The sequence below is a fragment of the Mesorhizobium sp. WSM4310 genome (assembly GCF_007003935.1).
Taxonomy (GTDB): Bacteria; Pseudomonadota; Alphaproteobacteria; order Rhizobiales; family Rhizobiaceae; genus Mesorhizobium.
In genome coordinates this window covers 1-45,708 of record NZ_VFTA01000044.1, presented here as the reverse complement: position 1 = coordinate 45,708, position 45,708 = coordinate 1, and the positions used below count along the sequence as shown (strand labels likewise).

At 62.9% G+C, this 45,708-nt stretch carries 44 protein-coding genes, 1 tRNA gene, 2 pseudogenes and 1 riboswitch; of the genes and pseudogenes, 28 read left to right on the top strand and 19 right to left on the bottom strand.

From position 1 onward, the window contains the following. Positions 1–205: 205 nt before the first annotated feature. Complete coding sequence (gene mscL, locus FJV80_RS30370; protein ID WP_027047745.1) at positions 206–625, bottom strand: large conductance mechanosensitive channel protein MscL; 420 nt, start codon at positions 623–625, stop codon at positions 206–208. A gap of 249 nt (positions 626–874) precedes the next feature. Between mscL and FJV80_RS30365 the strand changes: the two genes are divergently transcribed. Next, positions 875–4,384 (top strand): PAS domain-containing hybrid sensor histidine kinase/response regulator, encoded by a 3,510-nt coding sequence (locus FJV80_RS30365; protein ID WP_142878183.1) that lies wholly within the window; start codon positions 875–877, stop codon positions 4,382–4,384. A 33-nt stretch (positions 4,385–4,417) separates the two neighbouring features. Here the strand turns inward: FJV80_RS30365 and FJV80_RS30360 are convergent, their stop codons facing one another. Further along, entirely contained in the window at positions 4,418–5,053 is a 636-nt protein-coding gene (locus FJV80_RS30360; protein ID WP_142878185.1) for a TetR family transcriptional regulator, read from the bottom strand. Positions 5,054–5,145: 92 nt separating this feature from the next. On the opposite strand from FJV80_RS30360, the gene FJV80_RS30355 reads away from it, so the two are divergent. Together FJV80_RS30355 and FJV80_RS30350 are read left to right on the top strand one after the other, a co-directional pair. Beyond that, positions 5,146–5,799, top strand: a complete 654-nt coding sequence (locus tag FJV80_RS30355) for an O-methyltransferase (RefSeq protein WP_095787352.1) — start codon at positions 5,146–5,148, stop codon at positions 5,797–5,799. Positions 5,800–5,940: 141 nt separating this feature from the next. Next, entirely contained in the window at positions 5,941–7,218 is a 1,278-nt protein-coding gene (locus FJV80_RS30350) for an MFS transporter (RefSeq protein ID WP_246689089.1), read from the top strand. 36 nt (positions 7,219–7,254) lie between these two features. Here the strand turns inward: FJV80_RS30350 and FJV80_RS30345 are convergent. After that, a pseudogene (locus tag FJV80_RS30345) lies at positions 7,255–7,506 on the bottom strand (LysR family transcriptional regulator); the annotation flags it as partial. On the opposite strand from FJV80_RS30345, the gene FJV80_RS30340 reads away from it, so the two are divergent. Then, the gene (locus tag FJV80_RS30340; RefSeq protein WP_185975289.1) at positions 7,388–7,648 is read left to right on the top strand and encodes a hypothetical protein; all 261 of its coding nucleotides are present in this window, start codon (positions 7,388–7,390) and stop codon (positions 7,646–7,648) included. The pseudogene FJV80_RS30345 and the gene FJV80_RS30340 overlap by 119 nt on opposite strands. Positions 7,649–7,665: 17 nt before the next feature. Here the strand turns inward: FJV80_RS30340 and FJV80_RS30335 are convergent, their stop codons facing one another. Then, a complete protein-coding gene (locus FJV80_RS30335) occupies positions 7,666–8,325 on the bottom strand; it encodes a response regulator transcription factor (protein ID WP_142878181.1) in 660 nt (219 codons plus the stop codon). A 181-nt stretch (positions 8,326–8,506) separates the two neighbouring features. Beyond that, entirely contained in the window at positions 8,507–8,941 is a 435-nt protein-coding gene (locus tag FJV80_RS30330; RefSeq protein ID WP_027047742.1) for a hypothetical protein, read from the bottom strand. 107 nt (positions 8,942–9,048) lie between these two features. Between FJV80_RS30330 and FJV80_RS30325 the strand changes: the two genes are divergently transcribed. Then, positions 9,049–9,399 carry a DUF952 domain-containing protein gene (locus FJV80_RS30325; protein ID WP_095791872.1) on the top strand — a complete coding sequence of 117 codons (351 nt, stop codon included), beginning with the start codon at positions 9,049–9,051 and terminating at the stop codon, positions 9,397–9,399. Next, positions 9,396–10,475: a quinone-dependent dihydroorotate dehydrogenase gene (locus tag FJV80_RS30320; RefSeq protein WP_142878180.1), complete on the top strand. Its 1,080-nt coding sequence runs from the start codon at positions 9,396–9,398 to the stop codon at positions 10,473–10,475. The genes FJV80_RS30325 and FJV80_RS30320 overlap by 4 nt, the downstream gene beginning before the upstream one ends. Here FJV80_RS30320 and FJV80_RS30315 read toward each other — a convergent pair. Continuing rightward, positions 10,468–11,808, bottom strand: a complete 1,341-nt coding sequence (locus tag FJV80_RS30315) for an MATE family efflux transporter (protein WP_142878179.1) — start codon at positions 11,806–11,808, stop codon at positions 10,468–10,470. The two genes, FJV80_RS30320 and FJV80_RS30315, sit on opposite strands and share 8 nt — an antisense overlap. Positions 11,809–11,941: 133 nt before the next feature. Between FJV80_RS30315 and FJV80_RS30310 the strand changes: the two genes are divergently transcribed. Continuing rightward, positions 11,942–12,844: a histone deacetylase gene (locus FJV80_RS30310; RefSeq protein WP_142878178.1), complete on the top strand. Its 903-nt coding sequence runs from the start codon at positions 11,942–11,944 to the stop codon at positions 12,842–12,844. Positions 12,845–12,847: 3 nt separating this feature from the next. Here FJV80_RS30310 and FJV80_RS30305 read toward each other — a convergent pair whose 3' ends face one another. Further along, positions 12,848–13,111, bottom strand: a complete 264-nt coding sequence (locus FJV80_RS30305; RefSeq protein ID WP_027047739.1) for a DUF6460 domain-containing protein — start codon at positions 13,109–13,111, stop codon at positions 12,848–12,850. Between the two features lie 435 nt (positions 13,112–13,546). On the opposite strand from FJV80_RS30305, the pseudogene FJV80_RS30300 reads away from it, so the two are divergent. The 8 genes and pseudogenes from FJV80_RS30300 (at position 13,547) to FJV80_RS30260 (ending at position 21,941) form a co-directional block, all read left to right on the top strand. Then, positions 13,547–14,164, top strand: a pseudogene (locus tag FJV80_RS30300) (outer membrane protein). A 177-nt stretch (positions 14,165–14,341) separates the two neighbouring features. Then, complete coding sequence (locus FJV80_RS30295; protein WP_095791873.1) at positions 14,342–14,728, top strand: hypothetical protein; 387 nt, start codon at positions 14,342–14,344, stop codon at positions 14,726–14,728. Between the two features lie 49 nt (positions 14,729–14,777). Beyond that, positions 14,778–15,452 (top strand): response regulator transcription factor, encoded by a 675-nt coding sequence (locus tag FJV80_RS30290; protein WP_095787319.1) that lies wholly within the window; start codon positions 14,778–14,780, stop codon positions 15,450–15,452. Continuing rightward, complete coding sequence (locus tag FJV80_RS30285; protein WP_246689088.1) at positions 15,449–16,945, top strand: HAMP domain-containing sensor histidine kinase; 1,497 nt, start codon at positions 15,449–15,451, stop codon at positions 16,943–16,945. Before FJV80_RS30290 ends, FJV80_RS30285 begins: the two co-directional genes overlap by 4 nt. 44 nt (positions 16,946–16,989) lie before the next feature. After that, positions 16,990–18,015: a glycosyltransferase family 2 protein gene (locus tag FJV80_RS30280; protein WP_142878177.1), complete on the top strand. Its 1,026-nt coding sequence runs from the start codon at positions 16,990–16,992 to the stop codon at positions 18,013–18,015. A 163-nt stretch (positions 18,016–18,178) separates the two neighbouring features. Then, on the top strand, positions 18,179–19,669 hold the full coding sequence (locus FJV80_RS30270; RefSeq protein ID WP_142878176.1) for a hypothetical protein: 1,491 nt from the start codon (positions 18,179–18,181) through the stop codon (positions 19,667–19,669). 214 nt (positions 19,670–19,883) lie between these two features. Then, positions 19,884–21,770 carry an acyltransferase family protein gene (locus FJV80_RS30265; protein WP_142878175.1) on the top strand — a complete coding sequence of 629 codons (1,887 nt, stop codon included), beginning with the start codon at positions 19,884–19,886 and terminating at the stop codon, positions 21,768–21,770. Between the two features lie 97 nt (positions 21,771–21,867). Beyond that, a tRNA-Gly gene (locus tag FJV80_RS30260) sits at positions 21,868–21,941 on the top strand. A 790-nt stretch (positions 21,942–22,731) separates the two neighbouring features. On the opposite strand, the gene FJV80_RS30250 is transcribed toward FJV80_RS30260, so the two are convergent. Together FJV80_RS30250 and FJV80_RS30245 are read right to left on the bottom strand one after the other, a co-directional pair. Beyond that, positions 22,732–22,869 carry a hypothetical protein gene (locus tag FJV80_RS30250; protein ID WP_348628961.1) on the bottom strand — a complete coding sequence of 46 codons (138 nt, stop codon included), beginning with the start codon at positions 22,867–22,869 and terminating at the stop codon, positions 22,732–22,734. 132 nt (positions 22,870–23,001) lie between these two features. Next, positions 23,002–23,301, bottom strand: a complete 300-nt coding sequence (locus FJV80_RS30245; protein WP_095787315.1) for a DUF1236 domain-containing protein — start codon at positions 23,299–23,301, stop codon at positions 23,002–23,004. Positions 23,302–23,485: 184 nt separating this feature from the next. Between FJV80_RS30245 and FJV80_RS30240 the strand changes: the two genes are divergently transcribed. From FJV80_RS30240 to FJV80_RS30220, 5 genes are all read left to right on the top strand, one after another. Then, positions 23,486–23,854, top strand: coding sequence for a hypothetical protein (locus tag FJV80_RS30240; protein ID WP_142878174.1), 369 nt, complete (start codon positions 23,486–23,488; stop codon positions 23,852–23,854). A 295-nt stretch (positions 23,855–24,149) separates the two neighbouring features. After that, on the top strand, positions 24,150–24,404 hold the full coding sequence (locus FJV80_RS35385; protein WP_245437983.1) for a hypothetical protein: 255 nt from the start codon (positions 24,150–24,152) through the stop codon (positions 24,402–24,404). Between the two features lie 23 nt (positions 24,405–24,427). After that, positions 24,428–24,709 (top strand): hypothetical protein, encoded by a 282-nt coding sequence (locus FJV80_RS30230; protein ID WP_095787349.1) that lies wholly within the window; start codon positions 24,428–24,430, stop codon positions 24,707–24,709. A gap of 88 nt (positions 24,710–24,797) precedes the next feature. Next, positions 24,798–25,031, top strand: coding sequence for a hypothetical protein (locus tag FJV80_RS30225; protein WP_245318077.1), 234 nt, complete (start codon positions 24,798–24,800; stop codon positions 25,029–25,031). Then, on the top strand, positions 25,006–25,215 hold the full coding sequence (locus FJV80_RS30220) for a hypothetical protein (protein WP_095771897.1): 210 nt from the start codon (positions 25,006–25,008) through the stop codon (positions 25,213–25,215). The genes FJV80_RS30225 and FJV80_RS30220 overlap by 26 nt, the downstream gene beginning before the upstream one ends. A 258-nt stretch (positions 25,216–25,473) precedes the next feature. On the opposite strand, the gene FJV80_RS30215 is transcribed toward FJV80_RS30220, so the two are convergent. Both FJV80_RS30215 and FJV80_RS30210 read right to left on the bottom strand, forming a co-directional pair. Next, the gene (locus FJV80_RS30215) at positions 25,474–25,818 is read right to left on the bottom strand and encodes a protamine-2 (modular protein) (protein ID WP_095787348.1); all 345 of its coding nucleotides are present in this window, start codon (positions 25,816–25,818) and stop codon (positions 25,474–25,476) included. A 105-nt stretch (positions 25,819–25,923) separates the two neighbouring features. Further along, positions 25,924–26,913: a LysR family transcriptional regulator gene (locus tag FJV80_RS30210; protein ID WP_095771976.1), complete on the bottom strand. Its 990-nt coding sequence runs from the start codon at positions 26,911–26,913 to the stop codon at positions 25,924–25,926. Positions 26,914–27,224: 311 nt separating this feature from the next. Here FJV80_RS30210 and chvE point away from each other — a divergent pair, with 311 nt between their 5' ends. The 4 genes from chvE to araD1 all read left to right on the top strand — a co-directional run bounded on the left by chvE (position 27,225) and on the right by araD1 (position 32,557). Beyond that, a complete protein-coding gene (gene chvE / locus FJV80_RS30205) occupies positions 27,225–28,298 on the top strand; it encodes a multiple monosaccharide ABC transporter substrate-binding protein (protein ID WP_095771896.1) in 1,074 nt (357 codons plus the stop codon). Between the two features lie 161 nt (positions 28,299–28,459). After that, positions 28,460–29,992 (top strand): multiple monosaccharide ABC transporter ATP-binding protein, encoded by a 1,533-nt coding sequence (gene mmsA, locus FJV80_RS30200; protein ID WP_095787313.1) that lies wholly within the window; start codon positions 28,460–28,462, stop codon positions 29,990–29,992. After that, a complete protein-coding gene (gene mmsB / locus FJV80_RS30195) occupies positions 29,989–31,275 on the top strand; it encodes a multiple monosaccharide ABC transporter permease (RefSeq protein WP_095771894.1) in 1,287 nt (428 codons plus the stop codon). The genes mmsA and mmsB overlap by 4 nt, the downstream gene beginning before the upstream one ends. A 289-nt stretch (positions 31,276–31,564) precedes the next feature. After that, the gene (araD1, locus tag FJV80_RS30190) at positions 31,565–32,557 is read left to right on the top strand and encodes an AraD1 family protein (RefSeq protein WP_095771975.1); all 993 of its coding nucleotides are present in this window, start codon (positions 31,565–31,567) and stop codon (positions 32,555–32,557) included. 249 nt (positions 32,558–32,806) lie between these two features. Here the strand turns inward: araD1 and FJV80_RS30185 are convergent, their stop codons facing one another. After that, on the bottom strand, positions 32,807–33,901 hold the full coding sequence (locus FJV80_RS30185) for a 2'-deoxycytidine 5'-triphosphate deaminase (protein ID WP_095771893.1): 1,095 nt from the start codon (positions 33,899–33,901) through the stop codon (positions 32,807–32,809). 138 nt (positions 33,902–34,039) lie between these two features. Next, positions 34,040–34,117, top strand: a riboswitch (SAM riboswitch). A gap of 56 nt (positions 34,118–34,173) precedes the next feature. On the opposite strand from FJV80_RS30185, the gene FJV80_RS30180 reads away from it, so the two are divergent. After that, positions 34,174–35,364, top strand: coding sequence for an O-succinylhomoserine sulfhydrylase (locus FJV80_RS30180; RefSeq protein ID WP_142878173.1), 1,191 nt, complete (start codon positions 34,174–34,176; stop codon positions 35,362–35,364). 33 nt (positions 35,365–35,397) lie between these two features. Here FJV80_RS30180 and FJV80_RS30175 read toward each other — a convergent pair whose 3' ends face one another. Further along, on the bottom strand, positions 35,398–36,549 hold the full coding sequence (locus tag FJV80_RS30175; protein ID WP_142878172.1) for a ceramide glucosyltransferase: 1,152 nt from the start codon (positions 36,547–36,549) through the stop codon (positions 35,398–35,400). A gap of 228 nt (positions 36,550–36,777) precedes the next feature. Here FJV80_RS30175 and apaG point away from each other — a divergent pair, with 228 nt between their 5' ends. After that, positions 36,778–37,170, top strand: a complete 393-nt coding sequence (gene apaG, locus FJV80_RS30170; RefSeq protein WP_010913396.1) for a Co2+/Mg2+ efflux protein ApaG — start codon at positions 36,778–36,780, stop codon at positions 37,168–37,170. 37 nt (positions 37,171–37,207) lie between these two features. Here the strand turns inward: apaG and FJV80_RS30165 are convergent, their stop codons facing one another. From FJV80_RS30165 to FJV80_RS30155, 3 genes are all read right to left on the bottom strand, one after another. After that, a complete protein-coding gene (locus FJV80_RS30165) occupies positions 37,208–38,239 on the bottom strand; it encodes an Hsp33 family molecular chaperone (protein WP_142878171.1) in 1,032 nt (343 codons plus the stop codon). A gap of 129 nt (positions 38,240–38,368) precedes the next feature. Beyond that, positions 38,369–39,280, bottom strand: a complete 912-nt coding sequence (argF, locus tag FJV80_RS30160; protein ID WP_095198318.1) for an ornithine carbamoyltransferase — start codon at positions 39,278–39,280, stop codon at positions 38,369–38,371. A 16-nt stretch (positions 39,281–39,296) separates the two neighbouring features. Further along, positions 39,297–40,496 (bottom strand): aspartate aminotransferase family protein, encoded by a 1,200-nt coding sequence (locus tag FJV80_RS30155; RefSeq protein WP_095771889.1) that lies wholly within the window; start codon positions 40,494–40,496, stop codon positions 39,297–39,299. A gap of 357 nt (positions 40,497–40,853) precedes the next feature. On the opposite strand from FJV80_RS30155, the gene FJV80_RS30150 reads away from it, so the two are divergent. After that, positions 40,854–41,372, top strand: a complete 519-nt coding sequence (locus FJV80_RS30150; protein ID WP_019863137.1) for a GcrA family cell cycle regulator — start codon at positions 40,854–40,856, stop codon at positions 41,370–41,372. Between the two features lie 67 nt (positions 41,373–41,439). On the opposite strand, the gene FJV80_RS30145 is transcribed toward FJV80_RS30150, so the two are convergent. From FJV80_RS30145 to FJV80_RS30135, 3 genes are all read right to left on the bottom strand, one after another. After that, positions 41,440–42,447 (bottom strand): magnesium and cobalt transport protein CorA, encoded by a 1,008-nt coding sequence (locus FJV80_RS30145; protein WP_095771887.1) that lies wholly within the window; start codon positions 42,445–42,447, stop codon positions 41,440–41,442. A 97-nt stretch (positions 42,448–42,544) separates the two neighbouring features. After that, on the bottom strand, positions 42,545–43,270 hold the full coding sequence (gene phoU / locus FJV80_RS30140) for a phosphate signaling complex protein PhoU (protein WP_095771886.1): 726 nt from the start codon (positions 43,268–43,270) through the stop codon (positions 42,545–42,547). Positions 43,271–43,378: 108 nt separating this feature from the next. Continuing rightward, on the bottom strand, positions 43,379–44,644 hold the full coding sequence (locus tag FJV80_RS30135; protein ID WP_142878170.1) for an ATP-binding protein: 1,266 nt from the start codon (positions 44,642–44,644) through the stop codon (positions 43,379–43,381). Between the two features lie 113 nt (positions 44,645–44,757). On the opposite strand from FJV80_RS30135, the gene ppk2 reads away from it, so the two are divergent. After that, entirely contained in the window at positions 44,758–45,666 is a 909-nt protein-coding gene (gene ppk2 / locus FJV80_RS30130) for a polyphosphate kinase 2 (protein WP_142878169.1), read from the top strand. The last annotated feature ends 42 nt before the right edge of the window (positions 45,667–45,708 follow it).

The following is a 45,708-nucleotide window of genomic DNA, read 5'->3' as shown; positions in this document are numbered from 1 at the left end:
GGCTTCCATCCTTCGAAAGCCCGGCTTCCAAGTCAATTCTGCTTAGTCAAGCTGTCCGCTCCGAGGGGCGCACTCCAGTTTCCCGGGAAAACCGTTTCACACTTTTCCTGGAATTGCTCTAGGCTTGCCGCTCTTTACCAGATACGAAAACAGAAAACCCCAGCCGCGAACGACCGGGGTTTTGGTCCAGCAATGGCTGGCTGAATTATCGCTTGGCGAGCAGATCGCGGATTTCGGTGAGCAGCGCGACATCGGCGGGGGGCGGCGCGGCCGGGGCAGCCGGCTTCTCGCGCTCGAGCCGCCGGCGCAGATTGTTCACCCCCTTGACCATCAGGAAGATGACAAAGGCAATGATCAGGAAGTTCAGCGCCACGGTGATGAAGCTGCCATAGGCAAAGACCGCGCCTTGCTTGCGCGCATCTTCAAGGTTGGTCGCAGTTACATTGTGCGACAGGCCAATGAAGTAGTTGTTGAAATCGACCCCTCCGAGCGCGCCAATGAAAGGCATGATGACATCATCGACCAGCGAAGTGACGATCTTGCCGAAGGCAGCGCCGATGATGACGCCGACGGCCAAGTCCATCACGTTACCCTTGGAAATGAATTCCTGGAATTCTTTCAGCATTCGACCCTCCTTGCATGGCGGGCCGCGCTGTCGTTCCGTCCTTGCCGCATCGACCCGGCGACAACATAACAAAAACCTCCGGTTGCAACATGGGCAAAAAGGAGAAAGCAATCGCTTTCTCCTTCCCTGCCGTTAGCCTCCAGAAATCACGCGCTTCATGCACCCAAAGCCGTGATGGACTTGGGACCCAAGCTGTGATTGCGTTCGGACAAGCCGGACAGAAAGACTGCAAAGGAGGAAATTCCGGGCGTGCAAGGCTTGTTCATCGTCATCATCGCGATCGCCTATGTGACGTTGCTGTTCGCCATCGCCAGCCTGGGCGACCGCCGCTCGGCCATCTCCGGGCCCGGTCGTGCGCGACCCTTCATCTATGCGCTCAGCCTGGCGATCTATTGTACCTCGTGGACCTTCTTCGGCTCGGTCGGGCTCTCCTCCGAACGCGGCCTCGAATTCCTCGGCATCTATACCGGCCCGGTGCTGGTGTTCGTGTTCGGGTTTCCGCTGCTCAACCGCATCGTGCGGCTGGCCAAGACCGAGAAGATCACCTCGATCGCCGACTTCCTCGGCGCGCGCTACGGCAAGAGCTTCACCGTCGCGGCGATCGCCACGCTGATCGCCACCATCGGGGCGGTGCCCTATATCGCGCTGCAGCTGAAGGCGATTTCCGGCTCGGTCAGCCTGATGGTCGAGCACTATACGGGATCGCCGCCCTCTTTCGATCCGTTCGTCAGCGACATCTCGCTGGTCGTCGCCATGCTGCTGGCCTTGTTTGCCGTGCTGTTCGGCACCCGCCATGCCGACGCCACCGAACATCAGGACGGGCTGGTGCTGGCGGTGGCGGTCGAAACCGTGGTCAAGCTCGCCGCCTTCCTGGCAATCGGTCTGATGGTCACCTTCCTGATCTTCGGCGGCCCGGGCGACATGTTCGCCAAGCTGGCGCAGAATGCACAAGTGCGCCAGGCGATGGGCTACAACACCTCGCTCGCCACCTGGCTGGTGCTGACTTGTCTGAGCGGCTTTGCCATCGTCATGCTGCCGCGGCAGTTCTACGTCACCATCGTCGAGAACCGCGGCGAAGCCGAACTGCGCACCGCGACCTGGGTGTTTCCGCTCTACCTCGTGGCGATCAACCTGTTCGTGCTGCCGATCGCCTTTGCCGGCCTGTCGCTGGTCGGCACCGGCACCAGCAGCGATCTCTACGTGCTGTCGCTGCCCCTGTTCAGCGGCCACGACGTGCTCGCCATGGCGGCCTTCATCGGCGGGCTGTCTGCGGCAACGGCCATGGTCATCGTCGAAAGCGTGGCGCTCTCGATCATGATCTCCAACGACCTCGTCATTCCGCTGTTCGTGCGCCGCCTGCTCAAGACCTCGACCTCCGAGAACGAGGACTGGTCGACGCTCATCCTCAATGTGCGGCGCGGAGCGATCTTCATCCTGTTGTTCATCGCCTTCCTCTACTATCGCGAGAGCACCAACAGCGCGCGGCTGTCATCCATCGGGCTGATGTCCTTCGCGGCCATCGCGCAGTTCGCGCCGGCGCTGATCGGCGGGCTGATCTGGCGCGGCGCCAATGGCAGGGGCGCCGCACTCGGCATGATCGCCGGCATCCTCATATGGGGCTACACACTGCTTTTGCCCTCGCTTGTCGCACCCGATGCCGACATCATCTTGCAAGGGCTGTTCGGTTTCGAGGCATTGCGGCCGCAGGCGCTGTTCGGCACGGTCGCCGAACCGCTGAACCATGGCGTGTTGTGGAGCCTGTCGATCAACACGCTGTTCTTCGCCCTTGGCTCGCTGTCGCGCGCGTCGGTGCCGCTGGAGCGCATCCAGGCGTCGATCTTCGTGCCACGCGACGCCGGTCCGATGCCGAGCCTGCGCCGCTTCCGCACCGCCATCACCGTCAACGACCTCAAGGACACGATCGCGCGCTACCTCGGCGTCGAGCGCACCGAGCGTTCCTTCCAGTCGTTCGAGAAGACCAACGGCACCTCGCTGCACGGCAAGGAGCAGGCGAGCATGGAGGTCATCCGCTTCTCCGAGCAGCTTTTGGCCAGCGCCGTCGGCTCCTCCTCGGCGCGGCTGATCCTATCGCTGCTGTTCCGGCGCCATGACCGCGAATCCCGGGATGCCTTCCGCCTGCTCGACGACGCCACCGAGGCGCTGCAGCACAACCGCGACCTCCTGCAGATCGCGCTCGACCAGATGGAGCAGGGCATCACCGTCTTCGACCGCGATTTCCGGCTGATCTGCTGGAACCGCCAGTACTGGGCGCTGTTCGACCTGCCCGACGAGATGGGCCAGGTCGGCGTCTCGCTCGACCAGATCTTGCGCCACCTCGCCGAGCGCGGCGACATCCCCGCCGACCAGCGCGTGGCGATGCTCAACCGGCTGACCAGCTTCGTCAGCCCCTGGCAGATGGAACTGAAGACCAGCGGCCGCATCCTGGAACTGCGCTCCAACCCGATGCCGGATGGCGGCATCGTCGCCACCTATGCCGACATTTCCGGGCGCGTCGAACAGGATCTGGCGCTGAAGCGTGCCAATGAATCGCTGGAACAGCGCGTCAAGACCCGCACCATCGAGCTGACCCGGGTCAACGAGGAGTTGACCCGGGTCAACGAGGAACTGGCGCAGGCGCAGATGCTGGCCGAGGAGGCCAATCTCGGCAAGACGCGCTTCCTCGCCGCCGCCGGCCACGACATCCTGCAGCCGCTGAACGCCGCCCGGCTCTATTGTTCCTCGCTGATCGAGAAGGCCGGCAAAGGCCCAGCCGGCAAGGCGGCGGTCAATATCGAATCCTCGCTGGAATCGGTCGAGACGATTCTCGGCGCCGTGCTCGACATCTCGCGCCTCGATGCCGGGGCGATGAAGCCGGACGATACCGCCTTCAATCTCGACGGCCTGCTGCGCCAGATCGGCAATGATTTTCGGCCGATGGCCGCCGAGAAAAAACTCGGCCTGACGATCATGCCGTCTTCGCTGACGGTGGTGACCGATCGCAATTTGTTGCGCCGCCTGATCCAGAATCTTGTCTCCAACGCCATCAAGTATACCCGCAGGGGTCGCATCCTGGTCGGCGTGCGGCGGCGCGGCGAACTGGCGGAGATCCAGGTGATCGACACCGGCATCGGCATTGCCGGCGAGAAGCTGAACACGGTCTTCCATGAGTTCACCCGGCTCGATGAAGGCGCGCGCGAAGCCGAAGGGCTCGGCCTTGGCCTCTCCATCGTGGACCGCATCGCCCGGGTGCTTCGGCTGGAAATCCGCATCTTCTCCAATCCAGGCAAGGGCACGCGCTTTTCGGTCATCCTGCCGGTCGCAGCGGTGCAGGAGCCGCGACGCGAGGTCGAAACCAAGGCTCCCGCCCGTGCCGCGGCTTCGCTCGCCGGGCTGCATGTGCTGTGTATCGACAATGACGCCCGCATCCTGGAGGGCATGCGGCTGCTGCTCGAAGGCTGGGGATGCAAGGTTGATACCGTGTCCGGCTCACGGGATCTGGAGAACGCCGCGCTACACCGCCCGGATATCGTGCTTGCCGATTACCATCTCGACGGCGAAACCGGCCTCGATATCATCGCCCGGCTGCGTGCGACCCATGGCAACGACCTGACCGCCGTGCTGGTCACCGCCGACCGGTCCAACGAGGTGCGGGCGGCGGCAGCTGGGCTCGATATTGCGGTGATCAACAAGCCGCTGAAACCGGCGGTGCTGCGTTCGATGATGGCCAGGGTGAGGCCGCTGGCATCGGCGGCAGAGTGACGCCAACGGGCCGGCCGGCCACAGCTGGCGCTTTCAGGCCCTGTGCCCCAGGCTCCTGAGGTAGGCGCAGAACATATCGGCTATCGCATCGGAATAGGTCTCGATCTCCGCCGGCATTCGCGAACTTGCCGAAAAATCCCGTCCCGCCGCACTGAGCATCGTCGTGACCAGCTCGCCGACCATGGCTCGGGTGGCATCGGAGGCCTCGGGCAGTGTCTCCTGCATGAATATCTCGACCGTGCGCTCCGCCGAAGCCCGCGCCTCTTGAGCCTCTGGCGCATCCCGATAAAGCGGCGCCGCGTCGTTGAGCGCGCCACGCACTGCCGCTTCTTCACACTCGGAGCGGACAAAGGCATGCACCAGGATGCGCAGCCGCTCGAGGGGCGGCTTCTCGACCTCCTGGAGAATACGGCACAGCAGGTCGGTCGTTTGCTGCCATTCGTCGCTCTGCAGCCGGAACAGAAGTGCCGCCTTGTTGGGGAAATACTGATAGAGCGAGCCGACGCTGACTCCGGCCCTTTCGGCCACGCGCGTGGTGGTGAAACGCTGCGCGCCTTCCTTCTCCAAAACCTGAACAGCAGCCTGCAAAAGAGCCGCGACAAGGTCCGTCGCGCGAGCCTGTTTGGGCTGTTTTCGTGAGGAAATCGAATGACTTGGGCGTTCGGTCATGTCTCGGCCCGGTAATGCGAATTGGAAACCTGAAGGATTATTCGTATTTTCGGCGCAACACAAGCACGCAGCCATTTCGACCGGAGACGTTCATGACGACGCTGACCAATGCCCCGCTGGCCCCGCTGCTCGCCCGCCTGTTCGAAGAAGCCAATGCCGCAACCAGTCCGGTGGCGGGACTCTCGCACGAAGAGCGGGCGCGCCTGATCAACAGCAAGACCGAATATGTCGATTTCTACGGTCGGCTGAAGGACCTCTGGCTGGCGATCTCGCCGGAGACCGGCACGCTGCTCTACATGCTGGCGCGCAGCAGCGGCGCGCGCATCATCATCGAGTTCGGCACCTCGTTCGGCATCTCGACGCTCTATCTTGCGGCAGCGCTCAGGGACAATGGTGGCGGCCGCCTGATCACCACTGAATTCGAGCCGTCCAAGGTGATGCGGGCCAAGGCCAATCTGACCGAGGGCGGCCTCATCGACCTGGTGGAGATCCGCGAGGGCGACGCGCTTGAAACGCTGAGCACCGACCTGCCCGAAACGATCGACCTTTTGCTGCTCGACGGCGCCAAGGCGATCTATCCGGAGATCCTCAGCCTGGTCGAGAGCCGCTTGCGGCCAGGCGCGCTGGTCATCGCCGACAATGCCGATTTCTCGCCCGAATATCTCGAGCGGGTGCGCTCGCCGGCGTCGGGCTACATGTCCACGCCGTTCGGCGAGGACGTCGAATTGTCCGTGCGGCTCGGCTGAAGCCGGCCCCATCGCCGTATTGGATACTACCACGCGGCTCAAACCTCCTTGTCGCTCCAGGGCGACCGTAGGCGTTTACGTCAACCAACGCGCAAACCCCGGGCCGTCGACGACAGTCGGCCTCCATGCGCAGGTGACGTCATGATCAACACGCTTCTTTCCTCCTGGCGCGCAGCCCCGCGCCCAGCCCTGATGGGGCTTCTGCTGTTCTTCTGCGCGGGTTTCGCCGATGGCGCGCTCGTGCCTTTCTTTCCGCTCTGGGCAAGCAGCGAGGCGGGCATTCCCGTCGGCGCGATCGGCCTGCTGTTCGGCTGCTATGCCGGGGGCGAACTGCTGGCGGCGCCGCTGATCGGCGGCATCGCCGACCGGGTCGGCCGGCGGCCGGTGCTGATCGCCTCGTCGCTTGGCGTCGGCGCCGGCTTCCTGGCCCTGTTCTTCGTGCATGGCGTCGCCGTTACCGCGATCGTGCTGCTTCTAACCGGCATGTGCGAGTCAGTGCTTCATCCAACTATTTTGACCACGATCGCCGATGTGACCCCGCCATCCGCGCATCCGCGCTGGTTCAGCCTGGCGCGCGTGAGTTCAAGCGCCGGGCAGATTCTCGGACCGGCCAGCGGCGCCCTGCTGGCGCTGCTATCGCTACGCAGCGTTTTCCTCGCCGGCGGCACGATGCTTGTGCTGGGCGGCATCGTGATGCTCTTCGCCCTGAACGAGACGATCGGCATCGGCCTCGCCGCCGGCGACGATCGCCACGGCGGCGAAGACAACGAAGAGGAAGGCCTGTCCGCGCTGCTGCCGGCGTTCGGCGACGGCCGGCTGGCGAAGCTGCTGCTCTGGGTCGTGCTGTTCGAGGTCGCCGGCAACTGGATCGAGGCGGTGATCCCGCTCTACGCGCAGGATGCAGGGACGCTGACGCCATCCGGCGTCGGCGCGCTGTTCGCCTACGCCGCCGCCCTGACGGTCGGCCTGCAGATGCTGGTCAGCCGCCTGATCGAGGCACGATCCGCGCTCTGGCTGACGGTCGGCGCCGGCCTTGCGACGATCCTCGCCTTTGCGCTGCTCGCCGCGTCGCCGGCGATGCTGACGCTGATCGGAGCGGTCAGCCTGTGCTCGATCGCGCAGATGCTGGTCGGACCGCTGGTGCCGACCGCCGTCAATGCGCTGGCGCCGCCCGCACGGCGCGGCTCCTACATGGCGGCTTCGTCGGTGGCGGTCGACCTCAAGGACTCGTTGGGGCCGTCGATCGGCACGGCGCTTTACGCGCTGGCACCGCGCCTACCCTGGATCGCCGGCATTCCGCTGGTGGCGATCGCATCGCTCGGCCTCGGCGCCGCCATCGGCCGGGCGCGCAATCCTTCGCGGCCGACCGAGGATGATGCCACGCCGCAACTGGGTTCAGCCGTCGAAAACTATCGCTGAGATTCGGCGCCATCGCACAGACGCGGGTCGATAGCCTCAGACGGGGCTGTCGACCATCTGCGAATTGCGGAACCGGGGCTTCGCGCCGCTGGCCGCCGGCGACGGACGGTGCTCGCGAAACGCCATGGCAAGGGTGCGCGATGCATCGCGCGATTGCGGGTCTGAGAGCGTGGACAACAGCACGATCTCCGACGCCGGCAGCGGTGGAAGGCCGAATTTGCGGCTGACCTCGATGGTGCCGGGCGGGGCGAGGCGGCAAGAGAACACCGATGCGGCGAGACCGGTCGATTCCGTTGTCCATAATGCACTGCGCAACGGCTTCGGCTGGGTGATGCTCTATGGCGGCATCGGCGTCTGGATCATGGCCGCCATCAGCTTCGTGAGTTTCAACGCCCGACCGGTGCGGACAGAGGTCCAGTGTCCCGATTGAACGGGCGACGCAGACGCTCAGCTGATGGTCTGCAAAGGGTCGGTGCCGATCTTGGACAGAAGGATCACCGCCTGGGTGCGGCTGTCCACGCCGAGCTTCTGCAGGATGGCCGAGACATGCGCCTTGATGGTCGCCTCGGAAACACCGAGCTCATAGGCGATCTGCTTGTTGAGCAAGCCTTCGGCCAGCATGCCGAGCACGCGCGTCTGTTGCGGCGTCAGCGCCTGCAGCCGCTTGATCAGGTCCGATATTTCGGGATCGCGCTCGACACCGAGATCGACGCCAACGGGCGCCGCGATGTCGCCAGCCAGCACCGATTGCACGGCGTTGCGGATTTCCTCCATGCTGGCCGATTTGGAGATGAAGCCGGATGCGCCGAGATCGAGCGCGCGCCTGATGGTCGCCGGATCGTCATGCGCCGAGACCACGATCAGTGGCACCGCAGGGTGAATGCCGCGCAGCGAGATCAGGCCGGAGAGACCGCTGGCGCCCGGCATCGACAAATCGAGCAGCACCAGATCGACATCCTCATTGGCCACGACCAATGCCTTGGCGCTTTCGAAATCGCCGGCCTCGTGAATGGCGGCGACATTGCCGATGCCGGCAAGCGCTTCGCGGAGCGCACCGCGAAACAGCGGGTGATCGTCGGCGATGACGAAAGAATAGCCTGACGGCAAATGTTCCTCCCCGAATCCCGTCGATGATTTTTAAGCTTTTTGGGACCAGTCGAACGATTATGAGGGGCAGCGCGCTGTTTTCAAGCGGCAAAACCAGCACGCCGCGTTTTCCCTGCTTCGCAAGATCAAAGTCCTAAGGCGTCCTTTGCGCGTCCAATAGGACCCGCGGCGCCACAGGAGCTCAGGTCTTCTGCGAGTTGAGCTGGGCGCCGCCGCCGTTGTCCTTGTCCATATCCTTGACGATGCCCATGAAGCCCCTGAGGAAGCGCTCCATGTAGCTCATCGTCTTGTTGAAATCCTCCTCGCTCGGCAGTTTCGATTCGAGGCGGGCGGAGAGCGAATTCTCCAACTTGGTGACGCGCTCGTCCATTGCCTTCATCGAGGTCTGCAGGCGGTCGATTTCGTCCTGGAACGCGGCGCGTTCGTCGGCCGCCACCTTGCAGACGAGCTGACCGGAGCGTTCCTCGCAGATCGACATCGCACCGGTCTGCGTATCCATGCGGACATAGCCGTTGGCGGATTTTTCCAGCCGGTAGCGATCGGTTTCTTCCGAATAAGCTGATACCGCGACCAGTGAAACCAGCGCGGCGGGGATCAAGATGTGTTGCAGACGCATGTTGTCCTCCATGGCCAAGGCCTGAAATATCGCATGTTTGCGCCGGAAATGGGGAAGACCCTTGGCGTGGCCTTCCCCGCACGACTGGTTCAGACTATAGCGCAACCATGTCTCAGTTTATCTACAAGATAACCCCGCAAGCGCTTTGGCGCGAGGCCGAAGCCAGTGGCCGCTTCACCGGCGCGCCGATCGACGTCGCCGACGGCTTCATCCATTTCTCCACGGCGGCGCAGGTCCGGGAAACCGCGGCAAAGCATTTTTCCGGCCAGACAGACCTTCTGCTGGTCGCCGTCGACGACGCCAGCCTGGGCGACGCGCTGAAATACGAGGTTTCGCGCGGCGGCGCGCTGTTTCCGCATCTTTACGGCGTGCTGGTGCTGGATACCGTCAAATGGGTGCGGCCGCTGCCGCTCGGTGCCGATGGCGCGCATCGGTTCCCGCCGCTGGAGGGGCAATGAGCGTGCTCGACCGACTGGGCCAGAAGCTGCTGTTCACCTTCGATCCGGAAACTGCGCATGGCCTGTCGATCGCGGCGCTGCGCTGCGGCCTGCCTGCCGGCGCGCGGACGGTGCGCGATATCAGGCTGAAGGCCAGCCTCTGCGGCCTCGATTTCCCCAACCCGCTCGGCATGGCGGCCGGCTACGACAAGAATGCCGAGGTGCCCGACGCGCTGCTTGGCCTTGGCTTCGGCTTTGCCGAGGTCGGCACGCTCACGCCGCTGCCGCAGGCCGGCAATCCGAAACCGCGCATCTTCAGGCTGACGGCGGATGAAGCGGTGATCAACCGGCTGGGCTTCAACAATGAAGGTCATGCCGCGGCCGAAAAACGCCTTGCCGCGCGCAAGGGACGTTCCGGCATTGTCGGCGTCAATATCGGTGCCAACAAGGACAGCGCCGATCGCATCGGCGACTATGAGCGCGGCGTCACCCGCTTTGCCCCCTATGCCAGCTACCTCACGGTCAACATCTCCTCGCCCAACACGCCCGGCCTGCGCAACATGCAGTCGCGCGAGCAACTCGGCGAACTTTTGTCGCGTGTCATGGCCGCGCGCGCGTCGGCGGCGGCCCAGCCGCCCATTTTCCTCAAGATCGCGCCGGATCTGGTCGAGGCCGAGTTGGAAGACATCGCCGCCGAGGTCGCGGAAAAACGGATCGACGGAATCATCGTCTCCAACACCACAATTTCGCGGCCGCCGCTGCGCAGCGGCGGCGTCGCAGGCGAGACCGGCGGGCTTTCGGGAAAACCGCTGTTCGAACGCTCGACTGTCGTGCTGGCGAAGATGCGCAAGCTGCTCGGGCCGGGCATCGCCATTGTCGGGGTCGGCGGCGTGGATTCCGCCGAGACCGCGCTGGAGAAGATCCGCGCCGGGGCCGACCTGGTGCAGCTCTACACCGGCATGATCTATGCCGGACCAGCGCTGCCGGGCCGTATCGTCGCCGGCATGGCACGCTTTTGCGAGACGGAGCGGCTGAAGTCCATTGGCGAATTGCGCGACAGCCACCTCGATCGATGGGCGTCCAAGCCGCTCAGCTGAACGCCGTCTGCACCCGCAACCGCAAAATGGTCAGCAGGCTGAAGCCGCGCGCCAGCAGGAAAACGTGCAGCGCCGCCCACAGGCCGTGATTGCCGAAGGCGGGCGCCAGCGTCAGCAGCGCGACGGCAAAGACCAGAAACGACAGCAACATCATGTTGCGCATGTCGCGCGACCAGGTCGCGCCGATGAAGACGCCATCCATCTGGAACGCCAGCACGCCGCTCAGCGCGGTGAATGCCGCCCAGGGCAAATAGATGTCGGCCACCGAACGGACCTCCTGCGATGTCGTGACGATGGCGACCAGGTTGGCGCCGGCCGACAGCAGCACCAGGGTCGCGGCACCGGCCAGCCCTAAACCCCAGAACAGGGTCAGCCGCACCGCCTGCCGGAATGGCTGCTCGGCGCGCGCGCCGACGGCACGGCCCGCGAGCTGCTCGGCGGCGGTGGCAAATCCGTCGAGGAAATAGCCGGCGACGAGGAAGAAGTTCATCAACACCGCATTGGCTGCCAGCGTCACCGTGCCGAACTGCGCGCCCTGGCGGGTGAACAGCGCGAAGGCGGCAAGCAGCGAGAACGAGCGGATCATGATATCGCGGTTGAGCGACAGCATGCGCAGGAAGGCGGCCATGTCGAGCAGCCGATGGCGCGGCAAGGGCGGGGTCGCGCGGAAGCGACGGACCACGATGGCGAGACCCAGCAGCATGGCCAGGAATTCGCCCGTGACCGTTGCCCAGGCAACGCCGGCAACGCCCCAGCCAAGCTTCAGGCCAAGCAGGAAGCAGAGCGCGATGTTGATGCCGTTGAGCACCAATTGCAGCACAAGGCCGAGCCCGCCCTCGCCACGCCCCAGCACATAGCCGAGAATAGCGTAGTTGATCAGCGAGAACGGTGCGGCAAGCAGCCTGATCCTGATGTAGACGCCCATCGCCTCGCTGACGCGCGGTTCGGCGCCCATGAACCACTGGCCGCCGATGGCGATCAACGGCGAAAGCGCCGCCAGCACGACACCGGCAACGACCGCGATCAGCACGGCGCGCCAGAACACCGCCTGTTCCTCGAGCGCGTCGCCACGCCCGAAAGCCTGGGCGACGAGGCCGGTGGTGCCCGAACGCAGAAAATTGAAGCTGGTGAAGACGACGTCGAAAACAAGTGCGCCCGCCGCAAGGCCGCCGAGCAAAGCAGCGTTACCGAACTGGCCGACAACAGCCGTGTCGACCAGGCCGAGCATCGGCGTGGTCAGATAGGCGAGCGTCATCGGCACCGCTATGGCGAGCACGGAACGGTTGGTAACGACAAAAGCTCTGGCGTCGACTGGAGTTGCGCCCTTGTCCAAGGGATTGCTGCCTTGCTGATTTGCGGCTTGATCGAAGAGCCGATGTGCCCCATTTTCCGGCCACCGCGCAATCATTCTTCCCGCGATGGCCAACCGAAATCCCGGTCTGGCGCGAAGCCGCCGGATTCCGTTCATGCCCCTGCAGATCGTCCACCACCCCGACTACGACGCCGGCTTTGCCACCAACCATCGCTTCCCGATGAGCAAGTATCCGCTGCTGATGGAGGCTTTGCGCGCACGCGGCCTGGCCAGGCGTGACGCGCTCAACGCCGCGGATCCCGCACCGGCATCATGGCTGAGGCTTGCCCATGCGGCCGACTATGTCGACCAGGTCATCAACTGTTCAGTGCCGGAAAAAATCGAACGCGAGATCGGCTTTCCGGTCGGCCCGCGCGTTTCGCGCCGCGCGCAGCTTGCGACCGGCGGCACGATACTGGCCGCGCGGCTCGCCTTGCGCCATGGCATCGCCTGCAACACCGCGGGCGGCAGCCATCATGCGCGGCGCGCGCAAGGCGCCGGCTTCTGCACCTTCAACGACGTTGCCGTCGCCTCGCTGGTGCTGCTCGACGAGGGTGCCGCACAAAACATCCTGGTCGTCGATCTCGATGTGCATCAGGGCGACGGTACGGCGGATATTCTGAGCGACGAGCCAGGTGTATTCACCTTCTCCATGCATAGCGAGCGCAACTATCCCGCGCGCAAGATCGCCTCCGATCTCGACATCGCGCTTCCCGACGGCACGGGCGATGCCGCCTATCTCCGGAGGCTGGCCACGATCCTGCCGGAGCTGTCGGCCCGGGCGCCCTGGGACATCGTTTTCTACAATGCAGGCGTCGACGTCCATGCCGAGGACCGGCTTGGCAGGCTGGCGCTTTCCAATGACGGCCTGCACGCCCGCGACGAGATGGTCATCGGCCATTTTCGTGCGCTCGGCATTCCGATCTGCGGCGTCATCGGTGGCGGCTATTCCACTGATGTTCCGGCCCTTGCCGCACGGCACGCCATCCTGTTCGAGGTCGCTTCGGCCTACAGCTGAAAGTCACTTCCGATAGTTGGCGATCCTGAGCAGGATGAAGGCCGGCACGACGATCGCGGCCCCAAGCAGGATGTAGCCGAGGAAGCGGTCAATGGCGTGGAAGCCCAGGTTCCAGAGATCGATGAAGAACTTCTGGATGCCGTAGAAGACATCCATCGGCGACCAGCCGAAGGCATTCATGACAAGGCCGACGAGGAACGACACCACCAGCAGCTTCAGGATCACCCTGAGCGGCGAGTCGCCGAGAAAGCGCGTCAGTGCGGACAAGGTCGTCTCCCGATTGAGATGCCCAGGCTCACGGGCACGGCCCAGAGATACGTGCTTGGCGGCTATCCATCAAGCCAGCGCGGTTGGTGCCCGGCTGGAACAGGGGATCGGGACTCCGAGCTTCGGCCGGCCCGCAATTTTTAAATATAGGTAAACAAGATCATTTTAATTTGTTGAAAATAAAGCACAAAATCGTCATTTTCGAATTTTGCGCAATGTGCGTGCAATTTTCACCTGCGAGACAGTCGGCGTCTTTCAGGTGACTGGTTGCGCGGCGCTCCGACCCCTGCCACAGCTGGCGAACGCCAGTCTCAGGACCGTGCAGCCATCCCTGAAAGACACCAAACCGGAGCCCTGACCGCCCCAGCGGCCAAGCTCCCCGGGAGTTAACCTGCGTGTCGATTGCTGGATGCGCGTTTGTGTTGGAGTAATGCTGTGTCTTCTCGAGTAAAGATCGTCCTGACGGCGGCTAGCCTCGCCTTTTGCCTTCTCGGGCCGGCGATGGCCGCCGACCTTTCACCCACCTACAACGACCCGCCAGCCTTCCAGTGAAGCGGCGCCTATGTCGGCGTGCATGGCGGCACGGCGTTCACCGGGATGCCAAACCCGTTTGCAGGCCGCAATGGCTTCAGCGGCGGCGTCCAGGCCGGCTACAACCAGCAGATGGGTCCCACCGTTCTCGGCGCCGAGATCGAAGGCTCCTATCTGGGCGGCGCCGAACACGACGTCCAGGGCGGCAAGATCAAGGAGAAATGGCGCGGCGCCGCCAAGGCCAAGGCAGGATTGAGCTTCGACCAGACGCTGCTGTTTGGCACCGGCGGCGTTGCCCTGACCAAATTCGACAAGGGCGACAACGTCAGCAGCGCCGATGGATGGAAGGTCGGCTACCTCCTGGGCGCCGGCATCGAGCAGGGCTTCGCCGGCGGGCTGTCCGCCAAGGTCGAGTACGACTATGTCCGCACCCGCGGCGTCGAGACGACATCGGCTCTTGGCACGTCGAAGACGACGATCGGCAGCCATGAACTGAAGGCCGGCATCAATTACCGGTTCTAGAACCGAGCGAACCGGATTGCACGATGCCGCTGGGCGTCGCGCAATCCGGTGTCTCGATATCCACCGCACAGCGGCTTTTTCCGCAATGGCGCCCTTCCCACGCGTCGCTGCAATGTCGATGCAATCTTCGCGATCTAGGTCCGCGCGTGAATTTTCACCATGGGAATCTGTTCCGATATGTCCACGCATGGCGCCAGCCTCCTGACCCAGGCCCCGAAGATCGTCTTCATCGCAATCGCGCTCGCAGGCTGTGCCTCCGACATCATGAAAAATTATGTCGGGCAGCCGGTCGAATCGGTCGTCCTCGATTATGGTCCGCCCACGGCGATCGTCGATCTTGGCCAGGGCGAGCGCGCCTATCAGTGGCGCAAGGTGTCGACGTCAGCGGTTTCCGGGACATCGAGCGGCGAGGTTCGCGAGACAAAACACGGAACCGTCTATGAAGAGACCGAGACGCCCGGCTATATCGAGCGTCAGGAATGCTTCTACACATTCTATGCCCGCGCTTCCGGCGGCCGCTGGTTCATCACCAATTTCCGCCAGCCAAAGCTGGAATGCGAATGAACTGCCGCGGCCGCAGACCCCGACCGGCCGCGGATAAAGGAGAATATTCATGCGCGTCCTGTTGATCGAGGACGAACCGGAAATGGCCTCCGTGCTCAAGGCCGCTCTCGAGCGTGTGGACATCATCGTCGACCATGCCGCGACATTGGCCGATGCCGAGGCGATGGCCCGCCTGGGCTATCACGACGCGGTGGTGCTGGACCGCCGGCTGCCGGATGGCGACGGTCTCAGCCTCATACCGCGCTTGCGTGCCTTGCATCTGGATGTGCCTGTCATCGCATTGACGGCGATGAGCGGGCTGGACGACCGGGTCACCGGGCTCGATGCTGGCGCCGACGATTACATGGTCAAGCCCTTCGCCACGGTGGAACTCGTCGCGCGGCTTCATGCCTTGCACCGGCGCTCGTTCACATCGCGCGCCAACCAGACAATGGTCGGCCGCCTCACCTATGATTTCCGCCATCGCGAGGCGCTGATCGAGGACCAGGCGCTCGATCTGCCGCGGCGCGAGAGGCTGGTGCTGGAAACGCTGATCCGCCGGCCGGGCCGGACCATCATGCGCAGCGCGCTGGAAGAGGCTGTCTATGCCCTCGACGACGAGATCGGCTCCAATGCGCTCGATGCGCATATTTCGCGGCTGCGCCGCAAGCTCGACGATGTCGCCGCCGGCATCGAGATCCGGGCGATCCGCAATCTCGGCTATCTCCTGCGGGCGGTCTCGTGAAAAAGGTCCGCACCGGCTCGCTGCAATGGATCCTGGTCCGGCGGCTGATCCTGCTGCAAGCGGCGACGCTGCTCATCTTCATCGTGCTTTGCGCGGCAGCCCTTTGGATCGCCAATCCGCGCCTTTTGATCGACAACGAGGCCGCCGTCGCGGCCGTCAAGGATGCCGTCGACCGGGACAAGGACGGCAGGCTGATCGTGCGTGAAACGGAGGAACTCACCGCGTTTCGCGAGAGCTTCCCCAATGTCTGGTACCTCGTTCGCGATGGCAGCGGCGAGAGCGTCCGTGCCGGCAACATACCCGACATCTACACCAAAGGCTTCGACGAGTTGCTTGGTGCGGCCGATCACGCCACGATCGGGTTCTCCGACAAGGACATGCGGCCGGAAGCCTATATCGAAAACGCTTCGACCAAGGCCGGCATGGTGCAGATCATCGCCGCGACGCAGTCGTCGCGCCAGCAAACCGACGGCCTCGAAATCAACATTTCGGCCACCGTCGAAGTCGCCCGCAATCCGGACGGCAGCAGGAACTGGGAGCGCGCCCTGCCGGCGCTCGCGCTCGTCATCGCGATCCTGCTTTTGCCCATCATTCTCGTCATGGGCACGACGACGCTGGTGACGACGCCAGCCGTGGTGCGCCGTTCCTTCGCCGGCCTTGTCGAAACGGTCCGCCAGGCGGCGCGCATCGACATCGGCACCCGCGCCATGCAACTGCCGGTCAAGCAGGTGCCGCAGGAAATCGCGCCGCTCGTGCATGCCTTCAACGAGGCGCTTGCCCGCCTCGCCCATGGTTACGACCGCCACAACCGTTTCCTCACCGACGCGGCGCATGAACTGCGCACGCCGATCGCCATCCTGCGCACACGCGCCGAACTTTTGAAGCAGGAACCGCAGAGCGCGCGACTGCTGCGTGACATCGAACGCCTGTCGCATCTTGCCCAGCAACTGCTCGACCATCAGTTGCTCGACCGCCCGTCGGACCAGCGCCAGATCGTCGATCTCGACGATCTCGTCAGCCGGGTGGCGGCCGACTTCGCACCGCTCGCCATCGAGGCCGGCTATGACCTTGCCTTCGAACCGTCGCCAAACAAGGCCCGAGCAGAGATCAATGTCCTGCAGATCGAGCGGGCGCTCGCCAACCTGGTGCGCAACGCAATCGAGCATGGCGGCGGCGGCGGCACGATCACGATCGCCATCGACGCGGCCGGTGGCATCGAGGTGCGCGACGAGGGGCCGGGCATTCCCGCGGAAGAGCACGAGAACGTCTTCGAGCCCTTCTACCGCTTGCAGCCGCAGTCGCGCGGCGCGGGGCTGGGACTGAACCTCGCCCGGCAGATCGCGCTGCTGCATGACGGGACGATCCGCATCCTGACGGCTCCTGGCGCGGCGCCCGCATCCGCATGGAGTTGCCGGTGCGTTCGTGACGTGCCGAGCCCATCGCGTCGGCCGGCCGATGATCCGATGTCGATCCCTGGCTTATCTGTTTTCTAACCAATTGCCGCTATTGCCATGGCAAGAGCGGGAGCCAGGCTTTGGTGGGAACGGGAAAAATCGGCGCGCACCGCGCGGTCACGCTGTCGGTCGTCGTGCCATGCTACAACGAGCGCGACGGCGTGGCCGAGCTTCACCGACGCGTCAGCGCCGTATGCCTCGAGCAAGGCCGTTCCTACGAGATCGTGCTTGTCATCGATGGGGCGACCGACGGCACCCGCGAGGCCATTTTCGAACTGGCCGAAAAGGACGACCATGTGGTCGCCATCGACCTTGCCCGCAATTACGGCCACCAGATCGCCTTGAGCGCGGGGCTGGAATTCTGCCGCGGCGAGCGCATCCTCATTCTCGACGCCGATCTCCAGGATCCGCCAGAACTGCTCGGCGCGATGATGGCGAAGATGGATGAAGGCTTCGACGTCGTCTACGGCCAGAGGGTCAAGCGCGACGGCGAAGGCTGGTTCAAGCTGACCTCCGCCTCGATGTTCTACCGCCTGCTCGGCCGGATGGTCGATGTCGAGATCGCACCGGACTCCGGAGACTTCCGGCTGATGAGCCGCCGGGCGCTCGACCATCTGAATGCGATGCCCGAACGCTACAGGTTCATTCGCGGCATGGTGAGTTGGATCGGGCTCAGGCAGGTCGCCTTCCCTTACGAGCGGCACCGGCGCTTCGCCGGCACCACCCACTATCCGCTGAAGAAGATGATCCTGCTGGCGGTCGACGCGATGACCAGCTTTTCGATCGTGCCTTTGCGGTTTGCCTCGATGCTGGGGATAATGTTCGGCCTGCTCGGCCTGGTCGTGCTCGGCTACACGCTGATCGAATGGTCCAGGGGCAACGTGGTGCCCGGCTGGACGAGCCTTGCCGCGATCATGCTGATCCTGGGCAGCGTCCAGCTTCTAGTGCTCGGCATTTTCGGCGAGTATCTCGGCCGCATGTACATGGAGACGAAGCGGCGGCCGCTGTATTTCGTCAATGAAATCGTTTCGCGCGACCAGCCGGCCAAGGACAGCGACCTGCCCGTCCATCGCCTGCAGGAGATGGCGAAAAGAGCCGCGCGTGGCTGAGGCGAAGGGCGAGCGGATGCAACGGGAACGGCATGGGCAGGATGCGGTCGGCTCTTCCGTTTGATGTCTCGCGGATGCTGCGCTTTGGCGCCGTCGGGCTTCTCTACACGACGCTCGGCTATACACCGGTCGTGGCGGCGACGCCGCCACCTGGAGCCGCGACATGAACCAGTCCACAGCAATCGCGGCGGCGAGGCCGTCGCTCGGGGACGCGCAACGCATCAGGCTGATACTCTGCCTTCTCTGCGCCTGCCTGGTGGCCTATCTGCTTGCCACCTTGGCCAGCGCGATGCTTCAGGATCCCGACAGTTGGTGGCAGGTGAAGGTCGGATTGGACTTTCTGGAAAACCGGACGTTTCCCGTCGTCGACCCCTATTCCTATACGTTCGCCGGTCAGCCCTGGATCGCCAAGGAATGGCTGGGGCAGGTCTTTCTGGCCCTCGCCTACCGTGCCGGCGGCTGGAATGGCGTCGTCACACTGATCATCGCCACGATCAGCCTGACGGTCTTCCTGATGGGATGGTTCCTCAGCGCATGGCTGAAGCCGACACTGGCGATAGCGCTGGCCTTCGCCGCGGCTTTGCTGATCGCCCCGATCTATACGGCCCGTCCACACGTCTTCACCTTGCCGATCATCGTCGTCTGGACGGCAATGCTGTTTGGCGCCGCGCAGGAAGAGAGAGCCCCGCCCCCGTGGCTGCTGGTGCTTGTGGTCTTGTGGGCCAACCTTCATGCCACGTTCACCCTGAGCTTCGTCATCGCTGCCTTTGCCGGGCTCGATCTCCTGGCGCGCTCGGGCCTGTCGAAACCCGCCCTCCTGGCAAAATGGGTTGCTTTCGGCCTGCTCTGCCCGCTGGTCAGCCTGATGCATCCCTATGGGATGAAAGCCATCCTGGCGACGTTCACGGTGGCCTATGGCAACGAGGCGGTGCCACTCATCCTGGAGTGGCGGGCGTTCAACGCGCAGGAGCAGATCCTCCAGGAAGCGGTGATGCTGTTGGCGCTTTTTGGACTTTTGGTATCGAGGCTGCGGATCGGTTGGGCCAAGGCGGCGTTCATCGTCTTCGCCTTGCATGTCTATCTCGCCCATCTGCGGTTCGTATATCTGCCCTTCCTGCTGATCCCCTTGGTGATCGCGGTCGAAGTCGCCCGGCAATACCCCTCGGTCTCGACCCCGACCTGGCTGGCGGAAAAGCGTGACGGACTGGAAAGACTCTTCGCCAGCCAGTTTTACGCGATCTGCGGCGCAATCGCTGTCCTGCTGATCGGTGCGGTCGTCATCCTCGGCAGTGCCTACCAGGTGGCGCCGAGCCCGAAGACAGCGGCCAACGGCGCCCTCGCATACGCACGCGATCACCAGCTTTCCGGCAATGTGCTGAATTCCTATAATTTCGGCGGCACGCTGATCTTTCACGGCATCAAGACCTACGTCGACGGCAGGACGGACCAGCTGTTCCTCGGCGGCTTCACGAAAGCCGAGGACGCGACGGGACACAGCGACGGAAAACCGCTGCTCGAGGCCCAGTTGAAGAAATACGCCATCGGCTGGGCACTCCTTACGGCCGACGATACCCGCATCCCATTCTTCGCGGAGTTGGGCTGGAAGCGAGCCTATGCGGACGACGACGCCGTGATCTACCTGCCTCCCGCCTGATCTACAGCCTCCGTTCGAAACCGGTTTCGTCAGCGTTCGAAGATCTGGCATCTGCCTTGACATGGATGTTGCAGTGCAGCAAACTTGTGTTGCAGAGCACAGTCCGTGAAACCCACGAGCCACGATTTTTCGAACGACGGGGACATCGCCGCATGAGGAGCATGTCAGGTTCCGCCGCACGGCTGCCAAGGGCCACGGCGTACGGACCCGCCGAATGAACTACAGGCGTGATATTGATGGCCTGCGGGCCGTTGCGGTGCTGCCCGTCGTGCTCTTCCATTTCGGCGTATCGGCCATTCCCGGCGGCTTCACCGGTGTCGATATCTTCTTCGTCATATCGGGCTATCTGATCAGCGGCAGCCTGCTCGACGACCTCGAGCGCGGCCAGTTCTCGATCGGCCGCTTTTACTGGCGCCGCGCGCGGCGCATCCTGCCGGCGCTGACCTTCGTCATCCTGCTCGCCAGTGTCGCCGCCTGGTTCATCCTCCTGCCGTCGGATCTCCACGAGTACAGCCTCAGCGTGATCGCGGCCTCGACCTTCTGGTCGAACATCTATTTCTGGAAAACGACCAACTATTTCTCCATCGACGCGGAACTACGGCCGCTGCTGCACACATGGTCGCTTTCGGTCGAGGAGCAGTATTACATCTTCGCACCGGTCCTGGTGTATCTGATCTACCGATACGCCTCGAAGCGCTGGCTGACGATATTGCTGCCGATTGCCGCAGGCAGTTTTGCCCTGGCGGTCATGGCAACCACGCTGGCGCCGACCGCCGGCTTCTACCTCTTGCCGACGCGCATCTGGGAGCTGGCGCTGGGCGCCATGCTGATGCTGAGAAAGCCGCCGGCGCTTGCCAGCCGTCCGCTGACTGAACTGATCGGGCTGGCCGGTTTTGGCCTGATCGCCTTCGGCTTTCTGACGATTTCGGAAAGCGATCCGTTTCCGGGCTACAATGCCCTGTTTCCCTGCATGGGAACGGCGCTGCTCATCTATGCTGGCCAGCCCCATGCGGACAGGCCGGTCCCCGTCGCCACGCAGGTGCTGCGGCTCGCACCGCTGGTGTGGATCGGCCTTATCTCCTATTCGCTCTACCTCGTCCACTGGCCGATCAATTCGTTCGTCCACTATCTCTCGCTCAAGGCCATCGGCGTGCCGACGATCATGGCGATGATCGTGGCGAGCGTCGCGCTTGCGACGTTCTCGTGGAAATATGTCGAGCAGCCCTTCCGCCAGAAGCGAGCCTTCACCGCCCCCCTGCCCATCTTCGCCTTCTCGGCCGCGGCGATCGCCCTGCTGTGCGTCGGCGGCCTGGCCGGTGCGCTGGGCAAGGGTTTTCCGCAACGGTTCCCGGATTTCTCGACGGAACGGGTCCTGGTGGGTGACTGGCGCAATGGCGTCTGTTTCAACGAGGGCGCGAGCCGGATCGAGAACTGGAACCTCGCCGACTGCACCCGAACGCACGGCTTTCCCACCAATGTGCTGCTGTGGGGCGATTCCTTCGCCGCGCACTACGTGTCGGGGCTGGAAGCCAATGCGCAGAAAATCCAGGCCAATATCATCCAGTATACCTATGCCGGCTGCCCGCCCAATCTGAGCTACTTTTCCTATGCCCGGCCGGCCTGCACGCGTTTCAACGAACGGGCGTTGTCGATCATCCACGATGCCAACATCCAGGCGGTGATCCTGAGCGGCCGGTGGACCGACTATCAGGCACGGGGCTTCGACGGCCTGCAGAAGACAGTCGACCGGCTGCGCGACATGGGCGTCAAGGTCTATGTCATCGGCCAGTCTCCGGAGTTCATCGCCGACGTCCAGAAAATCGCCTTCTTCGCAAGAAGGGAGCACGTCGCGAACACATCCTGGCCGATGGCCATGGATCCGGACATCAACAAGCAGGTGCTGCCATTCGTCAAAGGGGCGACTTTCATCGACCCGCTGGCCTATCTGTGCGACGCGGCCGGCTGCTCCTATGCCGACGCCGGCACCAGGCAGTTTCTCTACTTCGACTACGGTCATTTCTCGTCCGCCGGCGCGACGCTCGCCATCTCGAAATACTGGCCAAGCTTTGCCGCCAGCAACAAAGTCGCCAAGGCAAAATAGGAATCACGGCCAGCGCCGAGGACCAGCGAAAGCGTTTGTTCGAGGGAACCGCTTTGCGATTGCCCGAAGGCCGAACCTCATGGTAACGAGGGCACGCGCGGGTATGATGTAATGGTAGCCTGTCAGCTTCCCAAGCTGAACGCGCGGGTTCGATTCCCGCTACCCGCTCCAGCTTGCGGACAGGGACCGCAACTCCTGAGCCTGTCTGATTGAAATTGGGATTGGTTTCCGCCACGTCGCGTCTCCCTTGTGGGGCGGGAGCGCAATGCGGTCTCTTAACCGGGCGCGCCTTTTGCTGGTTGCACCCGATATCATTCAAACTGGCGTAAAGATTCGATCAGGCAACTCTATTCTTGTAAGGACGCGCTTGCCCGCATTCCTGATCGCCTGTTCGAATGATGCCAGCCTCTTGGGTTCGGCGCATTTTTGCCCCAGCCGGCGGCGACCCACATACCCCAACAAACCGCCGGTTAGGCCCGGCTGCTGACCAGTGCCCCAATCGTCAACCGCCGGGCCGCCAGGTTTTATGCTCCATGCAGAGGTAAGCGCGGAATTGGCCGATCCGCCTGGCGTGATGGCGCGACGCCGGTGCCATGCTGGTGCCGGTTTTTCAGGTAGCCCGCAAAGATCGACAGCTTCTTTTCATAACCTATGCGCACCATAGCTTTGCAGCTGTCGCATCTGAAGCTTCCGATTGTGCGGAGCCAGGAACCAGGCCTTGCCATAGGGTGTGAGCAGGCCGGACAGTGGAACTCCATCGTCACGTCGCTCAGTTCATCGCACAAAGCCATTTCCGTATTTCTCCCAACCGGTGTCCCATTGAGAACAAACAGAGTGGCGGAAAATGTTCCAGGCTGGGCCTTCTGGCGGATCGGGAAGGGACTTCAGTCCCTTGATGGAGGCCGGACTTGACGCCCCAGCGGTCGATCGCGGTCCAAATGAGCCCCGGGAACAGGCCGCTTCAACCGACATGCGGGTCGACAAGGAACGACGCGGCAATCAGGTCGTCGCCCTCGATACGCCCATGGACATCCTCCAGAAGGGCAGCCACCTTCTGGAATGTCTCGATCTCGCCGTCTGTAATGTTCGCTTCGAGCATTCGGGTCTTGAGATCGACGACGCGCGACGCCAAAGCCTCGGAATTCCCAACCTCACGATGTGACATGGTGATACCTATCGCAATTCCTCGTAAAGCCCGCCGCCAATGAAGGCGACGAGCTGTTACATCAGATCAGTTGTAGACCTTGATGATCTTACGCGTGCTCGGTTCCACAAGAACCGTCCGGTTGTCGATCACAACGTAGCGGTATTTGACGTTCGGAACCTCGTGCAACTCGACCGTATCCGGCAGAGCCGTGCCGACGTTGAGTTCAACGCCCGGAAGCTTGACGGAAGCCAGCGGCTGCTTCTTCACGTATTCGCGTACTACGGTATCCTGCTCAGGTGTGATGACAACATCCTCCGCGGCCACTGCGCCAACGCCGGCAAGCAGGACGAGCGCCGCCGCGGCGCTGGTTAGATGCATTCTCATAATTTTCTCCTCTTGTAATCTGACGACAGCGGGACCTTCCGCCCGCCGCTGTTCCGAACTTACCGCCAGCGGCATGGTTCCCTGACGGCGGACTTCAGTCGGATACTGGTCGGACCAAAGGCCCATCTTGCTCTCGCGCGGCCCTTTGGAGGGAACTTAAGTCAGGAAAGACGCTTACTGGCCCATGGGCACACATGGCGTTGAAATCTTCGCCAAACCGGTTTCACCGGACCATCTATCCGATGATCCGTTGGTGGCGACCCATATATCAAACAGGATTTTAGAGGCGGCTGAGAATTCCGAGACAGCGGCGAAGTCAGAGCGGGCAGGGGCGACTGAGGCGACTGAGGCGAACAAAACTCCACGTATCGGAGCGGTAGGAAACAAAGACGAGGTATTGCACAATGAAATTTCGAACCCTCTAGTTCGGATGATCCTGACAGCCTACCGCAGTGACTTTTTCCCCATCCTTTTACTCCTTGCGGGCTATACGCTGTTTGCGTTGGGTGCGGCTCTGTTCGTTCTTCTAGTGTGGATCGTGTATGCTGCCTAGAAAGGCGCAAAATAGGGTGCCGTCAATCGGAGCTTCCTAGTAGGACTTTCCAGCCCGCATCTGGCCCGAGCAATGGCAAGCCGTGTTTCCGTCCTCGCGTCCTTTGTCTGGGCCATGTTGTCCGCCGCGATAGTAGCCCCAAAAGTAATGTTATCACTGACTTATATCACGATTGGATAAAAGCTCGACAAGGCTGGCCTTGAAGGAATGGTATCGAAGCGCCGCGACAGCAAGTCCGCGGCGGCCCGTCGACGACTGGCTGAAGGCGAAATGCTACCCGGTCGATGAATACGAGTTGCTCGGCGTCGAGCGCAAGGCTCGAAAGCCGGCCTTTGCCCTGATGGCGGATCGGGCGACCGGCCGCTATGTCGGGTCGGCCTTCATCAATTCCAGCCGGGCCATGCGAAACGGGCGGCTGAGGCCAGGCATTCCGGGCGAAGAGATCGATGAAGAAATTGGCACGATCTACATATTCATGATGCAGGGATGCGCTAGTGGAGCGCTGGGAACCGAGTTCGGTAATCCACGTTTTTTCCCAAGGTCATGCTGAATGACCCAACGACGGAGGAAACAATGAATATCAAGATGCTCACAATGGGCGCGATGGCGCTTGCGATGATGACCGGTTCGGCTCTTGCCGCCGGCAACACATCTGCACTCGACGATCCGGCAAAGATGTCGCCGTTCTTCACCGATGCCGGCATGAAAACTTTGAAGACGGAAAAGGATTTCAAGGCCGCATGGACGGCTATGAAACCCGATGAACAGAAAGCGGTGTTGAAAGATTGCGGCGATACCACGCTCAACAAGTCGCACGCAGATTTCTGCGCCATGGCAAAGAAGATGGGCGGCTGAATCTAGGACTCGAAGGCGGGCCAGGTCCGCCTTCGAGTAACTGCGGCTCGGCGTCGAGCGCAAGGCTGGAAAGCCGGCCTTTGACCTGATGGCGGATCGGGCGACAGGCCGTTATGTCGGGGCGATCCCAGAGCGGTTGTGGGAGCGCATCCGGGAGCACGCCGGGCCGGCGCCGAAGGGCATGAAGCATCCGGCGACGCAATGGGTGAAGCCCGCAATCATCGGCCGGATAAAGCACTTGCGCGGCGAAGAAGACTTACGGCATGGTTCCCTTCAGGATTTGCGGGAGGAAGATCATGCCAATTCGGCGAAAGGCGACTGAAGCCGGCATTTTCGACGCAACCGAATTGGCGCTCTTCGGCAGGGTTTTCGACAAGCTGAAACTTGAGCATCCGCCACCGGACACCCTCGACATGATCGCATCGCGGGTTATCGCAAACTATATGGCCGGCATCAAAGACGAGGCTGAACTCGTCTCGCTTTCGCGATGGCCGCTCGGTCGCTAGGGATCGTCGAGGCGGCCCGGCCAGCCTTCAGGTTGACACAGGATGACTAGCCGGGCCGCGCCGGCCGTTTGAGGAAGCCGGGCGAAGAGCCAAAATCCTACTCTCCTGTCGTCTCATTTCAATTGAAAATGAATGTACGATTTTTACGGTGTTGTGATTACCTAAAGCAACTTGCCCGCGCGCATCATGGCCCGGGCAATGGCAAGCTGTGTCTCCGTCCTGGCACGCAGCGGTGGCCGGCCTTTCGTCAACGGGTCGTCACAGCCAGACGCGGAGCCACACCCGCTCGCGCCAGCAACGCACATGACGGCGTCCATGGCGCCAATACCGACGGCAAACCCTTCTCCAGCCGCGGCGCCGCCGCCGCCTCTCTCCGTAATAGCGATCTCCGTAGTAGCGATGATGCCAACGACGGTGAGAGACCTTTTCCACTTCGAGGTCGTCATCGCCTTCGAAGACAGCCGGATCCGGCTTGTCTAGTTCATCGAGAATTCCGTCGCCCTGAGGAATGCCGGCAACCGCGCTGCCAGGTCCGGCTATGCCCGCAAACGCCACGGCCCCCGCAACGCCCAGCATTCCTGTGAGAAACAACCGACGTTTCATCAAAACCTCCCGAGTTGTTGACATCGGCATCTCGTTCCCTCGCCCTAAACGAGCTCCAGCGAGCATGCCGTTTGGCCTGAACGTGTGACTGCACTTCTTGTTCCATCACCCCACTTCGCGCAGGATGAAATCGTGCAGCATCTTGGCGGCTGGCGACAGCGCGCGATTCCTGACCGTGATCAGGCTGTAGGGCCTGACCTCGATGTCGAACTCGGTCTGGACGACATCGATGGCGCCGGCGAGTCCGTCGGGATTCTGGATGAATTTCGCCACCTGCACCGAGACCGGCGCGATGGCGTCGGACTGCGCTACCATGACCAGCGTCAGGAGCAGCGAACTGGTGTTGAGGATCCGGTCCGGCAGCGCGATGTTGCGGTTGAGGAAATTGCTCTCCATCGCCTGACGCAAGGGCGAGCCGCCCGACTGGAAAACCCAGTCATAGGCGGCAGTGTCTTCCAGCCGCACCACACTGCCCCTGGTCAGCGGGTGGCCACGACGCACGATCAGGCAGGCTTTCTCGACGCCGATGACACGCGATTCGAACAGCCGCGGATTGAGATCGTCGGGGATGCGCGCAATGATGAAATCATGGCGCGAGGCGATCAGTTCGCGCGCCAGCACATTCGAGGTCTCGACCTGCATGGTGATCTCGATGCGTGGATAGATGCGGCGGATTTCGCGGATCGCCGGCACCGCCAGTTCGATCGCCGGCGCCGTCACCGCACCGAGAAACACGGAACCGCCCTTGCCCGCCTTGAGCTCGGAAATCTCGCGATCGACCTCGCGCATCTCCAGCAGGATCGAACGCGCACGCCTGGCCAAGGCCTTGCCGTAGGGCGTGAGCGTGATGCCGCGCGGCAGCCTCTCGCACAGCTTGACCGCGAGCACCGCCTCCATCTCGGCAATCATGCGCGATGCCGCCGGCTGCGAAATGTTCATGACCTGCGCCGCCGCGCTCACCCGACCGTGATCGTCGAGCGCGACGATCATGCGCATATGACGCAGGCTGAGGCCGCTGCGCAGCAGGGTTTCCCCATCGCCTGGGGTCTCGTTGTAATCATTTGAACCCGCAGCCGGATTCCGTAACGCCGCCATGGTTTTTCCTGCCTCCGCCCGCGGCCCGCCGGCATTTGCCAGCAACCCGTCAAGCGTCATAACATATACCACTTGCGGTATAGCAACCATCAAAGATCGCATTTGACAGTTATGGCAAAAGGACGGCAACGTCAGCCCGTTCCGAGACGCAACGGTCGCCGACGATAAAATCGTATCGATTGAAATCAGCGGCTCGGGGCCATGGGAGGATACCGGAGATCGATATGACGGCAGCAGTGCGTCGGCACTTCTGCACGATTGCGCGGCCCGCGACCCCCGGGGTGCTGCGTCCATCAACCAGGGAGAGTTACGTGAAAATCATCAAGACACTGGCCGCAGTCGCGGCGCTTGGCATCGCTGCCATGACCTATTCGTCGGCGCACGCGGCCGACAAGGGTCTCGTCGGCGTGCTGATGCCGACCAAGACTTCGCAGCGCTGGATCAATGACGGCGACGCCGTCAAGTCCCAGCTCGAGGCTCTCGGCTACACCGTCGACCTGCAATATGCGCAGGACGACATCCCCAACCAGCTCAGCCAGCTGGAGAACGAAATCACCAAGGGCCCGAAGGCGCTGATCATCGCCTCGATCGACGGCACCACCCTGTCGGATGCGCTGCAGAAGGCAGCTGACGCGGGCGTCGTCGTCGTCGCTTATGACCGCCTGATCAAGAAGACCGCCAATGTCGACTATTACACCACCTTCGACAATTTCGGCGTCGGCGTGATCCAGGCGAATTCGCTGGTCAAGGGCCTCAAGGAGCGCTTCCCGAACACCAAGCCGTGGAACGTCGAACTGTTCGGCGGCTCGCCCGACGACAACAACGCCTTCTTCTTCTACAACGGTGCGATTTCCGTCCTGCAGCCGCTGATCGACGACGGCTCGATCAAGATCAAGTCCGGCCAGACCGGCATGGACAAGGTCGGCACGCTGCGCTGGCTGGCGGCAACCGCCCAGGCGCGTATGGACAACCTGCTGTCGGCCAACTACTCGGACGGCAGCCGCGTCGATGGCGTTCTGTCGCCCTATGATGGCCTGTCGCGCGGCATCACCGCCTCGCTGCGCGCCGTGGGCTACGGCACGGCCGCTCAGCCCTGGCCGATCGTGACCGGTCAGGACGCCGAGACCGCCTCGGTCAAGCTGATCATCTCGGGCGAGCAGTATTCGACCGTGTTCAAGGACACCCGCGAACTGGCCAAGTCGACCGTCGAACTGGTCGACAAGGTGCTCTCGGGCGGCAAGCCTGACGGCCTCGACACCAAGACCTACAACAACGACGTCAAGGTCGTTCCCTCGATCCTGCTGACGCCGCATGATGTCGACAAGTCGAACTACCAGAAGCTGGTCGTCGACTCCGGCTACATCAAGGCCGAAGACCTGAAGTAATCTCTGTTACGAAATCTGGGGTCCTGCGCGACGCAGGGCCCCTTTTCGTTCACAAGCGACCCCGGTATTGTTACTGCCGGCCTAGAGCAATTCCAGGAAACGCGCGTAACGCTTTCCCCTGGGAATTGCGTAAAAACAAGAATGTCTAGGAGCTTGCCCTGATGACCTCGACGATTTTGGAGATGCGCGACATCACCAAGACGTTTCCCGGCGTGAAGGCGCTGTCGAATGTCAACCTCTCCGTCGAGGAAGGCGAAATCCACGCCGTGGTCGGCGAGAACGGCGCCGGCAAGTCGACGCTGATGAAAGTGCTGTCGGGCGTCTATCCCGCGGGCACATATGAAGGCCAGATCATCTTTCAAGGCCAGGAATGCCAGTTCAAAGGCATCCATGACAGCGAACACAAGGGCATCGTCATCATCCACCAGGAGCTTGCGCTGGTGCCGATGCTGTCGATCGCCGAAAACATTTTCCTCGGCAACGAACACGCCAAATACGGCATGATCGACTGGGACGCCAACGAGGCGCGCACCAGCGCGCTGTTGAAGAAGGTGGGCCTCAAGGAGGACCCCAAGACGCTGATCACCAATATCGGCGTCGGCAAGCAGCAGCTGGTCGAGATCGCCAAGGCGTTGAGCAAGGAAGTCAAACTGCTGATCCTCGACGAGCCGACCGCATCGCTCAGCGAGAAGGACAGCCAGGCGCTGCTCGACCTTTTGCTCGAGTTCAAGCGGCAAGGCATGACCTCGATCCTGATCTCGCACAAACTCAACGAGGTGAACCGGGTCGCCGACAAGGTTACCGTCATCCGAGACGGGCGCACCATCGAGACGCTGGCCAAGAAGGATATCTCGGAAGACCGAATCATCACCTCGATGGTCGGCCGTTCGCTCGACGACCGCTATCCGCCGCGGGAACCAAAGATCGGCGAGGTCGTCTTCGAAGTGAAAAACTGGTCGGTCTATCACCCGATTCATGCCGAACGGCAGGTGATCAAGGGCATCGACATCAATGTGCGCAAGGGCGAGGTGGTCGGCATAGCCGGGCTGATGGGCGCCGGCCGCACCGAATTCGCCATGAGCCTGTTCGGCCGCTCCTATGGCCGCCACATCAGGGGCGAGGTGCTGCTCAAGGGCAAGCCGATCGATGTCTCGTCCGTGAGCAAGGCGGTCGAACACGGCATCGCCTACGTGACCGAGGACCGCAAGACTTACGGTCTCAACCTGATCGACCATATCAAGCACAACATCACGCTTGCCAATCTCGGCGGCGTGTCGCGTCACAGCGTGATCGACGATCTGGGCGAACTCGCCGTTGCCAACGATTATCGCAAGAAGACCAACATCCGCGCTTCGAGCGTCTATCAGATGACGGGCAATCTTTCCGGCGGCAACCAGCAGAAGGTGGTGTTGTCGAAATGGCTGTTCGCCGATCCGGATTTGCTGATCCTCGACGAGCCGACGCGCGGCATCGACGTCGGCGCCAAGTACGAAATCTACACGATCATCGCGCGTCTTGCCTCGGAGGGTAAGGCGATCGTGGTCATCTCGTCGGAAATGCCGGAATTGCTCGGCATCACCGATCGCATCTACGTCATGAACGAAGGCCGCATCGTCGGCGAAATGCCCGCGGCGGACGCAAGCCAGGAAAAAATAATGCGCGCCATCGTTCGGGGAGAAGGAAAAGCAGCATGAGCACCGACAGCGCCCCCGCCCCGCAGGGCAACATCGCCGAGGACCAGCGTCCACGCATTGCCGTCTCGGCGCTGACGACGAACCTGCGCGAATACGGTCTCATCATCGCGCTGATCGTCATCATGCTGTTCTTCCAGTTCACCACGTCGGGAACGCTGTTCAAGCCGGTCAACCTCAGCAATCTGGTGCAGCAGAACTCGTTCATCATCGTGATGGCGCTGGGCATGCTGCTGGTCATCGTTTCCGGCTATATCGACCTCAGCGTCGGCTCGGTCGCCGGTTTCATCGGCGCCCTGGCGGCAAACATGATGGTCATCTGGCAGCTCGGGCCGCTCAGCAATCCGCTGGTGGTTTCGATCGTCTGCCTGATCGTGGGCGGCCTGATCGGTGCGGCGCAAGGCTATTGGATCGCCTATCACCGAATACCGAGCTTCATCGTGACATTGGCCGGCATGCTGATCTTCCGCGGCATCTGCCAGGCGCTGCTGGGCGGCGGCTCCTCGGTAGGCCCGCTTCCAGACGGCTTCAAGGCGCTGAGCTCCGGCTTCATCCCGGACGTTATCGGCCCGCTGACGTTGATCCCGCCCACGGTGAACGCCGCCGGCAAGACCATCGTGGGCAGCGGCCTGACGCTGCACATGACGACGGTCGTGCTCGGCCTGATCGCCGTGCTGGCCTATGCCTATTTCGGCGTGAGGACACGACGCAAGCGCGAACGCCACGGCTATGAAGCCGAGCCCTTCCCCCTGTTCGTCGTCAAGACGCTGGTCGCCAGCGCGCTGGCGCTGTTCCTGGTCTATGAGTTCGCCAGCTACAGGGGCCTGCCGGTGGTGCTGCTGGTCATGGGCGTGCTGATCTCGCTGTTCGTCTTCGTCACCAAGCGCATGACCATCGGTCGCCGCATCTACGCCATGGGCGGCAATCCCAAGGCGGCGCAGTTGTCGGGCATCAACACCGAGCGGCTGACGCTGCTGGTGTTCATCAATATGGGCGTGCTGTCGGCGCTGGGCGGCCTGATCATCGCGGCTCGCCTTGGCCAGGCCGTGCCGGCGGCCGGTCTGGGCTCAGAGCTCGACGTCATCGCCGCCGTCTTCATCGGCGGCGCCTCGGCGATGGGCGGCGTCGGCCAGGTCATCGGCGCCGTGGTCGGCGGCTTCATCATGGGCGTGATGAACAACGGCATGTCGATCATGGGCGTCAATGTCGACTGGCAGCAGGTGGTCAAAGGTCTGGTCCTGCTCGGCGCCGTGATCTTCGACGTCTACAACAAGAACAAGGCCTGACAGGAACAATTCCAGGAAAGCGCATCGCGGTTTTCCCACGGGAATTGCGTAAAAACAAAATACCGGGAGCGGACCGAACCGCTCCGGCGAGGCAACGAGGAAGGCATACGGGTCACATCGCGGCGCTGCCGGCAACCGACCGGCACGAAGAAGTTCCCTCAAGGAACCAGGCCCCGCGAGCGCAATCCGAACGGAGAATTTCACCCGTGGCATGGGCGACGTCCCAGCCGCGCTTGGGAAGGTTTGCCGCGGCGGCAGCCATGCCAACGCACATGAGAGAGGATTGATCATGCTGATCTCGCAGATTCTCGATGACGCCGAGACCATCCGCGTCGTTGCCCGCAATGGCGGCAAGACCCGGATCATCAACGGCGCCCGCAGCGTCTATTCGCTGGCGATGGAGGCGGCCCGCACCGGCGTCGGCCTGGCCACCCTGATCGAGCGCAAGGGGCTCGGCGAGACGGTCGACCTCGATGCCGCCTACAAGAAGGGGCGGCTGTTGTCGCCGATCAATCACCCCGACCCGGCGCATCTGCACCTCACCGGCACCGGCCTGACCCATCTCGGCTCGGCGGCGACGCGCGATTCCATGCACAAGAAGCTCAGCACCGATGGCGAGGAGCAGCTCACTGATTCCATGAAGATGTTCCGCATGGGACTGGAGGGGGGCAAGCCCGCCAAGGGCCAGGTCGGCGTGCAGCCGGAATGGTTCTACAAGGGCAACGGCACGATGGCCGTGGCGCCGGGTGCCGCACTCCTGTCACCGGCCTTCGCCAAGGACGCCGGCGAGGAACCAGAGATCGCCGGCATCTATGTCATCGGCGATGACGGCGCCGCCTTCCGCGTCGGCTTCACGCTGTCGAACGAGTTTTCCGACCACGTGACCGAGCGGGTGAACTATCTCTTCCTCGCCCACTCCAAGCTGCGCAACGCCTCGTTCGGACCGGAGATCCTGATCGGCGACCTGCCTTCCGACATCCGCGGCACCTCGCGCATCGTGCGCGACGGCAAGACGCTATGGGAAAAGCCGTTCCTGTCGGGCGAAGCGAACATGTCGCACACCATCGCCAATCTGGAACACCATCACTTCAAATATTCGGCGTTCCGCCAGCCGGGCGACGTGCATGTGCATATGTTCGGCACCGCGACACTGTCCTTCGCCGACGGCGTCAAGACCGAGGCCGGCGATGTGTTCGAGATTGAGGCCGGGGATTTCGGCCTGCCGCTGCGCAACCCGCTCGAGATCGAAAAACCAGTGAAGGTGGCGGTGAAGGCGCTTTGAGATAGCGCCAATATCCTGGGAGAGAAAATGAACGGGATGGGGCTTGGTTTCATCTTAGCGGGCTTGGCCCTATCCCTCGCCTGTTCTTCCTCCGTGGCTTACAGCGCCGGGCGGCGCCTGCCGCCGACAGGATCCATTTCGAGATCTGCATTTTCTTGTTCGCCTTGAGCGCCGCCATACCGGCGACCGACAGGCCAGCCACGCATGATGTGCCGGCAGGCAAGTATCTTGCCTGGCGGCAATCGGGGTTCAGCGCGCGGCGCGGAAATGCTTGGAGAGCTTCAGGCCCTGTGCCTGGTAGTTGGAGCCGAGATCGGTGCCGTAGAGCGCCTGCGGCCGCTTCAGCATGTGCTCGTAGACCAGCCGGCCGACGATCTGGCCATGGTCGAGGATGAACGGCACTTCGTGGCTGCGCACTTCAAGCACCGCCCGGCTGCCGGTGCCACCGGCCGCCGAATGGCCGAAGCCCGGATCGAAGAAGCCGGCATAATGGACGCGAAATTCGCCGACCAGCGGGTCGAAGGGCGTCATCTCGGCAGCATAGAGCGGCGGCACATGCACCGCCTCCTGGCTGACGAGAATGTAGAATTCGTCCGGATCGAGCACCAGTTCGCCGGCACCGCTCTTGTGGATGGGTTCCCAGAAATCGACGACGTCCTGCGCGGCGCGCTTGTCGACATCGACAAGGCCGGTGTGATGCTTGCCGCGATAGCCGACCAGCCCGTCACCGTCGCCCTTGAGATCGATCGACAGCGCGATGCCGCCGCCCGAAATATTCGGCGGCTCGGTGGCGACCAGCATCTGCGCGCGGTGCAATTCATGCAATTCGGCTTCCGAGAGCAGCGCGTTGCCGGTGCGGAAGCGGATCTGCGACAGGCGCGAGCCGGTGCGCACGACGATCGGGAAGGTGCGCGGGCTGACTTCCAGGTAAAGCGGACCGTTGTAGCCGGCGGCGATCTTGTCGAACTCGTGGCCACGGTCGGTCATGACGCGGGTGAAAATGTCGAGCCGCCCGGTCGAACTCTTCGGATTGGCCGAGGCGGACACGGTTGGGGGCAGCGCAAGGCTTTCCAGCAGCGGCACGATGTAAACACAGCCCGTTTCCAGCACGGCGCCATCGGCGAGGCTGAACTCATGCAGCTTCAGCCGATCGAGTTTGTCGGCAACCCGATGATCCGGACCCGGCAGGAAGGACGCCCGCACCCGCCAGGCCTTGTCGCCGAGCCTGAGATCGAGGCTGGCCGGCTGGATCTGGTCGGCATCGAGCGCGCGCGGCGACTTCAGCGCGCCGGACTGGAACAGCGCCGAGATATCCTGATCGGGAAGAATGCCTGTCTGCCGCAAGGCTCCGCTCCTAGGCCAGACGATTTTCCTGCCGCAGGTTCTCCCCGCAAAACCGTGAAACAGTTTTGCGGAACCTGCTTGGTACAAACCTCTTAATGAAGCCGGCAATTGACGCAAGCGTGGTACGGGTCTAAAGGGTCGTTATCCCGTGGTGATTTGGCCGGTCGGCTTGCAGCCACGTTAAACAAGTCGCTAAAGGACCGTTGGCCGCGAGGCCGTATGGACCGGTTGCGACTTTCGCGACCGGTTTTTTTGTGTCTGGAACAAAAGCAATGAGCAGCAAGAAGCGCAACTGGAAGCCTCAAACAGCCCTCGTGCATGGCGGAACCCTGCGTTCCGGCTTCGGCGAGACCTCCGAGGCGATGTACCTAACCCAGGGCTATGTCTATCAAACGGCGCAAGCCGCCGAAGCCCGCTTCAAGGGCGAGGAGCCGGGCTTCATCTATTCGCGCTACGCCAATCCGACCGTCGACATGTTTGAAAAGCGCATGTGTGCGCTCGAAGGCGCCGAGGATGCGCGCGCCACGGCATCGGGCATGGCGGCGGTGACGGCGGCCCTTCTTTGCAGCGTCAAGGCCGGTGACCACATCGTGGCGGCGCGCGCGCTGTTCGGCTCCTGCCGTTGGGTGGTCGAGACGCTGGCACCGCGCTACGGCATCGAGGCGACGCTGGTCGACGGCACCGATATCGCCAACTGGGAAAAGGCGGTCAGGCCCAACACCAAGCTGTTCTTCCTGGAAAGCCCGACCAATCCGACATTGGAAGTGGTCGACATCGCCGCTGTGGCTGCGCTCGCCAATTCGATCGGCGCGCGGCTTGTCGTCGACAATGTCTTTGCCACGCCTCTCCAGCAGAAGCCGTTGCAGCTCGGCGCGCATATCGTCGTCTATTCGGCCACCAAGCACATCGATGGCCAGGGCCGCTGTCTCGGCGGCGTGATCCTGTCGGACAAGAAGTGGATCGACGAGAATTTGCATGACTATTTCCGCCACACCGGCCCCAGCCTGTCGCCCTTCAACGCCTGGACACTGCTGAAGGGCCTGGAGACACTGCCGCTGCGTGTGCGCCAGCAGACGGAGAGCGCCGGCAAGATCGCGGATTTCCTCGCCGAGCAGCCGCAGATTGCCCGCGTCATCTATCCCGGCCGCGCCGACCATCCGCAGGCCGAGATCGTCAAGAAGCAGATGTCGGGCGGCTCGACGCTGATCTGCCTCGACGTCAAGGGCGGCAAGCAGGCGGCTTTCGCCCTGCAGAACGCGCTCGACATCGTGCTGATCTCGAACAATCTCGGCGACGCCAAGAGCCTGATCACCCATCCGGCGACGACCACGCACAAGAATTTGAGCGAAGAGGCGCGCGCCGAACTCGGCATCGGGCCAGGAACGCTCAGGCTGTCGGTCGGCCTGGAGGATACCGACGACCTTCTGGAAGACATCGCCCAGGCGCTGAAGGCCGCCGAATAGGGAGCCGTCGAGGCAGCGTCGTCCGCGCCGCGATCAGGCGCGCGACGACGCATCTTCCAGTTCGGCGGCCTTGGTGCCGATGATTATCGCATTGCCGCGCCAGTCGACGGCGCCGCCGAGCCAGCCGCGCGCCCACATGGTTGGAAGCATCAAGTCCCGCGCAATCATCGCCGCGACCGTGCGCGGCGACAGGTGCCAGCCCTCGGACCAGGCCAGGGCGCATTCCGGTAGATAAAAGGCCGCCAGCACGGCGATGGCCGTCAGCGGCAGGCTGAAGCCGGCGCTTGCCGCCGCAACCAGCGCAAGCGCCAGCGGCACCACCGCGCCCGTCAGGATTTCCGGCGCGAAGAACCGCGGGAAGGTTACGCGGCGCAGGCGCGCCCAGCGGGCCTGGCGTGACCAGATCGTGCCAAGCGTGCGCCTGCCAAGCGGCTGCTCGAAGGGTGCCGCGACGAGATTGACGCATAGGCCAAGCCCATTGACCAGCTTGGTCGCGGCGGCGTCCTCGGCGATTTCGGCGGCCAGCGCGCGGATGCCGCCATTGGCATCCAGCATCGGCTTGTTCCACAACATGCTCTTGCCCTGGGCGAAGCCAAGGCCGAGCGCCTCGCCGGCATATTGCCAGCGGGCCTGCAGCGTGTTGAGGAAGGCGCATTCGACCTCGGCCCAGAAGCCCTCCAGCCGCGAGCCGATCGGTGTCGAGCAGACAAGGCCGGTATCCGGCTGCCACGCCGCCATCAGATGCTGGATGTAGTCTCTCGGCATCAGCACGTTGGAGTCGGCGAGGACGACCCAGTTGTGCCGCGCGGCTTCCCAACCCTTGACGCAATTGTTGAGCTTGGGATTGGCGCTGACGCGGTCGTCACCGATCAACAGCCGGGCCGGCACTTTTGGAAAGCGGCCAAGGGCGGCGCGGATCAACCTGACCACCGGATCGTCGCCATGGGCAACGCAGAAGATCAGCTCGTAGCGCGGCCAGTCGAGCGAGAAAGCGCGCTCCAGCGTCTCCTGCGTGAACGGCTCGACGCCGCGCGAGGGTATGACGATCGATACCGGCGGCGATTTGCCGGCCGGCGGTGCGATCGTGGTGCGCCGTCTCAGCTGTGAGGCGGCGAGCAGAATGCTGGCGAGGTTTGAGGCAATGAGAGCGGACGACAGCGAGGCGGTTATGAGAGTGAGTTCCATCGAGATCCGGTCACTCCAGAAAAACCAGCCGGTGTGGCGGCCGTTTTCGACAGTTCGACAGAGCGCCCGAGTCGCCCGGCATTGGTCGGCGCACCCCATCATTGTCATGTGTCACTTAAATGACATTCTTTGCCGGCACCTGCGTTTCAAGACGAGGCGCGACAAGACGCGCTCGTTGATCTGCTCGCCGGGAGCGCCGAAAGGTATCGGATCGTTTTGGAGCCGCTTATGTACCGCGCCGTCACGCGCAACATCGAAGTGCAGGTCAGGCCGTTCTACCTCGAGGACCGCTCCGATCCTTCCGAGAACCGCTATGTCTGGGGTTATCAGATAACGATCGACAACCAGTCGGACGAATTCGTGCAGCTTCTGTCGCGTTATTGGCACATCACCGACGGTGCCGGCCGGGTCGAGGAAGTGCGTGGCCCGGGCGTCGTCGGCGACCAGCCCGAACTCAATCCCGGCGACAGCTATCAATACACGTCCGGCTGCCCGCTCTCGACGCCATCAGGCATCATGGTCGGGCACTACACGATGCGCAACAAGCGCGGCGAGACTTTCGACATCGCCATCCCGGCATTTTCGCTGGATCTGCCGGGGACCAGGCGTACGGTGAATTAGCGTCCTTCTCCCCGTTTTACGAGGAGAAGGACTGGCTTTATTGCGCGGCAAATTCCGCCGGATCGAAGTCGTACTGTGTCGAGCAGAATTCGCAGGCGACGTGGATGCCGCCCTCCTCGGTGCTGTCCTTGATCTCCTGCGCGGAGAAGCCCTCGAGGATGCCGCGGATCTTGTCGCGCGAGCATGAGCACTGGTCGGCGACGGGAACGCCGCCGAAAACCCGCACGCCATGCTCGTGGAACAGGCGATAGAGCAGCCGTTCGGTACCGATCGTCGGATCGATCAGCTCAGTCGGCTCGATGGTGCCGAGCAGCGCCAGCAATTCCTGCCAGGAATTGTCGGTGGGATCATGGATCTCCTCGCGCGGATCGCCATCGCCGCCGTGCAGGTCCGGAACGCGCATGCGATCGGACGCCTGCGGCAGGAACTGCGCCAGGATACCGCCGGCGCGCCATTGTTCGCGCGCGCCGCCGACGCCGGGCGTCAACAGCTTGGCCACGGACAGCCTGATATCCGTCGGGATCTGCTCCGACTGGCGGAAATAGGTGCGCGCCGCGTCTTCCAGCGTTTCGCCGTCGAGCTGGACGATACCCTGATAGCGCTGCGTATGGGCGCCCTGGTCGATGGTCAGTGCCAGCACGCCGCCGCCGAGCAGTGTCTGCTGGGACGTTTCGCCTGCGGCGACCAGTGCCTCGAGGCGATCGGCATCGAAGCGCGCATAGGCACGCAGCGCCGACGGCGTGGTGAAATCCGCCACCAGCATGTCGACCGGCCCATCGGTGCGGGTCTGCAGGATGAACTTGCCCTCGAATTTGAGCGAGGTGCCGAGCAGCACCGTCAGCACACAGGCTTCCGCCAGAAGGCGCGCGACCGGCTCGGGATAATCGTGGCGGCTGAGAATGGCGTCGAGCATCGGCCCGAGTTGCACGGTACGGCCGCGTACGTCGAGCGGGCCGACCTCGAACGGCACGACATGGTCGTCGCCGGCATAGCCGAACTCGCCGAGTTTGGGGTGATGTTCAGTCACTTGATGCGTTTCCAACATGACAAAGCTCCAGGGCGCGGCCATGCCGCCCCCTGGGGTGCATGCGTCCAAACGCGCTTGATTTGCGTGATGCGGCGCAGATAGGCATCGCGCCTCCGCAGATCAAGCGCCCGGACCTTTCAAACCCCAAGCCACTTCAAGCCCCAAGATACTTCATGCCCCAAGACACCAGGCAAGCACCGCCTTCTGAGCGTGGAGCCGGTTCTCGGCTTCGTCGAAGACCACCGAATGGGGTCCGTCGATGACCTCGTCGGTGACTTCCTCGCCGCGATGCGCCGGCAGGCAGTGCATGAACAGCGCGTCCGGCTTGGCATGCGCCATCAGCTTGGCATTGACCTGGTAGGGCGAGAAGACGTTGTGGCCGCGGGCGCGATGCTCCTGACCCATCGACACCCAGCAATCGGTGACGACGCAGTCGGCCTGGTCGACGGCTTCCTCGGGCGAACGGGTGAAGTGCAGCTTGCCGCCATGCGCCTTGGACCAGTCGATATGCTTCTGCGCCGGCTCGCTGCCTTCGGGCACGGCGACGTTGAGGTTGAAGCGGAACCGTGCCGAGGCCTCGAGCAGCGAATGCAGCACATTGTTGCCGTCGCCGGTCCAGGCGATGGTCTTGCCGGCCACCGGACCGCGATGCTCCTCGAAAGTCATGATGTCTGCCATCAGCTGGCAAGGATGGGTGTCATCCGTCAGCCCGTTGATCACCGGAACCGTGGCGTTCTCGGTCAGCTCCAGCAACCGTTCATGCGAGGTGGTGCGGATCATGATCGCGTCGACATAGCGCGACAGAACCTTGGCGGTGTCGGCGATGGTTTCGGAGCGGCCAAGCTGCATTTCGGTGCCGGTCAGCATGATGGTCTCGCCGCCGAGCTGGCGCATGCCGACATCGAAGGAGACGCGCGTGCGCGTCGACGGCTTGTCGAAGATCATCGCCAGCACCTTGCCTTCGAGCGGCCGGGTCCGCTCGCCGGCCTTGAGGCGCGCCTTTCGCACCACCGCGTCGTCCAGCATGAAGCGCAGGTCGCCTTCGGAAACGGTGGAAAGATCGGTGAAATGGCGAACTGACATCGGCAATTTTCCGGAATTACTTCGCGGCGGCCACGGCGATGGCATCCGCCAGGCCTTTGGCACCGGCGCGGATGCGGTTGAGCGCTTCGTGGATCTCGGCGTCGGTGACGGTGAGCGGCGGCAGCAGGCGAATGACGTTGTCGCCGGCCGGAACCGCCAGCAAATGCTGGTCGCGCAGCGCCATGTTCACTTTGGTGTTGGGCATGGCGCATTTGAGGCCAAGCATGAGGCCGGTGCCCCGGATGTCTTCGATGACATCGGGAAACTCGTCGGCGATCGCCGCCAGGCCCTGCTTGATCAGCAATGCCTTGCGCTGGACGTCTTCGAGGAAGCCCTCTTCCAGCACCACGTCGAGCACGGCGTTGCCGACCGCCATGGCCAACGGATTGCCGCCGAATGTGGTGCCGTGCACGCCAGCCGTCATGCCGACAGCTGCTTCGTCGGTTGCAAGGCAAGCGCCCATCGGGAAGCCGCCGCCAATGCCTTTGGCGATCGCCATGATGTCGGGCGCAACACCTGACCATTCATGCGCGAACAGCTTTCCGGTGCGGCCGATGCCGCACTGGACCTCGTCATAGATCAACAACAGGCCGTGCTGGTCGCAAAGCTGCCGCAGTCGCTTCAGGGACTGCGTCGGGACCGGGCGGATGCCGCCCTCGCCCTGCACCGGTTCGATCAGGATCGCGGCGGTTTCCGGCGTAATCGCCTTCTCGGCGGCATCGATGTCGTCGAAGCCGACCTGGTCGAAGCCTTCGACCTTGGGGCCGAAGCCTTCGAGGTATTTGTACTGGCCGCCGGCCGCGATGGTCGCCAGCGTGCGGCCATGGAAGGCGCCTTCGAAGGTGATGACGCGGAAGCGCTCGGGATGCCCCTTGACGAAATGGTAGCGCCGCGCCGTCTTGATCGCGCATTCCAGCGCCTCGGCGCCGGAATTGGTGAAGAACACCTTGTCGGCGAATGTGGCATCGGCCAGGCGCTCGCCAAGCCGGCTCTGCCCGGGAATCTCGTAGAGATTGGAGACGTGCCACAGCTTTGCCGCCTGCTCGGTCAGCGCAGCGACCAGATGCGGATGGCCATGGCCGAGCGAATTGACCGCGATGCCGCCGGCGAAATCGAGATATCGCTCGCCCTTGTCGGTAACCAGCCAAGTGCCTTCCCCGTGGTCGAAAGCCAGGGGAGCGCGAGCAAAGGTCTCGTAAAGCGCCGAACCGCTCATTATATGCGTCTCCGGTACCGGAAAATCAAAAAAGCCGCCAAAGCGGCGGCCTTGTGCGGCTTATCGTGTTTTTCGGCCATGAAGTCAACGAAAAGGTCGCGTAGTGGCACGCGGCAAGCCCCCTGACGAGACGCCGGCTCATAAGCGACCGGCAAGTTGGGGAAAACCGAAAAAACCGATTCGTGTTGCACTTGGGACTCTTGTCACCGAGTCTGCGCATAAGGTAATTGTAGTCGAGAAATAACTAGATTTCGTGCGGCGGACCTAATCACCAGATATATGTGGTGTCTGCCCCAGCAGTGGTGCTGGGTCGGGAAAGGATTCTGATTGCCGCACGCTTAGCAGGAGCGCGGTCTCATGAACTGGACTGACGAGCGGGTCGAACTTCTCAGAAAATTGTGGTCGGAGGGTCTGAGCGCAAGCCAGATTGCTGCCCAGCTTGGAGGGGTGAGCCGAAATGCCGTCATCGGCAAGGTGCACCGTCTGAAGCTGTCGGGCCGCGGCCGCGCAACGGCGACGCCGGCACGCCAGAAGAAGACGACACAGGGCTCGACCGTTCAGAAATCGGTGGCGCGCGCCGCGAGCACGGCTCGCCACGTCACGACATCGATCGGCGCGACCGCCCTTCAGACGCAATTCGACGCCGAGCCGGTGGCGCGGCACTATATCCGCCCAGTCGAGAATGTCGTGGTACCGATCTCACGGCATCTGCAACTCGTCGAGCTGACCGAGCGCACCTGCAAATGGCCGAACGGCGATCCGCTATCGGAGGACTTCAACTTCTGCGGCAACGAGGCCGCCGAAACCGGTCCTTATTGCAAGTACCACGCCCGCGTGGCCTTCCAGCCAGCGGCGGAGCGGCGGCGGAACCGGTGAGTAGTGAGTAGTGAAATGGGGAGCGTGGAGCACTGTTCACTCCTCACTAATTTCTACTGGCCTCCTTTCACAGCCACCCATTCTTGCGAAACCGCCAGTAGAGAAACGCGCAGATCGCCGCGATGGTGGCCAGCACGATGGGGTAGCCATATTCCATCTTCAGTTCCGGCATGTCGGTGAAGTTCATGCCGTAGATGCCGGCGAACGCCGTCGGCACCGCCAATATGGCCGCCCATGAGGCGAGTTTCTTGGAAATCGCCGTTTCCTGGCTCTGACCGACCAGCAGGCTCGCCTCGAAGGCGAAGGCCAGCACCTCGCGCAGGCTGTCGATCTTTTCCTGGACGGTGCGGATGTGATCCGTCACGTCGCGAAAGAGCGGGTGCATGGCTGAATGGATCTGCGGCAGGTCGGCGCTGGTCAGGCGGCGGCAGACCTCCACCAGCGGAAGCGCCGCATTGCGCAGGCGCAGCAGATCGCGGCGCAGCATGTAGAGCCGCTCGATATCGGGGCCGGTCATCGGCTTCAAAAGCACCCGGTCCTCGATCACCTCGACCTCGTCCTCGATCTGTTCGAGCACCGGCATGTAGTTGTCGACGATGAAATCGAGAATGGCGTAGAGAACGAAATCCTCGCCCTTGGCCAGCGAATGCGGGCAGCTTTCCCAGTGCTGGCGCACGGCGGCGTAGGAGGTCGACGGGCCGTGCCTGACGCTGACGATGTAGCCCGAGCCGACGAATAGATGCGTCTCGCCGAAAGTCACCCGTCCTTCGATCAATTGCGCGGTGCGGGCGACGATGAACAGCGCATCGCCATATTGCTCGATCTTCGGCCGCTGGTGCGGATGCTCTGCATCCTCGATCGCCAGCTCATGCAGATGGAACTGGGCCTGGACGCGCAACAGAAGCTCGCGATCCGGTTCGAGCAGCCCGATCCAGACGACATGTCCCGATTTCTTGGCCCATTCGCCGGCTTCCTCGATCGGAATGTCCGCGATGCGCCGCCCGGCCATGTAGACACTGGAGGCGATGATGCCTGATGTCGGCGCCGCGGGCTTGAACTCTCGGACATATTCCATCGCAGCCTCCTGAAAGCAGGCCCCTTATCAAGGCCTGAGAAGCTTAACGCCGGGATAGTTTAGCGCAATATGATCTGGCGTTCGAGAGGATGAACGTTCATTTCGCCGGAAGCGGCGCCGAAAGGCTGATCTTGTCCGTCTTGTCGCCTTTCGGCCGCTCGGCCGGCATCTGGTCGCCGGTGACGATGTAATAGATGGTCTCGGCGATGTTGGTGGCATGATCGCCGATGCGCTCGATGTTCTTGGCGCAGAACAGAAGATGCGTGCAGGGCGTGATGTTGCGAGGATCTTCCATCATGTAGGTCAGCAATTCGCGAAACAGCGACGTGTACATGGCATCGATCTGATCGTCACGGTCGCGCACGAAGCCGATCTTGTCGACCGAGCGCGATGCGTAGACGTCGAGAACTTCCTTGAGCTGGGTCAGCGCCAGATTGGCCAGGGCCTCCAGACCGCGAAACAGGCTGGTCGGCTGGCGGCCGTCGGTGACGGCGACCACCCGCTTGGCGACGTTCTTGCCGAGGTCGCCGACGCGTTCGAGGTCGGCCGAAATGCGGATGGCGCCGACGATCTCGCGCAGGTCGGTCGCCATCGGCTGGCGCTTGGCGATGATGATGATCGCCTTGTCGTCGATCTCGCGCTGCCCCTCATCCAGCACTGCATCGTCGTTAATGACCTTCTGGGCCAGCCCAGGATCGGCATTGACGAGAGCGGCGACCGCCTGCTCGACCATGCGCTCGGCATGGCCGCCCATCGCCGCGATGCGCTTCGACAGATATTTCAGCTCCTCGTCAAAGGCGCTCATTATGTGCACGGACTGCATGGATGAAATGCCTTCCCACGGGTTCTTGAGTCGTTTCCTCGAATCCCCGCTGATACGCTAGCCGGATGACAGAAAAAAGAAACGCTTCCAGGGGAAACTAGGGCACTATCAGTGCGTCGGCAAATGAACCGAGAAGGCGGCGCCCTTACCGACCTCGGATTTGATCGTCAGCCTGGCATTGTGGCGCGTCAGGATGTGCTTGACGATGGACAGGCCAAGGCCGGTGCCTTTCTGGGTCCGGCTGGTCTCGACATCGATGCGATAGAAGCGCTCGGTGATGCGCGGAATGTGCTCCTCGGGAATGCCGGGACCGAAATCCCGGATGGTGACGTCGATGCCGGGTTCGGAACCGTCATCGGCGCGCGCGATCGAGACCACGACACGGCCGCCGGACTGGCCGTATTTGCAGGCGTTTTCCAGCAAGTTCTCGAAAACCTGGAACAGCTCGTCGCGATCGCCCGGCACATTGAGTGGTCCCTTGGCGAAATCACGCTCGATGACGACGCTATTTTCGCGGGCAAGCGGGGCCAGTGAATCGATGACGCTGTCGACGGTCTGGCGCAGGTCGACTTCGGTTCCGGGCTTCAGATAGGGCTTCATCTCCAGCCGGGACAATGACAGCAGGTCATCGATCAGACGCGCCATGCGGCCGGTCTGGTTCTGCATGATCTGCAGGAACTGCTCGCGCGCCGCCGGATCGTTGCGGGCCGGTCCGCGCAGCGTTTCGATGAAACCGGCGATCGAGGCGAGCGGGGTGCGCAATTCGTGGCTGGCATTGGCGATGAAATCGGCGCGCATGCGGTCGATCCTGCGCGTTTCGCTCTGGTCCTTGAACACCAGCACATACAGGTCGGTGCCGTGCCCGACCGAGGACGCGCTGACCCGGTAGGCCCGTTCGACCGGGAGCTTTTCGGTATAGTCGACCACATCGGAGGCGATCGTGCCCGACAGCACGCTGTCGAGCAGCGTCTGCATTTCCGGCGCCCGGAATTTCAGCGGTAGCGACAGGCCCGGTGCGATGCCGCCGAAAGCGGCAAAGGCCGCGGCGTTGGCATGGACGATGGTGGCGGAGCGGTCGAAAATGATCAGCGGATCGGCGACGGCGGCCGCAAGATATTCGCCTGACAGGCGTTGCAGGCCGATCGCCTCGATCGCGGCGGCATTCTCGCCGGACTGGCGCAGGCCTGCGGCTGGCAGCATCGCAGCGACAAGCAACAGGAGCAGCGCCGGCACCAGCACGTAGGCGGAAATATTGGCAAAGGCAAAAGCTGTCAGAACCGCGACGACACCGGCCGCAAGCAGCCAGCGGCTGTTCCACAGCCGGATGGCCATGGCTTGCGCCACACTTGCCTGCTCTGCGCTTTGCTCAGCCATCCGCGCATCCTATAGCCCTCTCGGGCGCTGTCCGGCCGTATGGCAACTTCCTGCTAGACCGGCATGGAGGCTCCCAATAGCATGAGTCCGTAAGCTGGAAAGGGTTCGTCTCGATGAAAAAGGCCAAGGAAAATCCCGCAACAGCGACGTCAGGTCCGCTGAAGATCAGGATCGACGGCAAGGAGCGGGCGTTCGACATCGAGAATCCCGAGCTCCCGGACTGGGTCGAGGACAACAAGCTGACCGCGGGCGGCTACCCCTACGACAAGAAGATGAAAAGCGACGACTATGACGAGACGCTCGAGAAATTGCAGATCGAGCTGGTGAAGGCGCAGGCTTGGCTGCGGGCGACCGGGAAGCGGGTGATGGCGCTGTTCGAGGGCCGCGACGCCGCCGGCAAGGGCGGCACGATCTTCGTGGTGCACCAGTATCTCAACCCGCGCACGGCGCGCAACGTGGCGCTGACCAAGCCAACCCCCACCGAACTTGGACAATGGTACTACCAGCGTTATGTCGATCATTTCCCGACGGCAGGCGAATTCGTCACCTTCGACCGTTCCTGGTACAACCGCGCCGGCGTCGAGCCGGTGATGGGCTTCTGCACGCCCGAGCAGCACGAGAAGTTTCTCGACGAGACGCCGCATTTCGAACGAATGATCGTCAACGACGACATCCATTTCTTCAAATTCTGGCTGAACATCGGCCGGGAAACGCAGCTCGAGCGTTTTCACGATCGCCGCTACAGCCCGCTGAAGAGCTGGAAGTTCTCGCCGATCGATGTCGCCGGCATCACGAAATGGGACGATTACACCAAGGCGCGCGACACCATGTTCGAGCGCACCCACAAGGCATTCGCGCCATGGATCATCGTGCGGGCCAATGACAAGCGCCGCGCGCGGTTGGCGGTGATGCGGCGCATCCTGTTGTCGGTACCCTATGAGGGGCGCGATCTCGATATCATCGGCAAGGAAGACAAGAAGATCATCGGCGAAGGGCCGTCATTCCTCGGCAAGGAAGGCTAGGCCTTCCCGCGCCCCCCGGGCCCCCGGGCGCGCGGCGCGGGG

Excerpts from the sequence above, each read along its gene's own strand:
- mscL (WP_027047745.1), bottom strand. The coding sequence starts at position 625 with ATGCTGAAAGAATTCCAGGAATTCATTTCCAAGGGTAACGTGATGGAC.
- FJV80_RS30360 (WP_142878185.1), bottom strand. The coding sequence starts at position 5,053 with ATGACCGAACGCCCAAGTCATTCGATTTCCTCACGAAAACAGCCCAAA.
- FJV80_RS30355 (WP_095787352.1), top strand. The coding sequence starts at position 5,146 with ATGACGACGCTGACCAATGCCCCGCTGGCCCCGCTGCTCGCCCGCCTG.
- FJV80_RS30350 (WP_246689089.1), top strand. The coding sequence starts at position 5,941 with ATGATCAACACGCTTCTTTCCTCCTGGCGCGCAGCCCCGCGCCCAGCC.
- FJV80_RS30330 (WP_027047742.1), bottom strand. The coding sequence starts at position 8,941 with ATGCGTCTGCAACACATCTTGATCCCCGCCGCGCTGGTTTCACTGGTC.
- FJV80_RS30325 (WP_095791872.1), top strand. The coding sequence starts at position 9,049 with ATGTCTCAGTTTATCTACAAGATAACCCCGCAAGCGCTTTGGCGCGAG.
- FJV80_RS30320 (WP_142878180.1), top strand. The coding sequence starts at position 9,396 with ATGAGCGTGCTCGACCGACTGGGCCAGAAGCTGCTGTTCACCTTCGAT.
- FJV80_RS30310 (WP_142878178.1), top strand. The coding sequence starts at position 11,942 with ATGCCCCTGCAGATCGTCCACCACCCCGACTACGACGCCGGCTTTGCC.
- FJV80_RS30295 (WP_095791873.1), top strand. The coding sequence starts at position 14,342 with ATGTCCACGCATGGCGCCAGCCTCCTGACCCAGGCCCCGAAGATCGTC.
- FJV80_RS30290 (WP_095787319.1), top strand. The coding sequence starts at position 14,778 with ATGCGCGTCCTGTTGATCGAGGACGAACCGGAAATGGCCTCCGTGCTC.
- FJV80_RS30270 (WP_142878176.1), top strand. The coding sequence starts at position 18,179 with ATGAACCAGTCCACAGCAATCGCGGCGGCGAGGCCGTCGCTCGGGGAC.
- FJV80_RS30265 (WP_142878175.1), top strand. The coding sequence starts at position 19,884 with ATGAACTACAGGCGTGATATTGATGGCCTGCGGGCCGTTGCGGTGCTG.
- FJV80_RS30250 (WP_348628961.1), bottom strand. The coding sequence starts at position 22,869 with ATGCTCGAAGCGAACATTACAGACGGCGAGATCGAGACATTCCAGAAG.
- FJV80_RS30245 (WP_095787315.1), bottom strand. The coding sequence starts at position 23,301 with ATGAGAATGCATCTAACCAGCGCCGCGGCGGCGCTCGTCCTGCTTGCC.
- FJV80_RS30240 (WP_142878174.1), top strand. The coding sequence starts at position 23,486 with ATGGGCACACATGGCGTTGAAATCTTCGCCAAACCGGTTTCACCGGAC.
- FJV80_RS30230 (WP_095787349.1), top strand. The coding sequence starts at position 24,428 with ATGAATATCAAGATGCTCACAATGGGCGCGATGGCGCTTGCGATGATG.
- FJV80_RS30225 (WP_245318077.1), top strand. The coding sequence starts at position 24,798 with ATGGCGGATCGGGCGACAGGCCGTTATGTCGGGGCGATCCCAGAGCGG.
- FJV80_RS30220 (WP_095771897.1), top strand. The coding sequence starts at position 25,006 with ATGCCAATTCGGCGAAAGGCGACTGAAGCCGGCATTTTCGACGCAACC.
- FJV80_RS30215 (WP_095787348.1), bottom strand. The coding sequence starts at position 25,818 with ATGAAACGTCGGTTGTTTCTCACAGGAATGCTGGGCGTTGCGGGGGCC.
- FJV80_RS30210 (WP_095771976.1), bottom strand. The coding sequence starts at position 26,913 with ATGGCGGCGTTACGGAATCCGGCTGCGGGTTCAAATGATTACAACGAG.
- mmsA (WP_095787313.1), top strand. The coding sequence starts at position 28,460 with ATGACCTCGACGATTTTGGAGATGCGCGACATCACCAAGACGTTTCCC.
- mmsB (WP_095771894.1), top strand. The coding sequence starts at position 29,989 with ATGAGCACCGACAGCGCCCCCGCCCCGCAGGGCAACATCGCCGAGGAC.
- araD1 (WP_095771975.1), top strand. The coding sequence starts at position 31,565 with ATGCTGATCTCGCAGATTCTCGATGACGCCGAGACCATCCGCGTCGTT.
- FJV80_RS30180 (WP_142878173.1), top strand. The coding sequence starts at position 34,174 with ATGAGCAGCAAGAAGCGCAACTGGAAGCCTCAAACAGCCCTCGTGCAT.
- FJV80_RS30175 (WP_142878172.1), bottom strand. The coding sequence starts at position 36,549 with ATGGAACTCACTCTCATAACCGCCTCGCTGTCGTCCGCTCTCATTGCC.
- apaG (WP_010913396.1), top strand. The coding sequence starts at position 36,778 with ATGTACCGCGCCGTCACGCGCAACATCGAAGTGCAGGTCAGGCCGTTC.
- FJV80_RS30165 (WP_142878171.1), bottom strand. The coding sequence starts at position 38,239 with ATGGCCGCGCCCTGGAGCTTTGTCATGTTGGAAACGCATCAAGTGACT.
- argF (WP_095198318.1), bottom strand. The coding sequence starts at position 39,280 with ATGTCAGTTCGCCATTTCACCGATCTTTCCACCGTTTCCGAAGGCGAC.
- FJV80_RS30155 (WP_095771889.1), bottom strand. The coding sequence starts at position 40,496 with ATGAGCGGTTCGGCGCTTTACGAGACCTTTGCTCGCGCTCCCCTGGCT.
- FJV80_RS30150 (WP_019863137.1), top strand. The coding sequence starts at position 40,854 with ATGAACTGGACTGACGAGCGGGTCGAACTTCTCAGAAAATTGTGGTCG.
- FJV80_RS30145 (WP_095771887.1), bottom strand. The coding sequence starts at position 42,447 with ATGGAATATGTCCGAGAGTTCAAGCCCGCGGCGCCGACATCAGGCATC.
- phoU (WP_095771886.1), bottom strand. The coding sequence starts at position 43,270 with ATGCAGTCCGTGCACATAATGAGCGCCTTTGACGAGGAGCTGAAATAT.
- FJV80_RS30135 (WP_142878170.1), bottom strand. The coding sequence starts at position 44,644 with ATGGCTGAGCAAAGCGCAGAGCAGGCAAGTGTGGCGCAAGCCATGGCC.
- ppk2 (WP_142878169.1), top strand. The coding sequence starts at position 44,758 with ATGAAAAAGGCCAAGGAAAATCCCGCAACAGCGACGTCAGGTCCGCTG.